38 protein-coding genes, 1 tRNA gene and 1 pseudogene are annotated in these 47,767 nt (G+C 69.1%); 16 read left to right on the top strand and 24 right to left on the bottom strand.

Annotation, left to right across the window (positions count from 1 at the left end; genetic code table 11):
- Positions 1-451 (top strand): annotated as a pseudogene (locus C475_RS12275) (phosphomannomutase); the annotation flags it as partial.
- 24 nt (positions 452-475) lie between these two features.
- Here the strand turns inward: C475_RS12275 and C475_RS12270 are convergent.
- Positions 476-1,240, bottom strand: coding sequence for a DUF5673 domain-containing protein (locus C475_RS12270; protein WP_006884157.1), 765 nt, complete (start codon positions 1,238-1,240; stop codon positions 476-478).
- A gap of 126 nt (positions 1,241-1,366) precedes the next feature.
- Between C475_RS12270 and cdd the strand changes: the two genes are divergently transcribed.
- Together cdd and C475_RS12260 are read left to right on the top strand one after the other, a co-directional pair.
- Complete coding sequence (cdd, locus tag C475_RS12265; protein WP_006884156.1) at positions 1,367-1,756, top strand: cytidine deaminase; 390 nt, start codon at positions 1,367-1,369, stop codon at positions 1,754-1,756.
- Entirely contained in the window at positions 1,753-2,610 is an 858-nt protein-coding gene (locus C475_RS12260; RefSeq protein WP_006884155.1) for a nucleoside phosphorylase, read from the top strand. Before cdd ends, C475_RS12260 begins: the two co-directional genes overlap by 4 nt.
- A 33-nt stretch (positions 2,611-2,643) precedes the next feature.
- On the opposite strand, the gene C475_RS12255 is transcribed toward C475_RS12260, so the two are convergent.
- From C475_RS12255 to C475_RS24635, 6 genes are all read right to left on the bottom strand, one after another.
- Positions 2,644-4,041 carry a hemolysin family protein gene (locus C475_RS12255; protein ID WP_006884154.1) on the bottom strand — a complete coding sequence of 466 codons (1,398 nt, stop codon included), beginning with the start codon at positions 4,039-4,041 and terminating at the stop codon, positions 2,644-2,646.
- 168 nt (positions 4,042-4,209) lie between these two features.
- Positions 4,210-6,165, bottom strand: a complete 1,956-nt coding sequence (locus C475_RS12250) for a methyl-accepting chemotaxis protein (RefSeq protein ID WP_006884153.1) — start codon at positions 6,163-6,165, stop codon at positions 4,210-4,212.
- 114 nt (positions 6,166-6,279) lie between these two features.
- Positions 6,280-6,462 (bottom strand): hypothetical protein, encoded by a 183-nt coding sequence (locus C475_RS12245; protein ID WP_006884152.1) that lies wholly within the window; start codon positions 6,460-6,462, stop codon positions 6,280-6,282.
- A gap of 168 nt (positions 6,463-6,630) precedes the next feature.
- Entirely contained in the window at positions 6,631-7,794 is a 1,164-nt protein-coding gene (locus tag C475_RS12240) for an NAD(P)/FAD-dependent oxidoreductase (protein ID WP_006884151.1), read from the bottom strand.
- Between the two features lie 173 nt (positions 7,795-7,967).
- Positions 7,968-8,501, bottom strand: a complete 534-nt coding sequence (locus C475_RS12235) for an HTH domain-containing protein (RefSeq protein WP_006884150.1) — start codon at positions 8,499-8,501, stop codon at positions 7,968-7,970.
- Positions 8,502-8,594: 93 nt separating this feature from the next.
- Positions 8,595-8,876 (bottom strand): hypothetical protein, encoded by a 282-nt coding sequence (locus C475_RS24635; protein WP_006884149.1) that lies wholly within the window; start codon positions 8,874-8,876, stop codon positions 8,595-8,597.
- A gap of 28 nt (positions 8,877-8,904) precedes the next feature.
- Here C475_RS24635 and C475_RS12225 point away from each other — a divergent pair, with 28 nt between their 5' ends.
- On the top strand, positions 8,905-9,366 hold the full coding sequence (locus C475_RS12225; protein WP_006884148.1) for a hypothetical protein: 462 nt from the start codon (positions 8,905-8,907) through the stop codon (positions 9,364-9,366).
- A 72-nt stretch (positions 9,367-9,438) separates the two neighbouring features.
- Positions 9,439-10,353 (top strand): arginase, encoded by a 915-nt coding sequence (gene rocF, locus C475_RS12220; RefSeq protein ID WP_049930525.1) that lies wholly within the window; start codon positions 9,439-9,441, stop codon positions 10,351-10,353.
- Positions 10,354-10,379: 26 nt separating this feature from the next.
- Here the strand turns inward: rocF and C475_RS12215 are convergent, their stop codons facing one another.
- From C475_RS12215 to gyrB, 3 genes are all read right to left on the bottom strand, one after another.
- Positions 10,380-12,545, bottom strand: coding sequence for a DUF7282 domain-containing protein (locus C475_RS12215; RefSeq protein WP_006884146.1), 2,166 nt, complete (start codon positions 12,543-12,545; stop codon positions 10,380-10,382).
- 133 nt (positions 12,546-12,678) lie between these two features.
- The gene (gene gyrA, locus C475_RS12210; protein WP_049930524.1) at positions 12,679-15,243 is read right to left on the bottom strand and encodes a DNA gyrase subunit A; all 2,565 of its coding nucleotides are present in this window, start codon (positions 15,241-15,243) and stop codon (positions 12,679-12,681) included.
- Between the two features lie 112 nt (positions 15,244-15,355).
- Entirely contained in the window at positions 15,356-17,272 is a 1,917-nt protein-coding gene (gene gyrB, locus C475_RS12205) for a DNA topoisomerase (ATP-hydrolyzing) subunit B (protein ID WP_006884144.1), read from the bottom strand.
- A gap of 225 nt (positions 17,273-17,497) precedes the next feature.
- Here gyrB and C475_RS12200 point away from each other — a divergent pair, with 225 nt between their 5' ends.
- Together C475_RS12200 and C475_RS12195 are read left to right on the top strand one after the other, a co-directional pair.
- A complete protein-coding gene (locus C475_RS12200; protein WP_006884143.1) occupies positions 17,498-19,936 on the top strand; it encodes a DNA topoisomerase VI subunit B in 2,439 nt (812 codons plus the stop codon).
- 28 nt (positions 19,937-19,964) lie between these two features.
- The gene (locus tag C475_RS12195) at positions 19,965-21,056 is read left to right on the top strand and encodes a DNA topoisomerase IV subunit A (protein ID WP_006884142.1); all 1,092 of its coding nucleotides are present in this window, start codon (positions 19,965-19,967) and stop codon (positions 21,054-21,056) included.
- A 44-nt stretch (positions 21,057-21,100) separates the two neighbouring features.
- Here C475_RS12195 and C475_RS12190 read toward each other — a convergent pair whose 3' ends face one another.
- The 5 genes from C475_RS12190 to C475_RS12170 form a co-directional block, all read right to left on the bottom strand.
- Positions 21,101-21,841: a CPBP family intramembrane glutamic endopeptidase gene (locus C475_RS12190; RefSeq protein WP_204366166.1), complete on the bottom strand. Its 741-nt coding sequence runs from the start codon at positions 21,839-21,841 to the stop codon at positions 21,101-21,103.
- A gap of 168 nt (positions 21,842-22,009) precedes the next feature.
- Complete coding sequence (locus tag C475_RS12185) at positions 22,010-22,756, bottom strand: MBL fold metallo-hydrolase (protein ID WP_006884140.1); 747 nt, start codon at positions 22,754-22,756, stop codon at positions 22,010-22,012.
- A gap of 71 nt (positions 22,757-22,827) precedes the next feature.
- Positions 22,828-24,510: an ATP-dependent DNA ligase LigA gene (gene ligA, locus C475_RS12180; protein WP_006884139.1), complete on the bottom strand. Its 1,683-nt coding sequence runs from the start codon at positions 24,508-24,510 to the stop codon at positions 22,828-22,830.
- A 27-nt stretch (positions 24,511-24,537) separates the two neighbouring features.
- Complete coding sequence (locus C475_RS12175) at positions 24,538-27,087, bottom strand: type II secretion system F family protein (protein WP_006884138.1); 2,550 nt, start codon at positions 27,085-27,087, stop codon at positions 24,538-24,540.
- Positions 27,084-28,751, bottom strand: coding sequence for a type II/IV secretion system ATPase subunit (locus C475_RS12170; protein WP_006884137.1), 1,668 nt, complete (start codon positions 28,749-28,751; stop codon positions 27,084-27,086). Before C475_RS12170 ends, C475_RS12175 begins: the two co-directional genes overlap by 4 nt.
- A gap of 722 nt (positions 28,752-29,473) precedes the next feature.
- Here C475_RS12170 and C475_RS12165 point away from each other — a divergent pair.
- Both C475_RS12165 and C475_RS12160 read left to right on the top strand, forming a co-directional pair.
- On the top strand, positions 29,474-31,204 hold the full coding sequence (locus tag C475_RS12165; RefSeq protein ID WP_006884136.1) for an L-lactate permease: 1,731 nt from the start codon (positions 29,474-29,476) through the stop codon (positions 31,202-31,204).
- Between the two features lie 12 nt (positions 31,205-31,216).
- A complete protein-coding gene (locus tag C475_RS12160; protein WP_006884135.1) occupies positions 31,217-34,285 on the top strand; it encodes an FAD-binding and (Fe-S)-binding domain-containing protein in 3,069 nt (1,022 codons plus the stop codon).
- Between the two features lie 41 nt (positions 34,286-34,326).
- On the opposite strand, the gene C475_RS12155 is transcribed toward C475_RS12160, so the two are convergent.
- The 4 genes from C475_RS12155 to C475_RS12140 form a co-directional block, all read right to left on the bottom strand.
- The gene (locus C475_RS12155) at positions 34,327-34,872 is read right to left on the bottom strand and encodes a hypothetical protein (protein WP_006884134.1); all 546 of its coding nucleotides are present in this window, start codon (positions 34,870-34,872) and stop codon (positions 34,327-34,329) included.
- Between the two features lie 4 nt (positions 34,873-34,876).
- Positions 34,877-36,631 carry an Nramp family divalent metal transporter gene (locus tag C475_RS12150; protein WP_006884133.1) on the bottom strand — a complete coding sequence of 585 codons (1,755 nt, stop codon included), beginning with the start codon at positions 36,629-36,631 and terminating at the stop codon, positions 34,877-34,879.
- Positions 36,632-36,779: 148 nt separating this feature from the next.
- Positions 36,780-37,328: a helix-turn-helix transcriptional regulator gene (locus C475_RS12145; RefSeq protein ID WP_006884132.1), complete on the bottom strand. Its 549-nt coding sequence runs from the start codon at positions 37,326-37,328 to the stop codon at positions 36,780-36,782.
- A 168-nt stretch (positions 37,329-37,496) separates the two neighbouring features.
- Positions 37,497-37,781: a DUF357 domain-containing protein gene (locus C475_RS12140; protein ID WP_006884131.1), complete on the bottom strand. Its 285-nt coding sequence runs from the start codon at positions 37,779-37,781 to the stop codon at positions 37,497-37,499.
- A gap of 155 nt (positions 37,782-37,936) precedes the next feature.
- On the opposite strand from C475_RS12140, the gene C475_RS12135 reads away from it, so the two are divergent.
- From C475_RS12135 to C475_RS12125, 3 genes are all read left to right on the top strand, one after another.
- Entirely contained in the window at positions 37,937-38,641 is a 705-nt protein-coding gene (locus tag C475_RS12135) for a DUF2270 domain-containing protein (protein ID WP_006884130.1), read from the top strand.
- A gap of 141 nt (positions 38,642-38,782) precedes the next feature.
- Positions 38,783-39,829 (top strand): NAD(P)/FAD-dependent oxidoreductase, encoded by a 1,047-nt coding sequence (locus C475_RS12130; protein WP_006884129.1) that lies wholly within the window; start codon positions 38,783-38,785, stop codon positions 39,827-39,829.
- Between the two features lie 88 nt (positions 39,830-39,917).
- On the top strand, positions 39,918-40,208 hold the full coding sequence (locus C475_RS12125) for a DUF7545 family protein (RefSeq protein WP_006884128.1): 291 nt from the start codon (positions 39,918-39,920) through the stop codon (positions 40,206-40,208).
- Positions 40,209-40,256: 48 nt separating this feature from the next.
- Here the strand turns inward: C475_RS12125 and C475_RS12120 are convergent, their stop codons facing one another.
- Positions 40,257-40,919 carry a 2,5-diamino-6-(ribosylamino)-4(3H)-pyrimidinone 5'-phosphate reductase gene (locus C475_RS12120; RefSeq protein WP_006884127.1) on the bottom strand — a complete coding sequence of 221 codons (663 nt, stop codon included), beginning with the start codon at positions 40,917-40,919 and terminating at the stop codon, positions 40,257-40,259.
- Positions 40,920-41,013: 94 nt separating this feature from the next.
- Positions 41,014-41,469, bottom strand: a complete 456-nt coding sequence (locus tag C475_RS12115; protein WP_152436403.1) for a hypothetical protein — start codon at positions 41,467-41,469, stop codon at positions 41,014-41,016.
- 161 nt (positions 41,470-41,630) lie between these two features.
- Between C475_RS12115 and C475_RS12110 the strand changes: the two genes are divergently transcribed.
- The 4 genes from C475_RS12110 to C475_RS12095 all read left to right on the top strand — a co-directional run bounded on the left by C475_RS12110 (position 41,631) and on the right by C475_RS12095 (position 46,357).
- Entirely contained in the window at positions 41,631-42,902 is a 1,272-nt protein-coding gene (locus C475_RS12110; protein WP_006884125.1) for a Single-stranded DNA binding protein, read from the top strand.
- On the top strand, positions 42,899-44,599 hold the full coding sequence (locus tag C475_RS12105; RefSeq protein ID WP_006884124.1) for a hypothetical protein: 1,701 nt from the start codon (positions 42,899-42,901) through the stop codon (positions 44,597-44,599). The genes C475_RS12110 and C475_RS12105 overlap by 4 nt, the downstream gene beginning before the upstream one ends.
- Positions 44,599-45,354, top strand: a complete 756-nt coding sequence (locus tag C475_RS12100) for a metallophosphoesterase (protein ID WP_006884123.1) — start codon at positions 44,599-44,601, stop codon at positions 45,352-45,354. Before C475_RS12105 ends, C475_RS12100 begins: the two co-directional genes overlap by 1 nt.
- A 658-nt stretch (positions 45,355-46,012) precedes the next feature.
- Positions 46,013-46,357 (top strand): hypothetical protein, encoded by a 345-nt coding sequence (locus C475_RS12095; RefSeq protein WP_006884122.1) that lies wholly within the window; start codon positions 46,013-46,015, stop codon positions 46,355-46,357.
- A 59-nt stretch (positions 46,358-46,416) separates the two neighbouring features.
- Here the strand turns inward: C475_RS12095 and C475_RS12090 are convergent.
- From C475_RS12090 to C475_RS23880, 3 genes are all read right to left on the bottom strand, one after another.
- Positions 46,417-46,500: transfer RNA gene (locus C475_RS12090), tRNA-Ser, on the bottom strand.
- Positions 46,501-46,597: 97 nt separating this feature from the next.
- On the bottom strand, positions 46,598-47,356 hold the full coding sequence (locus C475_RS12085; RefSeq protein ID WP_006884121.1) for a glycosyltransferase family protein: 759 nt from the start codon (positions 47,354-47,356) through the stop codon (positions 46,598-46,600).
- Between the two features lie 83 nt (positions 47,357-47,439).
- Positions 47,440-47,767: thrombospondin type 3 repeat-containing protein (locus C475_RS23880; RefSeq protein ID WP_006884120.1), on the bottom strand; the 328-nt coding region annotated here is incomplete at its 5' end.

Genomic DNA, 47,767 nt, shown 5'->3' with positions numbered 1-47,767 from the left:
GGGGATCGCCGCCGCCCGCGACGCCGGCGACGAGGACACCGAGGTCGTCTTCGCGGCCGAGCCGTGGAAACACGTCCACACCGCCTTCGGCGGCTGGATCGACGGCGTCGCGAGCGCGGCGGTGCTCGCCCGCCTCGTCGCCGGTCCCGGCCTCGCCGTGTTGCGCGACCCGGTGACCGAGCGGCCCTACCGGAAGGTCAGCGTGGAGTGTCCCGACGACGCCAAGGGGCGCGCGATGGCGCTGGTCGAACAGCGACTCCCCGCCGAGTTCCCCGAGGCGAGCGTCGATACGGAGTACGGCGTGCGGCTCGAACTGCGCGACGGCTCGTGGACGCTCGTCCGTCCGAGCGGGACCGAACCGTACGTCCGCGTCTACGCCGAGAGCGAGGACGTGGCCGGTCTGGTCGACGCGGTGACGACCGTCGTCCGCGACGCCGTCGCCGACGCCTGATCCGCGTTCGTCGTCGACCGGGCCTCAGCGACGGGACAGCACGTCGTCCAGCGCGGCGGTCACGGCCTCCACGTCCTCGATGTCGCCGGAGTCGAACGAGAGGTCGGCGTGGTACCACTTCGGTCGAGTCAGCGTGAGCGCGTCGTCGGTCAGTTCGTAGCCGTCGACGGTGTCCCAGCCGTGGACCTGTCGTTCGACGCGCAGTCCGCCGTCCGCGACGGCGACTTCCTTCCCGTCGGAGCCGGCGAGGACCGGGATCCAGACCGGGAGCAGCGTCGGGAACAGCCAGTACATCGACTCGCCGGCGCCACCGAGCGCGAAGGAGACGACGGCGACGACGACCGCGATTCCCAGGACCGCCGCCGCGGCGATCCGCGTCTGCCGGCGCGTCTCGGATGGCTTTCGCGCCTCGAAGACGACCCGCTCGCCCAGCGCGTCGATCCGCTCGCGAGTCCGCCACTCGGAGGCGACGAGGACGGCGGCGAACCACGGGACGACGGCCAGTGCGCCCGCCGCCCAGGGCGTGAACAGGAACGAGGGGATCGACGCGGCACCGGTCCACGCCGGCCCGAGCCACCCCAGCGGGAGCGCGAACCCGGTGAGGACCCGCGGGAGCGTCAGCACGTCCTCGGGGCCGTCGAGCGGAGCGGTCACCGCGAAACCGAGGGCGCTACCGAGGGTCACGCCGCCCGCGAACGACGGCCACGTCGGCGTCGGAGCCAGCGTCGCCGCCGGCCCGACGAGCAGCGCAGCGTAGGCGGTCAGGGACGCGCGGAGCCAGCGTCGCATCGTCCGATACGTGTCGTCCCGCCCACAAGTTCGTTACGCCGGATCGCCGCGAGCCGCCGGATCGGCGCAAGAGGGGAGTCGCTCCGCGGGCGACGGCTTAAGTGCTATCCACCGCTCGGTACGCCCATGAAGGACCTACTCGACCAAGCGCGCGAGGCTCGCGAGGCCGCCTACGCCCCGTACTCCGAGTACGCCGTCGGCGCGGCGCTACGGGTCGCCGACGGCCGCGTCTACACGGGCTGTAACATCGAGAACGCCAACTACAGCAACAGCCTCCACGCCGAGGAGGTCGCGCTCGGGACGGCGGTCCGCGACGGCCACCGCGAGTTCGACCGCCTCGCCGTCTCCTCTGCCGCCGAGGACGGCGTGACCCCCTGCGGGATGTGCCGCCAGTCGCTCGCGGAGTTCTGCGAGGAGTCGTTCGTCGTCGTCTGCGAGGGCTCGGACGGTGCCGTCGAGTACGAACTCGGCGAGTTGCTGCCCGAGACGATCACGCGGGAGATGGTCGAACGATGAGCGGTGAGGGCGACGACGGGAGCGACGCGGCGACTCCCGCCAGCGAGGACCCCAACGACGACGAACAGTACCACCTCGAAGTCTCGGCGGGCGACGTGGCCGACAGCGTCCTCCTGCCGGGCAACCCCGAGCGCGTCGAGAAGATCACCGACGGCTGGGACGCCTCGGAGGTGGTCGCCGAACACCGCGAGTACCGCACCGCCACGGGGAGCTACGACGACACCCCGATCTCGGTCACGTCGACGGGGATCGGCTCGCCGTCGGCGGCCATCGCCGTCGAGGAACTCGCCCGCGTCGGCGTCGACACGCTCCTGCGGGTCGGCTCCTGTGGCGCCATCCGCGAGGAGGCGGCCGTGGGCGATCTCGTCATCAGCGCGGGCGCCGTCCGCCAGGAGGGCACTAGCGACGAGTACGTCCGCGAGGACTACCCCGCCAGCGCCGACGACCGGGTCGTGGGCGCGCTGGTCACCGCCGCCGAGCGGCTGGGCTACGACTACCACGTCGGGATCACGGCCAGCACGGACAGCTTCTACGCCGGCCAGGGTCGCCCCGGATTCGGCGGCTTCGAAGCGGCGGGCGCCGACGAGCTCGTCGAGGACCTGCGAGAGGCGAACGTCCTCAACTTCGAGATGGAGGCGGCGGCGATCCTGACGCTCGCGAACCTCTACGGGCTCCGCGCGGGCGCGGTCTGCACCGTCTACGCCAACCGCGTCACCGGCGAGTTCCGCACCGAGGGCGAGCGCAAGGCCGCCAGGGTGGCGAGCGAGGCCGTCTCGATCCTCGCGGAGATGGACGAGGCGGCCGAGGCGGCGGGCGTCGACCGGTGGCATCCCGGGCTCGGACTGGACGGGTGACGCGGCGAGGGACGTTCGGAGAGTCCGGCGGAGTCACTCGCCGGCGTCTTCGGCCGTCGGCGAGGCGTCCGACTCGCCGCCGGTGTCGGTTTCCTCGTCGGCGTCGCCGGCTTGCTCGTCCCCCTCGACCGCCCGGGCCACCACCTCGTCGATCCGGGCGCCGTCGACCGCTTCGACCGTGAACCGGTAGCCGTCGACGGTCGCCTCGTCGCCGACCTCCGGGGCGCGGCCGAGCCGGTCGAGGACGAGCCCGCCGACCGTGCCCACGTCGTCGGTCCCGAACTCGGTGTCGAGGGCTTCCTCGACCTCCGTGAGGACGACACCGCCGTCGATGGCGAAGGTACCGTCGGCCCGTTCGTCGATCGTCGGTTCGCGGTCGACCACGTCGAAGTCGTCGCGCAGGTCGCCGACGACCTGCTCGACCGCGTCCTCGACGGTCGCGATCCCTTCGAAGGAGCCCCACTCGTCGATGACCGCGGCCATCTGTCGCTGCTCGTCCTGGAACTCGGCGAGCAGGTCGTCGACGGCGCCCGTCTCGGGGATCAGCGGTATCTCGCGAGCCAGGTCGGCGGCGGTGACGTCGTCCGTCATCGACTCCTCGGCTCGCAGGAGGTCCTTCACGTCGACGAAGCCGACCACCTGGTCGGGGTCGTCGGCGTCGAGCACCGGATACCGGGTGTGGCCCGCTTCGATGACGGTCTCGCGGAGGTCCGCGAGCGTGGCGTCCGCCGGGACGCTCGTCACGTCCGGCCGCGGGATCATCACTTCCCTGACCGAGATGTCGTCGAGTTCGAACACGCGTTCGATCATCTCGACCTCCGAGGCGTCGACGTGGCCTTTCGTCCCCGACCGGGAGAGGACCGTCAGGATCTCTTCCTCGGAGAGGGTCTCCTCGGTCTCGGACGCCGGCGGGATGCCGATCATGCGGGTGAAGTAGTTCGCCGTGCCGTTGAGGACGACCAGTCCCGGGACGAACAGGTAGTAGAAAAAGCGCATCGGCGGGGAGACGAACAGGGCGATCCGCTCGGCCTCGGCGATGGCGATGGTCTTGGGCGCCAGTTCGCCGAAGACGACGTGCAGGAAGGTGATGAACCCGAACCCGAGCCCGACCGCGACGAGGTGGATGAGGTTCTCCGGGAGGAGCGCGCCCAGGACCGGTTCGATCAGCGCCGCGACCGCCGGTTCGCCGATCCAGCCGAGCGAGAGCGAGGCGAGCGTGATCCCGAGCTGGGTCACCGCCAGGTAGTTGTCGAGTTCGTCGAGGGCGTTCTGCAACAGCTCCGCGCCCGCTCGTCCTTCAGCGACCATCTGGTCGACCGCGCTCGACCGAACGCGGACGTAGGCGAACTCAGACGCGACGAAAAAACCGTTGAGGGCAACCAATAAGAGCGCGGCCAGGAGCCGCCCCGTCGAGAACAGCAGATCTACCATCGCGGCCTCCGACGGACGGGCGAACGAGTCGTCTCTCTCATGGCCGGTCTAGGAGCGGGAGCCGATTTAATCGTGGTGGCCCGTCACGACGAGTTCCCTCTGGTTGCCCGGTCTATGCCGACTGGCGAACTCGGTGGTCACCGGCGCGTCGTCCACGTTCGTCGGTGGTCACTCGGGCCGACCGCCGTCCTCGACGGCGATCGCGCCCGCCGCTCCGCTCCCCAGCCGCCCCGCGCCGTCGTCGTGGACCTCGAAGCTCCGCAACAGCGACTGGAGGCGTTCGGCGCGCTCGTTCAGCGAGCCGACGTTCGCGCTGACCTCAGAGATGGCGGTCGCCTGCTCCCCGGCGGCCGACGCCGCCCGTTCGCTCTCCGCCGCGGTCGACCGGCTGATCTCCGCGACCTCCTCGACGGTCGAGACCGCGGACTCGGTGCTTTCGGCCTGGTCGTCCGTCGTCGCGCTTATCTCCCGGATCCCCCGATCGGTCTCCTCGGCGTTCTCCGAGACCTGCTCGAACGCGTCGACGACTTCCTCGACCACCTCGACGCTCTCGGTCATGTGTCGCTCGGCTCGGCGCGCCTCCTCGACCGTCGCCGTCGTCTGCTCCTGGGTCTCCGCGATCAGGTCCTCGATCTCCGTCGCCGACGCCCGCGTCTCCTCGGCGAGCTGTTTGACCTCGTCGGCGACGACCGCGAACCCGTCGCCGCCCGCACCGCCGCCGCTCGCGCGGGCGGCCTCGATGTTGGCGTTCAGCGCGAGCATGTTCGTCTGTTCCGCCACGTCGCCGATGAGGTCGACGATCTCGCCGATCTCGGCCATCCGGTCGTCGAGCGCCTCGACGCGGTCGGTCGTCTCGTCGATCGCCGCGCGGCTCTCCCGCGCGTTCTCGATCGCCGTCCGGGCGGTCACCTCGCCGTCCTCGGCTATCTCGGCCGTCTCCCGCGAGGTCTCGGCGACCGTCCGCGCCGAGGCCGCCACCTCCTCGACCGTCGCCGAGAGGTCGCTCATCTCCGCGGAGACGGCGTCGAGCTTCTCCGACTGGTCGTTCGCGCCCGTCGAGATCTCGTCGATCGACTCGCTCACCTCCTCGCTGGCCGTCTTGATGTCCGCGGCGCCCCCGTCGGCCTCCTCGCTGGCGTCGGCGACCTCCGCGGCGAACGCCTGTATCTCTGCCATGGTCGACTCCGTCTCGTCGATCATCTCGTTGAACGACTCGGCGATCCGGGTCATCGCCTCGCTCTCGCTCTCGGCGTCGAGTCGGACGTGCAGCGCGCCGTCGGCCGCCCGCGACATCGTCGCGCTGTAGTCGTCCGCTTTGGCTTCGAGGTGGTCGTTCAGCCGCTCGACCTCCCGTCGGCGCTGTTCGGCCCGTTCCTGGGCCGCCTCGGCCTCCGCTTTCGCTTCCTCGATCTCCGCTCGCTGCTCCTCCAGATCCGTGACCTGCCGGGTCTTCTCCTCGGCTTCCCGGAGCCGCTCTTTCGCTTCCGCTCGGGAGCGCTCCGTCGAGTACCAGTGTGACATCAGCGCGGCGGCCAGCCCGAGGACGAACACGCCGTGGATCAGCCCCCAGGCCCACGGATTGGCGATCGCGGCCTCGTGGTTGTACACCCGGCTCGGGTTGATCATCCCGAAGACGCCGTGCGTGAGGACAACGTACCCGATCCCCAGCGCGAACGGCACCCAGTCCTCGTAGACGGCGACGACGGCCATCCCGACGAAGAAGTGGAAGTGCGCTTCGATGAACCCCCCCGAGAAGTGAACGAGCACGACCGAACACGAGAGCATCCCCAGCGTCCCCAGTGCGGTGCGCGCCCGCCTGGGCAACCGGGACAGGCTCGCGGCGCCGACCAGCGCGACCAGCAAACCGAGCTCCAGCACGATGGTCGACAACGGGATCGACGGGATAGTCGCCCCCGAGAACGTCGTCTCGGTCCCCTCGAAGATCCCCAGCAGAAACAGCAGCGGGACGTGAGCGAGTACCACGAGGAGGATGTTGCGGTGGCGACGCCGCCACGCCTCGTCGGGGATCGTGTCCCCGCTCGGCGTGTACTCGACGAACGATTCGAATTTGCCCCGTAGTCTTCCACCCGGCGCGACCCCACTGGCGACTCCGTCGGTTGGCATACCAAGCTCCGGGCACTAGCTCGGCAAAAGCACATCGGCCCGAGTATCAGACGCTGAAATCCCGGAGCTGAAGACCGCTCGGACCGATGCCACGACACCGACACTCGCCGACGGTCAGGCGGTCGCGGCTCGCTTCAGGATCTGCGGCGTGACGAGCAGGTCGAGCAGGGCCACCGCGTAGGCGACGAGCTGGGTCGTGCCGTCGAGGAAGAGGTACGCGACGACCGCGATCACCAGTGCGCCGGACGCGCCGATGCCGTATCTGATAGCGGGGTTGGCCAGGGGGTTCTGTGACATCGAATCGGGATGTGATGCCGACCGTACATATTCGTTGCGACCGTCGGCGAGCGGCGACGCTTCGTCGCCGTTCCGTCTTCGGGCTCCGATATCTGCACGGTTGACCACCTCGTTCACTCGACCCGTGGCGCGGCTGCGAACGGGGGGTCACCGGGACCCCGGCGCGCCCTACATGTCGGGCCAGGCGTCGATGGCGTTGCCGACGGAGGACACGTCGGCGATCCAGCGGGCGGCGATGCCCTTCTTGAGGATCTCGGCTGGCACGCCGCCGAAGGTGGAGATGGGGAAGAACTTGACGTCGTGGGCGACGGCCTCCTCGCCGACGGAGACGACGGTGCCCTTGTCGTCGTAGGTCCACTCGGTGAGCGGCTGGCCCTTGACGCGGCGGGCGAGGTTCTCGCCGGCGACCTCGGCGGCCTGCCAGGCGGCCTGGGCGGTCGGCGGCGCGGGGTCGTCGCCAGGCTGGTCGACGATGGCGGCGTCGCCGATGGCGAACACGCGGTCGTCGTCGGTCTCGAAGGTCATCCCGGAGAAGATGCGGTTCGAGCGCTCGTCCTTGTCGACGTTCGCGTCGGCGACGGCCTCGCGGCCGGTGATGCCGCCGGTCCAGATCAGCACGTCGTAGTCCATCTCGGCGTCGTCGCCGATGTAGACGGTCTCCTCGTCGACCTCGCCGATGAACTCGCCGGTGTGGATGTTCACGTCGGCCGCTTCCAGGCGCTTGCGGAGCGCGCCCTGCAGTTCGGGGTCGCTGTTGGGAAGCACCCGGTCGAGGCCCTCGACGAGTTCGATGTCGATGCTGGCGCCGTAGTCGTCGCGGTACTCGGCGATCTCCCCGGCCGTCTGGATGCCCGAGAGGCCGGCGCCGCCGACGACGACCGTCGCGGGGTCGTCGCGCGTGGCGGCCGCGGCGGCCTCGGAGACGGCGTCGTGGATGCCCAGCGCGTCGTCGAGGCTCTTGAGCGTGAGCGCGTGCTCGCGCAGGCCGTCGATGCCGAAGAAGGCGGTGCGCGATCCGATGCCCACGAGCAGGTAGTCGTAGGACACGTCCGCACCGTCTTCGAGTTCGACGACGCGCTCGTCAGTGTCGACGCCTTCGACGGTGGCCTGGTGGAAGGTCGTCGACGGCGATTTGACCTCCTCGACGGGGATCGTGACCTTCTCGCGGACGCTGGGGTCGCGGATGCAGCGGTGGGACTCGTGGAGGACGAGGTGGTAGTCCACGTCGGAGATCCACGTGACGTTGGCCCGACCGTCGAGATGGGATTCGAGGCTCTTGACCGCACCCGCGCCCGCGTAGCCGGACCCGAGCACGACGACGTTGTCGTTCATGCGGCCCACTCTGTAGCCGGGTGATACAAAGCCTGCGAATCCGGCCCGAGGATCCGACGGTTCGGTCGCTTTCTATCATGAATATCGAGGATCGACCGGCGGGTTAGCGTCAACGTGCGAGAACGACAGACAGTCGGCGGGAGCGAGCGTCGCGAGGGGGGCCGGGGGCCGAATCAGTGCTCGGGCTCGCCGGCCGGCGCGCGCATGTCGTCGATCGTGAGGATCAGCTTGTTGTTCGTGTCGTCTTTGCCCTCGAGCGAGCCGATGATCTGGAGCTTCGAGAGCGGCGTCGGGCCGACAGTGATGGTGTCGCCCTCGTGGAAGTCGGCGATCGACCCCTGGAGCTGGATCTCGGCGCGACACTCCTCGGGGTGGTGGACGCTAGTGAGGTCTATCTCCTCGACGTTCGCGTCCTCGATGTCGGAGCCGTTGTGCGCGAGCGGCACGTCGGCGGCCTGGTCCATGTCCTGGATCTGGAGGGCGTCGTAGGCCGTCGCCGTCGGCTTGTACCCGCCCTTCGGGCCGGGGACGCCCTCGACCAACTGGAGCGCCTTGAGGCTCTGCATCTGGTTGCGGATCGTGCCCGGATTCCGGTCGACTTTCTCCGCGATGTCCTCCCCTTTCACCGCGCTTTCGGACTCCCGATAGAGATTGACGAGCTCCTGTAGGATGTTTTTCTGGCTGGGCGTCAGCTCGATTGATGACATACCCAGGTATTGGTCATAGATTTTATTAAACCCGGCGGTGGCCGTCGGCAAGCGCGGCGATTTTCGCCGTCTCTCAGCCCGAAGTCGAGACAGTCAGTCCCTCACACACCGGATCCGCTCGCGGTCCGACGGTAATGGGCCGATTTTTGCGCTCGGTGAGACATCTTCTCGCATGGATGGCAAGCGGGTGCCGGCGGCGGGCGGTGCGGGATTTATCGGGCCGAACCTGGTGAACTTCATCGCCGCGGTCTTCCACATCGCGGCGCTGTCGTCGTACGCGATGCGCGGCTCCACCGGCTGGGACCCGAAATCGCCTTCGAGGAAGACGTCGAACGGGTCTGCGCCCAGTACGAGTTGCCTGAACGTACAGTACACTTAATTGACTTCTCTGTCAATGGCTGATATGAACCTTCGAGACTGGGTCGGCAGCGGTCACCAGTCCTACCTCGGTGACCACCCGCGACAGGTCGTGTTCGGTTCGATGACGACGGTCGCCCTGTTTGCCGCTGGTGTGTTCTTCGACGGGTTGTCACAGGCGATCGGGACGACGGGACTCGTGGTCGTCGCGCTCGCCGGCTTTCTCACCGGAGCCTCGCTGGGTCGCAAGTGGTACGAAGGGGTCGCCGTGGCTTTCCGCGCGGTAGTCATCGGGCTGGCCGTCTCGGCGCTCGCAGTCACAGTGGGGTTGCTCGTTCTATGGCTCGTCCAGCCCGAGGGGAACTCCATGTACGGCGCGCTGTTGTCCGGCGTGTTTCTGATGGTTCTCGGCCCACTGTTCGGCTTCGTCGGTGCCGTAGGAGGTGGTGTCGGGACTGTCCTCCGTCGGTTCGTCGTCCCTCCGGGGACCGACCCGCCGACCTACTGACGGAGGCGGTGAAGGCCGGCGCACTCGTCCAGTAGCCCCGACGGTTTTGCCGCTCGGCCTCCTTGCGAGCGTATGGACCGACCAGTGCGCGTCTTCGGCGCGCCGATGGACCTCGGAGCGGACCGGCGCGGCGTCGACATGGGACCCTCGGCCATCCGCTACGCCGGCCTCACCGACGAACTCGACTCGCTCGGGATCGACTGCGAGGACGGCGGGAACGTCGTCGTCCCGAGCCCCGAGCGGACCGAACCGGACGCCGGTCGGCCGCCGGAGGGGCGTGCGAAGTACCTCGGCGCGACCGAGCGAGTCTGTCGCGACCTCGCCGACGAAGTGGCCGGCGCCGTCGCCGACGGCGCAGTGCCGCTCGTCCTCGGCGGCGACCACTCGATCGCCATCGGGACCGTCGGCGGCGCCGCCCGCGACCGCGACCTCGGGATCGTCTGGTTCGACGCCCACGGCGACTTCAACACGCCTACCACGTCGCCCAGCGGGAACGTCCACGGGATGTCCCTGGCCGCGATCCTCGGCCGCGGCTCGTTCGCCGACAGCGAGTGGGCCGACTCGCCCACGGTCGACGCCGAGAACGTCGCCATGGTCGGGCTCCGAGATCTAGACGACGAAGAGCGCGAGGCGGTGCGCGACAGCGAGGTAACGGCGTTCTCGATGACCGACGTCGACCAGCGCGGGCTCCCCGAGGTGACGCGCGACGCCGTCGAGGTGGCCGCGGACGGCACCGACGGCGTCCACGTCAGCCTCGACATGGACTTCCTCGACCCGACCGAGGCGCCCGGGGTCGGCACGCCGGTCCGCGGCGGCGCCTCCTACCGCGAGGGCCACACCGCGATGGAACTCGTCTCGCGGGCCACCGGCCCGGCCCTGGCCTCGCTGGAGATCGTCGAGGTCAACCCCATCCTCGACGACCACAACAGGACTGCCGAACTCGCCGTCGAACTCGCCGCGAGCGCGCTCGGAAAACGGATTCTCTGACGCCCGAATCGCGAGCGTCCCGCCGCTCACTCCCGCCGCGAGAGCGCGACCGCACCGAACAGGACGACGGCGACCACCACGACGGTCACCCCGAACCCGGGGCCCAACCCGTCGGTCGCGCCATCCGTGACCGTCGCGGTCCCGTTCGCGGCCGTCCCGTTGGGCTCGACGGTCCCGTTCGGACCAGTCGTGCCGACGGCGGTGCCGTTCGGAACGGGCGTCGCCGTCGGCGTGTCCGTCCTGCGTAGCGTCGGCGGCGGGAGTTCCGTCGTCCCGACGGCCTCGTCCGACTCCGTCGCGGTCGGCGTCGGCGACGGCGTCGCGGTCGGAGTGGGCTCGTCGGTCGACGTCGCGGTCGGGGCCGGCGTCCCCGTGATCGCCTCGGCCGGCGGGAGCGTGACGCCGAGATACTGCGGGCTCCTGGGCGGCGTCGAGTTGTCGCCGTCGAGCAGCACCCGACCCACGCCGTAGACGGGGTCGTCGCCGATCCGATAGGGGCTGTCGTCGGCCGGGTAGTCGAACCGCTCGTCGCCGTCGTCGTCGCGGTGGGCCACGAGGACGACGTTCGCGCTGTCGGTCAGCGGGCGGTCGAGCGACACCGTCGGGTCGTGGACCCCGGGGTCGAGGTAGCCCGAGCGGCCGATCAGGTTCCCGCGGGTCACCTGCTCGTCCGGCGGGACGAGGTAGACCGCGAGGAACCCGCCGTCTTCGAGCGCGACGCGGGCGTTCTCGACCCGGTCGGCCTCGCTCGAACTCGGCGACTCGTACTGTTCGAACAGGACGGCCGTCGCCTCGGCCGACCCGGTGGTCAAAAGCGTCTGCGAGTTCGCGATCTGGGCGATCGACGCAGTGAACCGGCTCTCGTTCGGCGCGTCGCTCAGGTCGACGTCGACGCCGAACGTTCCGTCGTCGTCGACGGTCGTCCGCGCGCTCGCGTCGTAGTCGCGGTCCAGCCCGGTGACCTCGATCGTCAGGTTCGTCCCCGGCGCCAGGTTCGTCTCGCCGGCGACCCGCTGTCCGGAGTCGGCCGACCGGACGAGGATGCCGGCGTCGGAATCGTAGCTGTAGGTCCGGTCGGCGACCGCGTAGTCGACCGCCGTCGTCGTGTTCGACTCGACGACGTGGGTCCCACCGGCGAAGGCGTACGTCGCCCGTCCCGGCCCGCGGAGCGCGCCCTCGTCGTCGGGCTGGGACGCGACCCGCCGCAGGTCGGCGGTCACGTACACCGTCTCGTTGGACGGGTCCGGGATCACGCGCGCGGTCCCGTCCCCGACGCTCCCCGCCACGTCGACCGCCGATTCGCAGTCGCCCGAGGAGGTGATCGACAGGTCGAACGCACCGTCCTCGCCGGTCGCCGTGAGGAAGTTCGCCTCGCTCGTCGCGCCGCCCTGGGCGGCCATGAGGCCGTAGAAGCCGCTCGCGTTCAGCCGGTAGACCATCGTGTCGCCCAGCGCGGCCTCGGGTCCGTCGCCGGTCGGCGTCGGCTCGGAGATCAACCCGGACTCTCGGGCCGCGGCGATATCTTCGTCGGTGTCCAGTTCCTCGAAGCGGTCGCCGGGCGCGCGCAGGAGGGTCAGGTCACCGACTTCGGGCTCGTCGATGGTCATCCGTTGGGTGGTCGTCCCGGACGCGGTCTCGACGGTCACGTCGTAGGCGCCGACCGGCATCGGCGTCCCGGTGACCGACCCCCTGTCGGCGACGGCCACGCGGTCGTTGTCACCGGCGGTGTACGCGAAGTTCGCGACCGCCGAGTCGTTGCCCGCGAGATAGGTGTTGACGTACAGGGTCGCCGGCTTGCGACCGTCGTTGTTCGCGAACGTCAGCGAGACGTTGAACTCGCCGCCGACCGATTCGATCCGGACGGTCCCGGTTCTACCGTTGGCGATCCCGGTCTCGATGGCCGCGATATCGCCCCGGGCCACGTCCAGTTGCGGCGCTTCCGGATAGCTGGCCAGCGAGTGGCCGCTCGCGGTTCCCGACGCGACCGGACCGTCCCCCGCGTTCGAACCAGCGAATCCGCCCGTCGCGACGCCGGCCGCCGGACAGCCCGACCCGGCGGCGTCGACCGCGGCCGCCGCGGGCTGTGTTCCCGACCCGGCGACCGCGAACGCCGGTAGCACCGCCGTACCGGCGACCGCGAACGCCAGGACGAACAGTACGCCGACCGTCGAATCTGCGGGTCTGCCGAGCATAGTTGAGTCGTCGGGTTCCCCCGTGCTGTCCGGGAGTCCGCCCGACTACGGCAAAGTTCTTGTGACCTTTCACGGGCGAGCGTCGCGCTCGACGGCGAGAACGGCGAAAATGGATCGGGGGTTGTGAGCGGCGCTACTGCTCGTCTTCCGCGTCGTCGTCACCGGCCGCTTCGACGGACTCCGGAACGACGTCGACGCTCGCCACCTGGTCGCCGTCTTCCAGCTTCATCACCACGACACCCTTCGTGTTCCGGCCGACTTCGCTCACGTCGCCGGCGCGGATGCGCATGATCTGGCCGCGCTCGCTCATGATCATCAGGTGGTCGTCGGTGCGGACGGCCTTGACCGTGCTGACGGGCCCGTTGCGCTCGTCGGTCTTGATGTCGATGAGTCCCTTCCCGTAGCGGGACTGCCGTCGGTACTCCGTGAGGGGGGTGCGCTTGCCGTAGCCGTTGCGGGTGACCGTCAGCAGACACCGGTCGTCGTCCTCGTCGGTGGCGACCATGCCGGCGACGTGGTCGTCGCCCTGGAGGTCGATCCCGCCGACGCCGCGGGCGTTGCGGCCCATCTCGCGGGCCTCGCTCTCGTCGAAGCGGATCGTCATGCCCTGTTCGGTGGCGATGACGAGGTCTTTGGTGCGGTCGGTCACCTCCACGTCGACGAGTTCGTCGCCCTCCTCCAGGTCGGCGGCGATGATCCCCGTCGAGAGGATGTTCTCGAACTCCTCGGCGTTGGTCCGCTTGACGTAGCCGTCGCGAGTGACCATCGCGATGGACTCCTCGGGCTCGAAGTCGTCCGTGTTGACCACGGCGGTGATCTCCTCGCCGTCGTCGAGGTCGATGAGATTCACGGCCGATTTACCGCGCGCCGTCCGGCTCATCTCCGGGATCTCGTAGGTCTTGAGCTTGTAGACCTGTCCCTGGTTGGTGAACGAAAGCAAGTAGTCGTGGGTGTTGGCCCGGAAGACCTTCGAGACCCGGTCCCCCTCCTTGGGATCTGCCCCGATGATGCCCTTGCCGCCGCGACCCTGGGGGTCGAAGCGGTCGACGGGCATCCGCTTGATGTAGTCGTCCTCGGTGATGACGACGACCACGTCCTCCTCGGGGATGAGGTCCTCGTTGGTGATCTCGTCGCTCTCGACGAAGTTCGTCCGGCGCTCGTCGTCGTACTCGGCCTTCATCTCCTGTAGCTCCTCCTTGATGACCGCCAGGAGCTCGCTCTCGTCTTCGAGGATCGTCTCCAGGCGTTCGATCTCGGCCTGGAGGTCATCGTACTCGTCCTCGATCTCCGCTGCCTCCATCGACGTGAGCGAGCCGAGCTGCATCCGGACGATGTGATCGGCCTGGTCGCCGGAGAAGTCGAAGGCCGTCTGGGCGTCGAGGTGTTCGAACTCCGCGTCCAGCTCGTCGAGGTCGACTTCGCCCTGCAGGGCGGCCTTCGCCGCGTCGCGGTTCTCGGAGTTACGGATGAGGTCGACGACGGCGTCGACCTGATTCAGCGCCTTCAATCGGCCGTCGAGGATGTGCGCGCGGTCCTCTGCCTCGGCGAGTTCGTACTGCGAGCGCCGCCGGACGACCTCCTTGCGGTGGGCGAGGTACTCGTCGAGGGTCTCCTTGAGCGTCAGGACCTTGGGCTGGCCGTCGACCAGCGCGAGGTTGATGACGCCGAAGGTGGACTCGAAGTGGTGTTTCTTCAGCTGGTTCTCGACCACGTCGATGTTGGCGCCGCGCTTGAGGTCGATGACGACCCGGACGCCGTTGCGGTCCGATTCGTCGCGCAGGTCCGAGACGCCCTCGATCTTCCCCTCGTTGACGTCCTCGGCGATGCGCTCGACCATCCGCGCCTTGTTCTCCTGGAAGGGGATCTCCGTGAGGACGATCCGGCCCTCCTCGCGCTGGAGTTCGTACTTCGCGCGGACGGTGACGCGACCACGACCGGTCGCGTAGGCGGAGTACACCGCCTCGCGGCCGACGATCGTGCCGCCGGTCGGGAAGTCCGGCCCCTTGATCGGGCCGGCGGTGCCGTTGCCGCGGCTGTCGCGCGTGTCGACGAGGTCGTCCACGTCGCAGTCGGGCTCGTCGATGATCTTGACGACGGCGTCGACGACCTCGCCGAAGTTGTGCGGCGGGATGTTCGTCGACATGCCGACCGCGATGCCCGACGAGCCGTTGATCAGCAGGTTCGGCACCTTCGCGGGCAGGACCGCCGGTTCAGTCAGCCGGTCGTCGTAGTTGGACTGGAAGTCGACGGTGTCCTTCTCGATGTCCGCCAGCATCTCCTCGGCGATGGGGGCCATCCGGGCCTCCGTGTATCGCATGGCGGCCGCGGGGTCACCGTCCATCGAACCGAAGTTCCCCTGGCCGTCGACCAGGGGGTAGCGCATCGAGAAGTCCTGTGCCATCCGGACGAGCGTGTCGTAGATGGGGCTGTCACCGTGGGGGTGGTAGTCACCCATCGTCTCGCCGACGATCGAGGAACACTTCCGGTGGGAGGTGTTGCTCGTCACGCCCATCTCGTGCATCGCGTAGAGGATGCGCCGGTGGACGGGCTTGAGCCCGTCGCGCACGTCCGGCAGGGCACGGCCCGCGATGACGCTCATCGCGTAGTCGATGTAGCTCTGCTCCATCTCGTTCTCGACGCGGACGCGGTCGACCTCGGCGGCCGGCGTCACGTCTGAGTCGGGTACGTCTGAACTCATTGTCGCTGTGTCACCTGTGTGTTTGTCGTGGTGGTGATCGCCGTAGCGGGCCTCGCCCCGGCCTGGCCGTCAGTCCGGGTAGCTCGGTCCCGTTCGTCCGTGTCCGTCGCCATCAGATGTCCACCCATTCGGCCTCGGGCGCGTGGTCCTTGATGAACTGCTTGCGGGGTTCGACGGCGTCGCCCATCAGCACGGAGAACATCTTGTCGGCCGCGGCGGCGTCCTCGATGGTGATCTGCTTGAGAATGCGCTGTTGAGGATCCATCGTCGTGTCCCACAGCTGCTGGGGGTTCATCTCGCCGAGGCCCTTGAACCGCTGGACCTGCGTGGGGTTACCGTCGCATTTCTCCTCGACGATACGGTCGCGTTCCTCGTCGCTCATCGCGTCGTAGGTCTCCCCGCGATACCGGACCCGGTACAGCGGCGGCTGGGCGGCGTAGACGTAACCCGCCTCCAGCAGCGGGCGCATGTGGCGGTAGAAGAACGTGAGCAGCAGCGTCCGGATGTGCGCGCCGTCGACGTCGGCGTCCGTCATCAGCACGATCTTCTCGTAGCGGGCCTCCTCGATGTCGAACTCGTCGCCGATCCCGGTGCCGATGGCCGTGATCATCGCGCGGATCTCGTTGTTCTCGAGGATGCGGTCGAGACGGTGTTTCTCGACGTTCAGGATCTTCCCGCGGATGGGGAGGATCGCCTGGAACTCGGGGTTGCGGCCCTGTTTGGCCGACCCGCCGGCGGAGTCGCCCTCCGTGATGAACAGTTCGGCGTCCTCGGGGTCGCGCGTCTGGCAGTCCGAGAGCTTCCCAGGGAGCGCCGTCGAATCGAGCGCGGACTTGCGGCGAGTCAGTTCCTTGGCCTTCTTGGCGGCCTTGCGCGCCTTGGCGGCCTCGACGGCCTTCTGGACGATGACCTCGGCGGTGTCGGGGTGCTCCTCGAAGTAGGTCCCGAGCCCGTCGTGGACAGCCGACTCGACGATGCCCCGCACCTCGCTGTTGCCGAGCTTCGTCTTGGTCTGGCCCTCGAACTGCGGGTCGGGGTGTTTGACGGAGATGACGGCGGTCAGCCCCTCGCGGATGTCGTCGCCCTTGAGGGTCCCGTCGATCTCGCCGAGCAGACTGTTCTCCTCGGCGTAGTCGTTGACGATGCGGGTCAGCGCGGTCTTGAAGCCCGTGAGGTGGGTGCCGCCCTCGCGCGTGTTGATGTTGTTCGCGAAGGCGTGGATCGACCCCTGCAGTTCGTTCGTCGCCTGCAGGGCCACCTCGACGTGGATGTCCTGGTCCTCGTCCTCGAAGTAGACGACCTCCTGGTGGAGCGGCTCTTTCGTCTCGTTGAGGTACTCGACGAACTCGCGGATACCGCCCTCGTAGCGGAAGGTGTCCGCGGTGCCGTCGCGCTCGTCGGTCAGCGTGATCTCGACGCCGGAGTTGAGGAAGGCCAGTTCGCGCAGGCGCGATTCGAGCGTGGAGTAGTCGTACTCGTCGGCCTCGAAGATCTCGGTGTCGGGCCAGAAGCGGATCGTCGTGCCCGTCCCCTCGTCGGCGTCCATGTCGCGGACGCGTTCGAGCCCGTCCTGTGGGGCGCCCTGCTCGAAGGACTCGCGGTAGACGGCACCGTCGCGCTTGACCTCCACGTCGAGGCGCTCGGAGAGGGCGTTGACGACGGAGACGCCGACGCCGTGGAGTCCGCCCGACACCTGGTAGGATTTGTTGTCGAACTTCCCGCCCGCGTGGAGGATGGTCATCACCACCTCGACGGCGGGCTTGTCGTACTTCTCGTGGGTGTCGACCGGGATCCCCCGGCCGTCGTCGGAGACCGAGACGGACCCGTCGTCGTGGATGGTAACCGAGATGCTGTCGCAGTATCCGGCCAGTGCCTCGTCGATAGAGTTGTCCACGACCTCGTAGACCAGGTGGTGCAGCCCCCTGTCGTCCGTGGACCCGATGTACATCGCCGGGCGTTTGCGCACGGCCTCCAGCCCCTCAAGGGCCTGGATCTGCTGTGCGCCGTACTCTTCAGGCTCCCGTGACATAGAATCTGTCTCCCCGTAGTACACCGGCTCCCTTAAAGCTCTCGCACGCGCGCTCGCGCGGACGCCGGGCGGGGCGATCCGCTCGCCTGCGAGATCGGTCGCCGGTCTCGCCCGGACGGGACTGATCACGACCGGGCCGCGTCCCGGCCGCCCGGAGCGACCGGTTTCACTTTCACCCCGGCGGCGAACGCCTTTTAAGCCGCCCGGCAGTAGGGGGGCTCACGGATGACATCGTATCAGTCGCAACTCGGCGAGGGTGAGGGGATCGCCGAGGAGCTGGCAGAGAGCCAGCGGTCGATCTCCATCGCCGAGTTCTTCGAGAAGAACAAGCACATGCTCGGGTTCGACAGCGGGGCCCGGGGGCTCGTGACCGCCGTGAAAGAGGCGGTCGACAACGCGCTGGACGCCTGCGAAGAGGCGGGTATCGCCCCCGACATCTACGTCGAGATACAGGAGGCCGGGGACTACTACCGGCTCATCGTCGAGGACAACGGCCCCGGGATCACCAAAGAGCAGATCCCCAAGGTCTTCGGGAAGCTGCTGTACGGGTCGCGCTTTCACGCCCGCGAGCAGTCGCGCGGCCAGCAGGGTATCGGGATCTCCGCGGCGGTGCTGTACTCGCAACTGACCTCCGGCAAGCCCGCGAAGATCACCTCCCGTACCAAGGGCGGGGCCGACGCCGAGTACTTCGAGCTCATCATCGACACCGACACCAACGAGCCGGAGATCGACGTCGAGGAGACCACGACCTGGGAACGACCCCACGGCACGCGCATTGAGATGGAGATGGAGGCGAACATGCGCGCCCGCAACCAGCTCCACGACTACATCAAAGACACCGCGGTCGTCAACCCACACGCCCGCATCGAACTGCGCGAGCCGAGCGAACACATGAAATACGAGCGGGTGACCGACCAGCTGCCCGCCGAGACCGAGGAGATCCGCCCCCACCCCCACGGGGTCGAACTCGGGACCCTGATCAAGATGCTCGACGCCACCGACTCCTACTCGGTGTCCGGGTTCCTCCAGAACGAGTTCACCCGCGTCGGCGGCAAGACCTCCGACTCGGTCATCGACAACTTCCGCGACCGTCACTTCGGCCGCGAGATGTCGTGGACGCCGCCCAAATCGCACGAACCGGCGGACGTGGCGCGCGCGCTCGACGCGGCCGTCGCGAACAAGGGCGCCGAGGCGACCGCCGAGTTCGCAGACCGCGTCGCCGACGCGCTGGACGGCTACGACCGGGTCGCCCACCACGAGTTCGTCGACCTGGTCGACGACGTCGCCGACGACATCGAGGACAAACACGACGTGACGTTCGGTTCGACGGTCCGCGAGAACGCCTGTGAAGCGGGCTGGGGAGCCGTCGTCGGGGCGGGCGACGCCGTCGGCGTCGACGAGGACGCCGATGAGTACGAACAGCTCCGCTCGGATCTGTACGCCGTCGTCGACGAGGTGACGACCACCCAGAAGGACGACGCGACGGTCCAGGGCATCGCCGACCGGCTCGCCCCGAAGTTCGGGGACAGCGACGACCCCCGGCACCGCTTGACCCGCGACGAGATCCGCGAGTTCGTCCGCCGAGCGGCCGACGCCACCGAGGAGTACGACGACGCGACCTTCGGCGAGACGGCCAGGGAGAACGTCGTCGAGGCGCTCTGGGAGCGGGCCCGCGGCGTCCCCGACGACCCGCCGAACGTGACCGAGATCGCGGGCGACCGCGACGCGTCGAGCGAACTGCTCGACGCCATGCGCGAGACGGACATCATCGCGCCGCCGACCGACTGCCTCTCGCCCATCGAGTCGGACCTCATCGAGGAGGGGCTGCGCAAGGAGTACGACGCGGACTTTTACGCCGCCTCGACCCGCGACGCCTCCGTCCACGGCGGCGACCCGTTCATCGTCGAGGCCGGCCTGGCCTACGGCGGCGACGTGGAAGCGGAGGGCAAAGCCGAGGTGATGCGCTTCGCCAACCGCGTTCCCCTCGTCTACCAGCGCGGCGCCTGTGCGACGACGGACGTGGTCAAGCAGATCAACTGGCGCAACTACAACCTCGACCAGCCGGGCGGTTCAGGCATCCCGAACGGTCCGGTCGTCATCATGGTCCACGTCGCCTCGACGAACGTGCCCTTCACCAGCGAGTCGAAGGACGCCGTCGCGAACGTCCCCGAGCTGGAGTCGGAGATCGAACTCGCGATGCGCGAGGCGGCCCGCGAGCTGAAGTCGTTCCTGAAAAAGCGGCGGTCGATGCAACAGCGCCGGGAGAAGCAGGACAAACTCGCGACGATCCTGCCGGAGATGGCCGAGAAGCTCTCGGCGGTCACCGACAACGACGAGCTGGACATCGACGACACGCTCGCCCGTATCATGAACAACGTCCTAGTCGAGCGCCAGCGCGACGGCGACACCGTCCGGCTGGTGATCGAGAACAACTCCGACCGGGCGGCCGAGGTAGAGATAACGGACATCGTCGCCGGGAGCGAGCCGGTGCTGGCCAACGGCGACGCCAGCGTCGTCGAGATGGACGGCGAGTGGTTCGTCAAGTGGTCGACGTCGGTGTCGGCCGGCGACGAGGCGGCCCTGGAGTACGACGCGGGCGCCGACGCGGAGTTCGACATCTCCGTCGAGGGCATCGAAGACGAGCGGGTCACGATCGACGCGTAACAATGAGCGCAGACACGGACACATACCAATGAGCACGGACACAGACGCGGACGCGCGAGCACAGCTGATCGACCTCGCCGAGGAGTTCTACGAGCAGTTCGAGGGCGGCGACGTGCCGAAGATGCGGATTCCGACCCGGACGAAGTCCAACATCGAGTACGACGAGGACAAGAACGTCTGGGTGTACGGCGACCGGGAGAGCACCCGCACCGCCAAGACCATCTCCGGTGCGGAGAAGCTGCTGAAGGCCACCTACACCATCGACTTCCTGGCCCGCCAGCTCGACCAGGACCGCTCGTCGACCCTGCGTGAACTCTACTACCTCAGCGAGTCGTGGGACGTGGACGAGGCGCAGTTCAGCTCCCAGGACGAGTCGAACAACCTCATCGAGGACCTGGAGATCGTCTCGGAGGTCAAACGCGAGGACTTCCACATGCGCCCGGAGGAGTCCGGCGCGAAGGTGATGGGCCCGCTGCTGCTGCGCGAACAGACCAACCGCGGCGACCGCGAGATCCACTGCCAGGACGACGTGGGCCAGGGCGGCTACCAGATCCCGAACAACCCCGACACCATCGAGTTCCTCGACAACGACGCCGAGTTCGTCCTCTGCGTCGAGACCGGTGGCATGCGCGACCGCCTCGTCGAGAACGGCTTCGACGACGAGCACGACGCGCTGGTCGTCCACCTCGGCGGCCAGCCCGCGCGGGCGACCCGGCGGCTGACCAAGCGACTGCACGACGAACTGGACCTGCCGGTCACGGTCTTCACCGACGGCGACCCGTGGTCCTACCGCATCTTCGGCTCGGTCTCCTACGGGTCGATCAAGAGCGCGCACCTCTCGGAGTACCTCGCGACGCCCGAAGCGCAGTTCATCGGCGTCCAGCCCGAGGACATCGTGGAGTACGACCTGCCGACCGACCCCCTCTCCGATTCGGACGTGAACGCCCTGGAGAGCGAACTGGAGGACCCGCGCTTCCAGACCGACTACTGGGAAGAGCAGATCGAACTGCAACTCGAGATCGACAAGAAGTCCGAACAGCAGAGCCTGGCCTCCTACGGCCTGGACTTCGTCACGGACACCTACCTCCCCGAGCGACTGGACGAGATGGGCGTGCTCTAATCGGGACCGAACACCGCCCACGTTTCGACCCCTTTTTCGGGCGCTCAGACGGCCAGGTAGCTGATGGCGAACAGCACGACGTTGTAGAGGGCGTGGGCCGCGATCGGGACGGCGAGGTTGTCCGTCAGTTCGTAGACGGTGCCAAGCACCGCGCCGGTCGCCGCGATCAGGAGTGCGCCGGTGACGACAGCGCTCGGAGTCCCGGTGTAGTTGGCGAGGTGGAGCGAGCCGAACAGGAGGCTGGCGCCGGCGACCGCGCCGACGGGGCCGAACGCCTCCCGGAGCGTGCCCTGGACGACGCCGCGGAAGAGGAACTCCTCGGCGGGTGCGACCAGGACGATCGAGAGGAAGCCGAGCCACAGCAGCAGCGTCGGATCGGTGAGCGCGGCGTCCTCGATGACCGAGCCGGGGACCAGGTCCAGCGCCGCGAGGACGACCGACAGGCCGACGGCGCTCGCCAGCGCGGCGACCGTGGCGGCGGCCGCGTACCCGACCTGGCGGAGCGACGGGACCGCTATCGGGATCGACATGCCGCGGTACCGGGCCACAGCGTACCCGAACGCGAGGAATCCGACCTGCCCTACGGCCGTCAACCCGACGAACGCGGGCGTGCTCTCGACGTTCACCTCCAAGATGAACAGCGGTATCAGGAAGGCGATGCCCGCGGCGAGGGTCACGAGGAACGACGCGACCGTCAGGAGGACGGCGAACCCGACCGCGCGTGCCGGGCTCGTTCGGCCGCCCGCGTCGCCACTCGCCTCCGTCTCGTCCGTCAGAATGCCCACTGTCGTGTCACCAGAGGTCCCGTTCGACCGGTCACCGGATAAGGATTCGCTCCGGTCGGTCGTTTCGGCCGCCGAGCCGCCGCGGTTCGGCCGGGCCGAGCGTCGAAACCGGTGTTCGACACCTATCGCCGGCACCGCCGTGCCCGTCCGACCGTCACGGGTGCCCCGTCAGGTCTCGTCGAGGACGACCGGAACGCCGCGCTTCGCCACGTCCTCGGCGAAGGCACCGCTGTCGGCTTCGAGCGCCTCGAAGGTGTTGTAGTGGATCGGCAGCACCAGGTCCGGGTCCATCGCTCCGGCCAGGTCCGCGGCGTCGTGGCGGTCCATCGTGAACGACTGAGCGATCGAGGGGACGAACAGCGACACGTCCAGCGCCTCGTGGCCGTCCAGCGCGTCCGAGTCGCCCGTCCAGAAGACGTTCGTGTCGTCGATGGTGACGACGAACCCACAGCCGATCCCCTTCGGGTGGATGGGGTCGCCGTCCGCGTCGACGTTCTTCCCGTCGGGGTCGTTGTAGGCAGGGACCGTCATGATGGGCACGTCGCCGACGACGAGTTCGTCTTCCATCCCCACCTCGACGACCTCGTAGGGCAGATCCTCGACCGGCGTCAGTTCACGGTCGGTGTCTCCCACGTCGATGCCCTCGAAGGCGACGACGGTGGTGTCGTCGTTCGAGACGCGGTCGACGCCGTCGCTGTCGTAGTGGTGGATGTGCGTGACACAGACCACGTCGGCGTCCTCGGCGCGGTAGTCCTGGCCGGGCGGGTGGCCGACGCCGGGCGTGTCGGGCTCCCACTCGCCGGTCAGCGTGCCGTAGCGGCCGGGGTCGAGGTAGACGACGGTGTCGTCGCTCTCGATGCGCAGCGTCGCGTAGCCGAGCCAGTCGACGGTCAGGCCGTCGTGTCGGACAGTCATACCTCCGAATTCCCCCGAGACGCGGTTAAGCGTTCGGCTTCAGGTGGCCCCTTCCGCATCTGAGCGGCCCGTCACTGCTGGTCGGCCAGCCGCTCGACCCGTTCCAGCGAGTCCGCGTCGGTGGGGTCGATATCGTCGCGGACGCCGAGAAAGCGGGGAAACCGCAGCGCGTAGCCAGCCCCATAGGTGGGCGAGGCCTGGATCTCCTCGTAGCCCACCTCGAAGACGACCGCGGGCTCGACGTCCACGTCCGCGCCGTCCTCGCGCAGGACGTGCGGTTCGAGCAGGTCGGTCAGACCCGCCAGTTCCTCGTCGGTGATCCCGGTGGCGACCTTGCCGAGCGGGGCGAACCCGCCGTCGGTGGGCGCGGCGACCTCGAAGGTGCCCAACAACTCGGCGCGGCGTCCTTCGCCCCACTCGGCGCCGGTCACGACCAGATCGAGCGTCTCCACGTCGGGTTTGCGCTTGAGCCACTGCTTGCCGCGCCGACCCGGCGTGTAGGCCGATTCGGGGTTTTTCAGCATGATCCCCTCGTGGTCCGCATCGAGCGCCTCGGCCTCGATATCGGCGATCTCCTCGGCGTCCTCGGTGACGGTCAGGGCCGACAGCGCCCCGGCGCCGGCATCGCCGAGTGCGTCGGCCAGGCGGTCGTGGCGCTCGGTCAGCGGCTCGTCGAGCAGGTCGTCGCCGTCGGCGTGGAGGCAGTCGAACGCTCGGAACTCGACGGTCACGTCCTCGCGGGCCTTCGCCACGTCGTGTTTCCGCCGGAACCGCCGGAGGATCTCCTGAAACGGGAGGGGCGAGCCGTCGTCGGCGACCGCCACGACCTCGCCGTCCAGTATCGCGGGCCCGTCGAGGGCGTCCGCGACGAACGCGACGACCTCCGGGAGCGGGTCGGTCACGTCCTCCATGTTCCGCGAAAAGAGGGCCGTCTCCTCGCCGTCGTGATGCACCTGGACTCTCGCACCGTCGAACTTGGTCTCGACGGCAACGGACTCCCACTCGTCCAGTGCGTCGCTGACCGTTCCGGCCTGGGCGAGCATCGCGCCGACCGGCCGGCCGACTTCGAGCCCGAGCGATTCGAGGCCGTCGATCCCCTCGTCGCGGGCGACGAGCGCCACCTCGCCGTGGTCGTTGGTGACCTGCAGCGCTCGCTCGACCGCCTCGACCGGCACGTCGAACGCCTCGGCGATCGCGTCCCGGACCGTCCCGTCGCCGACGCCGATGCGCATCTCCGAGAGGACGAGCCGGGCGAGATACCGCGCCTCGTCGTCCCCCGCCCGGTTGAACAGCCCGAACAGGATGTCCCGCTTGGTGTCGTGGCTGCCCGACCCGTCTGCCGCGGCCAGATCGCGCAACTCGGCGTCGACCTCGGCGACGGTCAGCCCGTCGCCGCCGTCTCCGTCTCCCGCTCCGGCGCCCGCGCCGAACGCAGCGAGCCCCTGCTGGCCGCCGAAGTCGTAGCTCGAAGCGACCGCGCCCACGTCGCCCACGTCGGCGACCCGGTCCTCCACGTCGTCGACAGTGACGTTCCGGCCGGCCGCCTTCGCGATGGCCTCGTAGCACAGCGCCGGGCCGATGTCCAGTTTCGTCGAGTCGTGGGCGGGGAACACCCGTCCCTGAACGTACCGGGCGACGACGGGTAGATCCGCGCCCGCCGCATCCAGCAAGTCGGTCACCCCCTCGACGATGGCGGTGTCGGCGCTCTCGGCTTCGATTTCCCGGGCTCGCTCGGCGAAGGCGGCCAGCTCCATCGCCTCGTCGGTAGGTCCCCCGCCGGTCTAAAAGCTGCCGACCCCGGGCGAGACCGACCCGCCCGCCGGGAGCGAGCCCGCGAGGAGGCCCCGGAGCGACTGGCTCCCGCCCCGGTCCGACCGGAGGACCTGCGCCACGTCGTAGATCCGCGTCCGCTCGGTCGGATAGGTTCGGTCGACCGAGCCGCCGGTGTAGCCGAAGCGCTCGTCGCCGTCGGTGTCGAGATGGGGCACCGCGTACAGCTCCATCTCCTCGCTGTATGCCGATTCGAGGCGTATCCGGATCCCCTCGTGGGAGCCGGCGGCCAGGTACTCGCTGTGGCCGACGATCTCACCGTCGGCCGTCCGCGCCCGGACGGTGACGTAGCCGCCCTCCGAGAGCGAGACGGAGTCGACGGTGACGGTCTCGCCGGTCATCGTCTGGTCGTCGAAGGTGACCTGCGCGACCGGCGAGGACAGCAGCAGGAAGGCGCCGTAGGCGACGGCGAGCATGATCGCGGCGTGCTTGGCGCCGTGTTTGAGCGACCCCTCACCGAGCTGGCCGGCGATGAATCCAGAGAGGACCGCCTGGACGATGGCCGTGTGGAAGAAGACGAGCGTGTAGGCGGCCTTGTTCACCTGGCCGAAGCGGGCGAACGACTCGACGTTGACCGCGAGCCGGTTGCTGTTCTCGGGCGTCGGGACGTTGTTCGGGAGGCTCGGCACGAGCACCTCCTGGACGGCGACGATGATGACGAGGAACACCGCGAAGGAGATGTAGATGACGACGAGGTAGGTGAACATCTGCTGGCGGCGCTTGCGACGGAGTTTGAGCTCCGAGGCCGCCTGCTCGCCGGCGATCCGCAGGACCGGCGCGAGTTCGCCGCTCGCCCGGAGGGCGTTGGTGAGGAGCGTGACGACGCGGGTCGTCGCCGTCGTGCGGACGCGGAGGCCGAACCGGCGCAGGGCGTCGTCGACGTTCGCCCCGTAGGTCAGGTCCCGGCAGATCCGGTCGACCTCGACCGAGAGGACGCCCAGGTCGCTCTCGCGGACGCGCTCGAACCCCTCGACGACGGACATCCCCGCGTCGTTGAGGCTCGCGAGCCGTTCGAGCAGCTCCGGGAGCGCCGCCTCCATCCGGCGGATACGCCGGGTGTATATCTCCCAGACGACCGCGAACGAGCCGATCACGACCAACACCGCCTGGATCAGCACGTCGTCGAGGGCACGGGCCTGAACGCCGTTGGCGGTGATCGCGCCCGGCGCCCGGAGGGCGATCGACACCAGTGCCACCGGGACGGTGACGTAGAGGATCGCCGTCGGCCGCCGCATGAGCCCCTGAAACGGCCGGTCGACCAGCGACCGGACGCGGCGCAGGGAGTCGTACACCGCGAGCTGCTCGCGGAGGGTCGCAGACGCCGTGTAGCCGCCGTCGGCCACGGGCGCGTCGGCGTCCTCGCCGGCGGTCGCCCCGTCGGCCGCGTCCGGGGCCGCTCCGGGGAGCCCCGAGCGCCCGCGTATCGACTCGGCCAGCGCCCCCGTCTCGCTGCCGCTCGCGACGCCGAGCAGGTCGAGCTTCCCCGCGAGGTAGATCACGAACAGGACGTTAGCCAGCGGGATCATCACGTAGGCGAGCAGCCGCAGGAAGTTGATCGTCTGGGTCGTCGTCAGCCCGAAGACGAGCAGGATCGTCATCAGGAACAGCGTGCCGGCGACGAGGACGGTGACGTAGGCCTCGGCGATGGTCGACAGCAGTTCGAGGATGTCCTCCTGGCGGTCGACGGCCTCCTCCTGGTAGCGTTCGTACTGGTCGCGCAGGAACCCGGGGAGCCGCTGGCCGCTCTGGAGGACGCTCGCGAGGTTCTCGCTGAAGGTCTTGAACTGCTCGCTGGGCGTCCGCTTCGAGACGTTGCGGACGGCGGTGATGATGTCCCGGCCGAACAGGTCCATCTCGCGGACCGCGACGGAGATCTCGTCGGCGCCGTGGCCGTACACGTCGCGATTGTCCGCGAGCGTCCGCATCACGCCCGGGGTCGACATGCCGCCCCGCGAGAGGGCGTAGACGAACGCGACCGTCCGCGGCAACCCCTCGTTGATGCCGCGGCGTCGGACCTCGGCGTGACTCTGCGGGCTCTGCCAGCGATACCAGTAGGTGAACCCGGCGACGACGAGCCCGGAGACAGCACCGCCGGCCGTCAGCACGGCGAACACCTGGTTCGGAGTCAGCTCCGGTTCCAGTTCCGGCCGGCCGAGCGTGTTGGCGATGGAGCTGGGCAGCGCCTGGATGAACTCACCGACCGCCGGGAGCACGAGCAGGACGCCGCCGAAGACGTACACGCCGACGATGGCGCCGGCCAGCGCGGCGACGACCGTCACGAGGTAGGTCTCGGCGGCGTACGCGCGATAGGTCTGGTCGACGTACGCCTCCTTGAGCCGGTTCCGCCGGTCGGGCGCCTCCTCGGGGACGTACCGGCCGAAGTAGCGTCTCGCCGTCCGAGTGGCCAGGGTGTCGAGCCCGGCGTGGAGCGACGACAGCGGTATCAGCGCCGCCAGCGCCAGCGCGACGAGCAGCGGCGCGAGCCCGAGAACCGAACTCATGGCTGGTCGTCGACCGACGGTTCGGTCCCGTCACCGACCGCCGGGTCGCCCCCGTCCTCGACGGTCACGTCGGCCTCGTCGATCATGTCGACGACCTCCTCGGGGTCGGAGTAATACTTGTTCACCATCGCCGTGAACCGGCGGAAGTCGGTGATGTCGTTCTCCTGGAGGTAGGTCAGGAACCGCCGCCGGTTGCGCAGCTCGCGGAGCAACTCGGCGCGGGTCCAGCCCTGTTCCTCGCGGATCTCGTCGAGGAGTTCGCTGTTGTTACGGGTGAAGGTGTCGCCGGTGCCGTCCCAGTTGTAGGTGTTCGAGTAGTCGAGTTCGCCCGTCCGCTGGTCGATGCCCTCGATCTCGGCGATGGTCCGGGCGCGCCGGACGCGCTCGCCGCCCGAGCGCGTCAGGACCTGGACGCTCAGCACGTCCAGCGACTGCACCATCGGTCGCGGGACGTTGATCGGCTCGTTCTCCAGGCGGTTGATGACCGTCTGCACGGAGTCGGCGTGCAGCGTCGAGAAAGTCGTGTGTCCGGTGTTCATGGCCTGGAACAGGGTGATCGCCTCCTCGCCACGGACCTCGCCGACGACGATGTACTCGGGGCGGTGGCGTAGCGACGAGCGCAGCAGGTCGTACATCGTGATGTCGCCGTCGCCCATGCGCTCGCGCGTGACCGACGACAGCCAGTTCTCGTGATACAGCGACAGCTCCCGGGTGTCCTCGATGGTGATCACCTTCGACCGCGGCGGGATGAACATCGAGACGGCGTTCATGGAGGTGGTCTTGCCGGCCGCCGTCCCGCCGGCGAAGATGAGGCTCTTGTTGTTCTCGATGCAGAGCCAGAGGAAGGCTAACATCCGGTCGTCGTAGGTGCCGTAGTTCATCAGGTCGACCGGGGTGAACGGCTCCTCGGCGTACTTCCGGATCGTAAAGGCCGACCCTCGCGGGGTGACCTCCTCGCCGAGCGCCAGCTCGATACGGGAGCCGTCGGGCAGCGTCGTCGAGACGACGGGGTCGGAGACGCTGACGTGGCGGCCCGAGCGCTGGGCGAGCTGGATGACGTAGTCGTCGAGTTCGTCGCGCTCGAAGACGACGGTCGACTCCACGTCGGTGTAGTCCTCGTGGTAGACGAACACGGGGAGGCCGGCGCCGTCGCAGGAGATGTCTTCGACGCGGGAGTCGTGCATGATGGGGTCGAGTTTGCCGTAGCCCAGAAACGAGCGGTGCAGATAGTAGTACAGGCGGTAGAACGTCTCGGTCGCCACGTCGACGCCGTACTCTTCGAGGCGCTGACGGAGTTCCTCGCGCAGGGCGTCGGCGGGGTCCTCGCTCACGTCGTCGCGATAGAGGAGCGGGTCGCGGATGTCGTCGAACACGCGATGGAGGAGGTCGCGCTCGGTCTCGTCCAGGGTCGGTTCGACGACGCGGTAGCGGTGTTCGTTCTCCTCGTCGTCGTAGGCGATCGAGACGTACGCGAAGGGGGCGTTGAGCCAGTAGCGGTCGACCTCGCGACCGCCGGCCGGCGGGTCGTCGGCGACCAGCCGGCCGTGGCGAGCGGGGTCGTAGTCCGGGACGTGGATCCGCGAGCCCGTGAGCGCGCCGGCCGCCCGCGAGAGCCACTGCTGGAACGAACCCAGAGCATTGCTCTCCGTTTTCTCGCCTGCCATGTGTCTCACCCGGCCGTCGCGGCCTCTCGTTGGACTAAATTTCCGACCCACGTATTTAAACTCGAACCCTCAGGAATCATCGCTGAAATTCGCTCTGGGTCTCACGGTTGTCGGTAGGTTCGTCGTCGCCTCCACTGCCTGCAGGGTTGCAGGCGGGCGTACTCACCGACGCCCCCGGACGCTCGTCCTGTCGCCGTTCCGGCAGTCGGGTTCGGCGCCGCGATCCGCGCGCTGGGGCACCGGTCAGCCACACGAGGCGGTCGGCGCGGACTCGCCCATCGCGACACCGACCAGTGCGAGGAGTCGGCCACTCCGTCCGTCGATTTCCGCGTCGAGGTTCCGCGGACGAGTCGTGCGGTGACCGGTACACAGGTGTGAACCGGACGTAAACTCGTGTACTACCCCATGCAGTCGAATGAACGACCGCCACCGTACTCGATCGGCGGCACCGCTCGGATCCCGACAGCATTCAGGATGGCCCCAGAAAACGCAGTGAATGCCCCTGTAATCCCCGATCACTCGGTCCGCCGATTCGGTCCGGGGCCTGCGCGGACCGTGTTCCCGACGGTATAGAACCAACAATAATTATAAATACTGCCCGTATGATGTTCGAGCCATGCCAGACTCAGACAGGCACGGAAATCGGATAGGCTGGTGGACTGGCACCGGATCGAGCGCGCCAGGAACGCGGGCGTCGTGGCGTCTGAGGGCGGGTGAGTGCCATGGTTGACGCGACGCTGGTGGCGATGGCACTCGCGCCGCTGGTCGCGATCACGGTCCTGATGGTCATGCTCTACCAGCCGGCGACGCGGACGATGCCGATTGCGTGGCTGATCGCGGTCGTCGTCGGGTTCGTCGGCTGGAACATGAGTCCGGAGCTCATCGGTGCGGCGACGATAGCCGGGGTGTTCACCGCGACGGAGATTCTCTGGATCGTCTTCGGCGCGATCCTGTTGCTGTACACGCTGAAACAGTCCGGGGCGTTCGACGTGATCAACGACGGCTTCTCGTCGATCAGCGACGACAGGCGCGTCCAGGTCGTCCTGCTCGTGTTCCTCATGGGCTCGTTCATCGAGGGCGCCGCCGGGTTCGGGACGCCGGCGGCCATCGTCGGCCCGCTCCTGGTGGGACTCGGCTTCCCGCCGCTGGCGGCCGTCGTCGTCGCACTCACGGGGAACCTGATGGCGATCACGTTCGGCGCCGTCGGAACCCCGCTCATCATCGGCCTGGAAGAGGTGTTCAGCCAGAACGCGGCGATCGAGTCCGGGATCCAGGCACAGGGACTGACGGTCACGGAGTACGTCGCCGACGTGGCCCTCTGGGCGGCGTCGATCCACGCGGTCGTCGGCATCGTGTTGCCGTTCATCGGTGTCGCGATGATGACCCGCTTTTTCGGCGAGGAGCGGTCGCTCCGCCCGGCACTGGAGGTGCTCCCGCTCACGACGTTCGCGTGGGCGGCTTTCGCCATCCCGTACTGGCTGACCGCGTACTTCCTGGGGCCGACGTTCCCGGCCCTCCTCGGGGCGATGGTCGGGCTGTTCGTCACCGCCGCCGTCCTGCGGGCCGGCTACCTGCTCCCCGACGAGGAGTGGGACTTCGGACCGCGCGTGGGGTGGCCCGACCACTGGGTCGGCGACATCGAACCCGGCGAGAGCACGTCGGGCGGGCGGACGGTCGCGGCCGACGGCGGCACCGCACAGGCGACCCCCGAACGCGATATGTCGCTCGGGATGGCGTGGTTGCCGTACATCCTGACGGCCGGCCTGCTCGTCGTCACGCGGGTCTGGAGTCCCCTCCAGACGTTCCTGCAATCGAATCTCATCGTCGCGTGGAACGACATCCTCGGGATCCAGGGCGTGTCCGGGTCGTTCCGGACGCTCTACCTTCCGGGCGCGATCTTCGTGGTCGTCAGCGTGGCCACCTACGGCCTCCACGCGATGGACCGCGAGGCGATCGCCGAGTCCTGGTCCGAGACCTTCCGGAAGATACTGCCGGCCGTCATCGCCCTGTGGTTCGCAGTCGCGACCGTCCAGATCATGATAAACTCCGGGCGTGCCGGCGACCTCGACAGTATGCTCGTCATCCTGTCGGACCTGACGGCCAACGTCGCCGGCGGGGCGTACCCGTTTTTCGCCTCGATGGTCGGCGCCTTTGGCGCGTTCATCGCCGGGTCGAACACGGTCAGCGACATCCTGTTCGGCACCTTCCAGTTCAACGCCGCACAGAACATCGGCGTCCCGACCCAGGTCGTCGTCGGCGCCCAGGCCGTCGGCGGGGCCATCGGCAACCTCGTCGCCATCCACAACGTCGTCGCCGCGCTGGCGGTCGTCGGCCTCGTCGGCGAGGAGGGACGGGTGATCCGGCTCGAACTGATACCGCTGGCCTACTACGCGGCGGCTACCGGCCTACTGACGCTGCTGTTCGGGTACGTCGTCGCACCGGGGGCGTTCTGACACTCGAACACGATGACCCGGAACTCCCCACAGCCCCCGACCGACGCCGACCCCGACCCGGCGATGGACCCGCGCGCGGACTACGACCACGCCGGTGACGGCTCCGAACGGCCCAACCTCGTGAGCGCACTGGAGAGTCGCGTGGACGGGGACGTCAAGTTCGACACGTACAGCAGACAGCTCTACGCGACCGACGCCAGCGTCTACCAGCAACTGCCCATCGGCGTCGTCGCACCCGCCTCGACGGAGGACGTCGCCGCGGTGATGCGCTACTGTGCCGACCACGAGATCCCCGTCTTACCCCGCGGCGGCGGCACCTCGCTGGCGGGACAGGCCGTCAACGAGGCCGTCGTCCTCGACTTCAAACGCCACATGGACGCGTTCCTCGACGTGGACCCCGAGGCGCGGACCGCCCGCGCGCAGGCCGGCATCACGCTCGCGACCCTCAACGACTCCCTGCGCCCCCACGGGCTGAAATACGCTCCCGACCCGGCGTGGGGCGACAAGAGCGTCCTCGGTGGGTGCATCGGAAACAACTCCACCGGCGCCCACTCGCTGAAATACGAGAAGGCGGACGGCTACGTCGAGTCCGTCGAAGCGGTCCTCGCGGACGGCACCGTCACCACGTTCGGCTGGGTCGACGTCGACGAACTCGACGACCTGGCGGCGGGCGCCGCGAGCGACGGAGACAGCGCCAGTGACGACCCCGACCTCGAAGCCCGGATCTACGCCGAGGTGCGGCGGATCCTGGCGGAGGACGCCGACGAGATCGAAGCCCGCTATCCCGACCTGACGCGGAACGTTTCGGGGTACAACCTGGACCGACTCGTCGCCGACGCCCGCGAGCGCGGGCAGGTCAACGTCGGTCGGCTCCTCGCCGGGAGCGAGGGCACCCTCGCCATCGTCACGGCGGCCGAGGTCTCGCTCGAACCGGTCCCGGAGACGACGTCGGTCGTCATGCTGACCTACGACGGCGTGCTCCCCGCGATGCGCGACGTCGCGCCCATCCTCGAACACGACCCGTCCGCGGTAGAAGTCATGGACGACGTGTTCCTCGACCTCGCACGGGACACCGGGGAGTTCGCAGACCTCGTCGAGACCCTTCCCCAGGAGACCGACTCGACGCTGCTGGTCGAGTTCTACGCGGCGTCGGACCAACAGGCCAGACGGAAGGTCGCGGACCTGTTGGCCGACCGCCTCCCGAGTTACGAAGCGGTCGAGAACCCCCGAGACGGGGCGGCCGAGACGACCGACGAACCGGTCAACGCCGTCGACGCTCTGGAGGCCTACGACGCCGACCGGCAGGCGGAGTTCTGGAAGATGCGCAAGGCCGGGCTGCCGATCTTGCTCTCGCGGACCGGCGACGAGAAACACTGGCCGTTCGTCGAGGACACGGCCGTCCCGGCGGCGAACCTCCCGGAGTACGTCGCCGACATCCAGGCGATCCTCGACGAATACGACACGTTCGCGGCCTACTACGCCCACGCCGGCCCCGGCGTGTTGCACATCCGCCCGCTCCTGAATCTCAAGACCGAGCGCGGCGTCGAGCAGATGAACGAACTCGCCGAGCGCATCACCGACCTCGTCGTCGAGTACGGCGGGTCGGTCTCCGGCGAGCACGGCGACGGCAAAGCCAGGACGAAGTGGAACCGCAAACTCTACGGGGAGGACCTCTGGGGGCGATTCCGCGACCTGAAGACGGCGTTCGACCCGGACTGGCTGCTCAACCCCGGCAACGTCTGCGGCGAGGTCGAACCCACGGAGAACCTGCGATACGACCCCGACTACGGCTTCGACGCCGACTTCGACCCGGTCCTCGAGTGGGACAACGAGAACGGGTTCCAGGGCATGGTCGAACTCTGTCACGGCTGTGCGGGCTGTACGGGTCACCAGGAGACCACCGGCGGGGTGATGTGTCCGACCTACCGGGCCGCCGAGGAGGAGGTGACGAGCACGCGAGGCCGGGCGAACATGCTCCGGGCGGCCATGAGCGGCGACCTCCCGGAGGACGTCTTCAGCGAGGAGTTCGCCGCCGAGGTGATGGACCTGTGTATCGGCTGCAAGGGCTGTCGCAACGACTGCCCCAGCGGCGTCGACATGGCCAAGCTCAAAGCCGAGGTCGGCCACGAGTATCACCAGCGCGAGGGCGTCTCGCTACGCGACCGCGTGTTCGCGAACGTCGAGACCATGCTGGGCCTCGGAAGCGCGTTCGCGCCCGTCTCCAACTGGGCGACTGCCCTCCCGGGGGCGGACTGGATCGCGGAGAAGACGCTGGGCATCGCGCGCGAACCGGACCTCCCGGCGTTCCACCGCGACACGTTCCGCAAGCGGGTCGCCGACCGGACGGCCGCCGTCGGTGCCGACGAGGCCGAACGAAAGACGCTGCTGTTGGCGGACCCGTACACGAACTACAGTCACCCGGCGGTGGGCGTGGCCGCGATGGACGTCCTCGAAGCGGCCGGCGTACACGTCCGGATCCCGGAAGCGGTCGGGACGAGCGGCCGGCCGGCGTTCTCGAAGGCCATGCTGGACCAGGCCCGATCGACTGCCGAGGCGAACGTCGACGCGCTCGCCCCGCGGGCCGAAGCGGGGTGGGACGTCGTGACCGTCGAACCCTCGGACGCGGTGATGTACCAGCTCGATTATCCCGACCTGCTCGGCGGCAGCGACGTCGAGACGGTGGCCGCCAACACCTACGGGGTCTGTGAGTACCTCGACGTCCACGGTCTCGACCGCGGCGTCGGGTTCGACGCGCCCGGGGAGTCGCTGGCCTATCACGGCCACTGCCAGCAGAAGGCCACCCGGAAAGACCACCACGCTGTCGGCGTCCTCCGCCGGGCGGGCTACGAGGTCGACCCGCTCGATTCGGGCTGCTGTGGCATGGCCGGCTCCTTCGGCTACGAGGCCGAGCACCGTTCGATGAGCGAGTCGATCGCGGAGGTCCTCTTCGACCAGCTCGACGACTCGCCGGCCGACCGTCCGGTCGCTCCCGGCGCGTCCTGTCGCTCACAGCTCGTCCCCTACGGCGACGGCGAGAGCGAGCCACCGCACCCGGTCGAGAAACTCGCCGCGGCGCTGTAGCAGCAGGCTGTCGCGGAACGGAGCCACACGGATCTGCCCGGTCACCGTCCGGCCACGAACCGTCGGAGGCTCGCGACGGGGCTGTACCCGATCTTCGCGCGGCGTTCGACGTCGAACCCGCGACGGTCTCCGAGCGATTCGAGCGCACTCGCGAGACTGTCGACGTCGACCGGGGCGTGAATCCGGTAGGCGTACGGCGGCCCGGAGTCCGCGACGACCGCCAGTTTCGGACGGCCGACCCTGCTGTGATAGAGCCGGACGGCCGCGACTTCGTCGTGGGGCAGCCGGTGAACTCGCTCCGCCGGGTCGACGAGCCCCGCGATTCCCGCGTCGCGGTACCGGTCGCGAGCGCGCTCGCCGGCGGTGTCGACGCCCGAGCGGGCGATCCCGAACAGCGGCGTGAGGTGTTCGTACTCGGGGATCACGACGGCCTCGTCGGTGAACAGGAGGTCGGCCACGCGGAGCGGGAACGCGCCGGTCACCGCGAGGTGGACGTGCACGTGGACGGCGACGTCTTTGTCGTCGGGTGGGTCTGTGTCGTCGGACGGTGACGCGTCGGAATCGGCGTCGGCGGGCGAACTCGACATGGGTTCAGCCGAGCAACCCCCGTGCGTCGTCGGCGCCGGGAACGGTGTCGCCGGCGGCGAGCTTGCCGCGCGCCGAGAGGACGACGACCACCGCCTGAACGGCCCCCACGCCGGTGAAAAGCAGGTACCCGCCGGGCCCGCTCCCGAGAACGCCGAGCTCGGTCGCGAAGGTCGGGTCCACGACGCGCAACCAGTCGCCCACGAGCAGCGCGCTGAAGTACCCGAAGAAGGCGGTCGCCCACCACAGCGCCACCAGCCGGGGCCACCCCGGCTGGGTGTGCTCCGGCAGTCGCGTCGTGTTGACGACCGTCAGGAGCGCGGTGTAAGGCCACATCAACAGTCCGGAGAGGGTCGCGCCGGCGACGAGCAGGCCGAAGGGCCGTTCGAGCGAGTACGGGAGCGGGAGCGCGAGGATGGCGATCCCCCAGAGGACGAACGCCGTGAGGACGGTCCAGAAGATCCGTGGGAGGGCCCAGCCCGCCCGGCGGCCGTGGAGTTCGTAGACGACGTCGGCGCTGTTGCGGACGACCGACTCGACGATGCCGTACTCCGTCGTCAACAGCGCGGCGAACAGCGCGACGAACAGCAGGGCACTGGGAAGCGCGCCGAGCTGCGGGACGACGGTTTCCGTCCACATGACGACGGCGTCGTCGGTCGTTCCCGGTGCGTGGGCGGCGGCCAGCGCCATCAACATCGTGCCGGTCACTGCGAGCCCGAGGACGAACGTCAGCAGGTGTTCGAGCTGGACGAGCCGCCACCAGCCGCGCCACCGGCGGAGGTTCACCGCCGTCGGGGGGAACGTGAAGCCGTCGCGCTGGACCGGTTCGGAGTCGTCGCCGACGACCGGATTCTTCACCCGGCCCTGGTAGCGTCCCATCCCGTAGCCCTTCTCGCGCACCCAGAGGCTCTGGGAGAGGTTGAGATAGCCGCCGGCACCGGCGAAGGCGATACCGCCCAGCACGAGTGCGACGTCGCCCTCGGCCGGGAGGCTGGCCCCGCCCGCGACGGCACCCGGAACGGCCGCGAGTTCGCCGGCCGACCCCGTGACGAGAAAGAGGACGACCGCGACGACGACCGAGAGCGAGACGAGCAGCAACTGGACCCGCTCGACGACGTTGTACATGACCGGCGTCACCTGATAGGAGAGCCAGATGAGCGCCAGGAGACCGATCCCGGCGACTCTCCAGGTCGCGAGTTCGAGACCGGCGACGCCGACGGCGTCGGCCTCGATGCCGAGACCGATACTCCCGATGCGCGCCGCGCTGGCGGCCCAGCCCGGCCAGCCGAGACTGACGAACCCGCCGACGAGGAGGGCCAGCGGCCATCCCCTCCCGACGCGTTCGAACGCCCTGAACACGGATTCGCCGGTCGCCACGGTCCAGCGCTGTATCTCGGTGTTGATGAAAAACTGCGTGAGGACGCCGACGACGAACAGCCAGTAGATACCCCACCCGCTGGTAGCCACGAGCAGGGGCCAGAACAGCGTCTCGCCGCTGCCCAGCGACGCGCCCAGCAGGATCGCGCTCGGACCGACGACGTGGGAGAGCTTCGGGACGCGAGGCAGATCGAGGACCCTGAACCCGGCGTCGCTGTCGCCGCGGTCGTCCGGTCGCCCGCGGTCCGGGTAGCCGTCGGTCTCCGGTGCGAGGTCGAGGTTGTCGTAGGCCGTCGGCATGTAGGAACTGCCGTAGTAGCTCCGCCCCTCCTCGCGGGTGGTGTAGACGTCCTCGTCGGACACCTCGCGCGTGTCCTCGGTCATACCAGCGGACTCGTTCGCGTGCAGTCTGTCATGTGGGTGAACGCCGCCAGGTCGGTCGTCTGCGCTGTCCCACGGACGTTCCGACCAAAAGTGTTTGTGCGCCGGGCCGTCCACCGACTCCGCGACCTGCCGGACGGCCCGCTCTCGGTCACCCGCCGAGGAAGTGCCAGATGTGGCCGCGCTCTTCCGGCGGGTCGACGCCGGGGAGGTCCGCGAGCGCCGGCTGGAGCGCGTTCCACCACCCTTCGGCCGTCTCGAACCCCGCCGGATGTTCGGGGTAGACCTCCTGGAGGAAGTCGGACTTTTTGGCCTCGGGGTACTCCCGGAGGTACGCGTAGGCGGCGACCAGCGCCGCCTCCCGCGCCTTGAGCGTCTTGCCGGTCCCGGGGAGGTCGACGTCCGCGAGGAGGTCCGCTCGGTCGGGTTCGACCCGCGCACCGTCGTCGTCGGCCTCGATCGGGACCCACCACACGCGACTGCGCGACCCGACTTTCCGCGTCCTGAGAACGTCGCGTTCGACGAGTTCGTTCAGTTTGTTGTGGGCCGTCCGTCGCGAACAGCCGACGGCGTTCATGATGTCGCTGGCCGTCAGCGGGCGGGCCCGGTCCTCGCGCCGGCGGAACACCTCGTGGACCTCCCGAACCGGAACCCGAGACTCCTGCGTGGATTCGGCGTCCGAGTCCGGGCCCTGTGTCATCGCTATCGGACGTTTGCGAACGATGGCTAAAAGCGTTGTGCGGTGGGCCGACACGTCCCCGACCCGGGTCACACCACGTCCACCGGAGCGGACGCGGCTGCACTCCCGGGTCGTGTGACGACAGACCCGAGGCCCGGCGAGTGACCCCTCGTCGACGAAACGAGCGGCTCAGACGGTGAACAGATGCCCCTCCTCGGGCACGTCGAACAGCCCGATGCGGGCGCCGGCGTCGAGCCAGGCGTGGCCGTACGAGAACGAGGCCAGCGCGTTGACGGGGTCCTCGTTCTCACGGAAGTGGCGGCCGTCCTCCAGGTACGAGCGGGCCATCTCCTCGCACTCGGCGGCGGCGTCGGCCATCGGCGTCCCCTCGGGCGGTGCGACCTCGGCGGCGTCGAGCGCCTCGGCGAGCAGCCCTTCGTAGCGGTCGGTCTTCTCCCGTAGTTCGGCGGGCATACCCGACCGGAGCGGGGGCGTGACCCTAAGCGTTCGGTCGTCGACCGGCGGGCGACGCCGCGTCGACTCGGCGGAGCGTCCCGGTCGATTGCGCGGTACTCGCCCGATACACACGTTCTCTGGGGGGTATTGGGCGTCGAGGGCGAAGGGCCGGTATGGACGAGGGTCACAGCGACAGTCCGCTCGACCGCGGCGACGAGGAGATCGCCGCTGAGATCGCCGGCGACACCGACGCGCTGCTCGCCGCGCTGCCGCACTTCTACCGCGGCGAGGTGAGCCAGGCCAACAGCGCCCAGAACCGGATCGACCGCACGACGACGTGGGCGATAACCCTGATCGCGGCGCTGCTATCTGTCGTCTTCGCCGGTCCGGCGGCGCCGGCGTACCTGCTGCTCATCGGCGTCGGCGCGCTCGCCGCCTTCCTCTCCTACGAGGTGCGCCGGTACCGCTTCTACGACCTGCACCGGTCGCGCGTGCGGCTCGTTCAGGAGAACGTCTTCGCGAACGCGCTCTCGCCGGAGGGCGCCGAACACGCCGACTGGCGGGAGGAACTGAGCCGCGACCTGCGCTATCCGACGTTCAAGGTCAGCGCCCTCGAAGCCCTCTCGCGGCGGCTCCGGCGCACCTACGGCCTGCTGTTCGCCGTGGTCGGCGCCGCGTGGGTGGCGAAGGTCACGCTGTTCACCCCCGAGAACCGCTGGACCGAGGCGGCCGAACTTCCGGGGGTCCCCGGCGCCGTCGTCGCGGGTGCGCTCGCAGTGTGCTACATCGCGGTCCTCGCGCTCGCGGTCTGGCCGATCGACCGGCGGGCCAAAGGCGAGGTCCACGGCGAGCGCGTCGGCGAGTGGAAAGACGAGTGAGCGTGGGAACCGGTCGAGCGGGCCGGCCGACACCTGTGAGCGCCGACGGGGATCGGACGCGTTCGCCGACGTACCCGCCGGCTGGGGCCGGTCGACGCGACAGCGCAATCTACATACGGCATCCTCCATTACCGGTGGGCAATGAGTTCAGAGACGAGCGACCACCGACGGCTTATCATCGCGGGATCGGGGATCGCGGGGCTGACCGCCGCCATCTACGCGGCGCGGTCGAACCTCGCCCCGCTCGTGCTGGAGGGCGACGAGCCCGGCGGCCAGCTCACGCTGACGACCGACGTGGAGAACTATCCGGGCTTCCCCGACGGCGTCGGCGGCACCGAGCTGGTCAACGACATGAAGGCCCAGGCCAAGCAGTTCGGCGCCGAGATCGAACACGGCGTCGTCACCGACCTCGACGACGAGACCCGTCCCTTCGAAGTGGAACTCAACACCGGCGACACCTACACCGCCGACGCCGTTATCGCCGCCAGCGGCGCGAGCGCGCGCACGCTGGGGATCCCCGGCGAGGACGACCTGATGGGCTTCGGCGTCTCGACGTGTGCGACCTGCGACGGCGCCTTCTTCCGCGGCGAGGACATGGTCGTCGTCGGCGGCGGCGACGCGGCCTTCGAGGAGGCCGACTTCCTCACCCGCTTCGCCGACACCGTCTATCTGGTCCACCGCCGCGAGGAGTTCCGCGCGGAGGACTACTGGATCGACCGGCTGATGGACAAAGTCGACGACGGCGACGTGGAGATCATGCGCAACACGGAACTGCTGGAGGTCCACGGTTCCCAGGAGGAAGGCGTGGACCACGTCACCCTCGCCGAGAACGAGTCGGGCCACCCCTCCGAGAAGCTCGACGACCCCGAAACCGAGCAGTTCGACTTCGACGTGGGCGCCGTGTTCGTCGCCATCGGTCACACGCCCAACACCGACTACCTGCAGGACACCGGCGTCGAACTCGACGACGAGGGCTACATCGACACGCTCGGCGGCGACGGCGGCGACCAGACCGCCACGGGCGTCGAGGGACTGTTCGCCGCGGGCGACGTGGTCGACCACCACTACCAGCAGGCGATCACCGCCGGCGGCATGGGTTGTAAGGCCGCCATCGACGCCGACGACTACCTCGAACGCGAGGTGCCCGCCGAGAGCGAGGCGGAGGCGGCCGCCGAAGCCGACGACTGAGACGGTCGGGTAACCGATTTTCGCGCGGAACGGCGGCGAGCGCACACGCTTCCACCAGACCCATAAGGAGCGTCTGCCTACGGGGTCTATGGCAGAATCCGAGACGGTCACGCTGACGCTCGAAACCGACGAGGCCACGGACGAACTCGAAGTTCCCACGGCGCTGATCGAGATGCTCGCCGAAAGCGAGGACGAGTCGCCCCCGGAGGTCGTCGGCGACATCGCCATGTTCGGTCTCGCCCAGCGCATCCACAGCGCCACCCACCACAGCGAGGGCGAGGTGAGCGACGAGGTCGCCGACGCGGAGGAACTGACGCTCGACCTGTTCGAGGAGCGGTTCGGCAGCAGCTTCGCGGAACTGACCGGTCACAGTCACTGAGGCGGCTTTCTTCCCGGTAGCTACGAACGACGGTCCCGTCCCGGCCACTCAGGGAACGTCCCAGCGGATCAGGACGCCGTCGTCGACCCGTTCCACGTCCCGCAGCGACAGCTCCGGGAAGTCGCCGACGAAGCCGTCGCCGTCGGCGAGCGTGGGCGCTTTCCACCCGCCGATGACGGCGGGACCGACGAACGTCGAGAGCTCGTCGACCATGTCGGCGGCGAACAGCGAGAAGATGAGTTCGCCGCCGCCCTCGACCATCAGGCGCTCGATGCCGCGGTCTTCGAGCTGTGCGAGCGCTTCGGGGAGGGCGACCTGCTGTTCGCCGGCGGAGACGACCTCGGCGCCGGCCTCGGTGATCTCGGCGACGAAGTCCTGCGGGGCGGCCTCGCTGGTCAGGAGGAACGTCTCGGCGCGGTCGTCGAGAACGCGCGCGTCGGTCGGCGTTCGGACTCGGGAGTCGGCGATGATGCGCGCCGGGTTGTCCGGTTTGCCGGCGTCGCGCCGGCGCTCGCGGCGGGCGTCGTCGTCGACGGTCAGCGAGGGGTCGTCGGCCAGCACCGTTCCGACGCCGACCATGACGGCGTCGCTCTCGGCGCGCAGGGCGTCGACCCGGTCGAAGTCGGCGGGGCCGCTGATCTCGACCTGTTCGCGCTCGCGGGTCGACAGCTTCCCGTCGGCGCTCATGGCCGCGTTGACGACGACGTGCATACTCCGTAGCTACGTCCTCGGCGGAAAACCGCTTTCGGTGTGGGTCGCGTCGCGCTCCCGTCGGCGCCGGTGACCGCTCCGTCCGACCGCGCGGTCAGCCCGGTCGGTCGGTCAGCCTCCGCGCCTCGAGGCGCTTGGCGCCGTCGATGCCGGCGGCGCGGAAGACGACGGCGTCGCCGTCGGTCCACAGCGCCTCGACGTCGAAAACGTACTCGTCGGTCCAGCTCTTCAGCCGCGCTTCGCCGGCCTCGTCGATCTCCAGGAAGGTGCGCGGCGTCTCCTGGGTGGCGATCTCCCACTCGTCGTCGCCCACCTCGAACGACTCGCTCTCGGTGTCCGCCCAGGCGAAGACACAGCGGTACTGCCGGCGTGGCCGGTCGGAACGCTCGTGGTCGACGCGCTTGTCGGTCTCGAAGTCGATGCTCCTCGCCGAACACCACTCGCGGAGGTGCGCCTCGTCGAACCGTTTGGGCGCGTCCGCACCCACCCCCGACCGCCGCCAGAGCACGTGTGACTCGGACGGCTTCCCCCGGAAGGTCGGAGGTTGCATACACTCCCCTCGGCCGTCGACCGTCAAATAGCTACCCCGAACGTCACTTGCGGTGATATCTCCGCCCCGAATCGGGCGGCTCGACGCCGCGACGCGGGCAGTCCCCGCGGTCGGCACCCCGACGGGAACGATTTTTACCGGGGCCAGCCGAAGGTCCGGTGATGAGCTTAGACGACCATGCCGAGGAGCTCGCCTCCGACCTCGGTGTTGACAAAACGGAGGTCAAATCGGACCTGGAGAACCTCGTGGAGTACAGCGTGCCCGTCGAGGAGGCCAAAGACAGCCTCCGTCGGAAGTACGGCGACGGCGGTGGCGGCGGGGGCGGCCCCACGACGAAGTCCATCGCCGAGATCACCACCGGCGACTCGAACGTGACCGTCACCGGGACGGTCCTCACCGTGGGCAAGCGCTCGATCCGCTACCAGGGCAACGACAACGTCATCTTCGAGGGGGAGATCGCCGACGAGACCGGCAAGATATCCTACACTGCCTGGGACGACTTCGGCCTCCAGGCCGGCCAGACGATCACCGCCGGCAACGCGGGCATCCGCGAGTGGGAGGGCGAACCCGAACTCAACCTCGGCGAGAGTACGACCATCGGGCTCGCCGACGAGGATCTGGACGTGGACTACCCGGTCGGCGGCGATTCCGGCCTCGCCGAACTCGAACCGGGCGACCGCGGGATCAACGTCGAAGTCACCGCGCTGGAGGTCGAGACCAAGACCATCGACGGTCGCGACGGCGAGACCGACATCCTCAGCGGCATCCTCGCCGACGAGACCACGCGACTGCCCTTCACCGACTGGGAGCCCCACGAGGCGATCACCGAAGGGGCCTCGATCCGGCTGGAGGACGTGTTCGTCCGCGAGTTCCGCGGCGCGCCTTCCGTCAACGTCTCGGAGTTCACGACCGTCGCGCCGCTGGACCGGACGGTCGAACCGACCGACGAAGCCCCCAGACTGGCGGTCCGCGACGCCATCGAATCGGGCGGGCTGTTCGACGTGGAGCTGGTCGGCAACGTCATCGCTGTGCGGGACGGCTCCGGCCTCATCGAGCGCTGTCCGGAGTGCGGCCGCGTCGTTCAAAACGGCCAGTGTCGGACCCACGGCGCCGTCGACGGCGTCGACGACCTGCGGATCAAGGCGATCCTCGACGACGGTACCGGGACCGTCACGGCGATCCTCGACGACGAACTCACCGAGGAGATATACGGCGGTGACATCGAGGACGCGAAGGACCACGCTCGCGAGGAGATGGACCAGGAGGCCGTCGCCGACGACATCCGCGAGACGCTCGTCGGCCGCGAGTTCCGCGTCCGCGGGTCGCTGTCGGTCGACGAGTACGGCGCAAATCTCAACGCCCGGTCGTTCGACGAGACCGACGACGACCCCGCGAGTCGCGCCAGCGACCTGCTGACGGAGGTCCGCGGATGAGCGGATCGGAGGACCAGGGCGGCGCGGGACGGCGCGAGGTCGCCTATCGCCTGTTCGCCGCGGAGTTCGACGACGCCGACTTCTCCTACTCCGAGAGCGACGAGGAGCGCGCCCCGAACTACGTCGTCTCACCGACGGGCGGCCGCGTCAACCGGCTGTTCGTCGTCGGCGTCCTCACCGAGGTCGAGAACGCCAGCGAGGACGTGCTCCGCGCCCGGATCGTCGACCCGACGGGCGCGTTCGTCGTCTACGCCGGGCAGTACCAGCCCGAGGCGCAGGCCTTCTTCGACCAGGCCCAGCCGCCGATGTTCGTCGCGGTCACCGGGAAGGCCCGCACCTTCCAGCCCGACGACTCCGACGTGACCTACACGTCGATCCGGCCGGAGAACGTCAACGAGGTCGACGCCGAGACGCGGGACCGCTGGACGGTCGGCACGGCCCGGCAGACGCTCGACCGCGTGCGGACGATGGCCGGTGCCCTGCAGCGCCAGGAGCGCGGCGACGAACTCCGCGCGGCGCTCGAAGCCGAGGGCGTCGACACCGGACTGGCGGCGGGGATCCCGCTCGCCATCGACCACTACGGGACGACCGCGGCCTATCTGGACGCGGTGCGGTCGACCGCCGTCCAGGCCCTCGAAGTCGTCGCGGGCGAGCGCGAAGAGGTCGACGCCCACTCCGCCTCCCCCGACGCGCCCGGCGACACCGACCCGGCGACGCTGGCCGCCCTCGACGTGGCCGCGAGCGTCGGCGGCGAGACCACCGATCTCGGCGAAATCGACGAGTCCGAGACGGCGAGCGACGAGGCCACGGCGTCCGACACCGCCACTGCGACCGCCGACACCGACACGTCCGACACCGCAGCGGACGGTGCCGCGACCGCCGACGCGAATACCGAGTCAGCGGCCGCGTCAGAGCCCGGATCCGAACCGACGACCGGGTCGAGCGAACCCGAATCCACGGAGTCGAGCGAACCGGAACCAGCGGCGTCGAGCGAACCGGAACCCGCCGAGCCCGCCACCGCGGAGTCGGCGACCGAATCCGACGCCGAACCGTCGGAGCCGGCGTCGACCGAGCCCGCTGGCGCCGAGACCGAACCCGTCGCGGCCGCCGGCGAAGGCGGTACCGGGACGGGCGCTCCCGACGCCGGCGCCGATTCGCCCGACGCGGGCGCCGACGCCGCGAGCGGGGACGACCTCGACGACTTCGACCCCGGGGAGTTCGAACTCGACGACGAGGAGCGCGAGGAGATCGAGGCGGAGTACGGGACCGGCTTCACGAGCGGCAACGAGGTCGACGATCCCGGCGAGGCCGGTATCGAGACGCCCGACCCCGAGGACCTGGCGGAGGCCGAAGCGGAGGCCGGAGCCGACGAACCGGACGCCGTCGAGACCGAGACGGAATCGGCGACGGCCGAAGCGTCCGAGAGCGAGCCGGTCGGTTCCGACTCCGAGACGGAAACCGGGACCGAGTCCGAGGCGGACGACGCCGAACCGGCCGAGGACGTGGACCTCGAAGACGCGGTGATGGACGCGATGGCCGAACACGACGGCGGCGACGGCGCTCACGCCGACGAGATCGTCGAGGCGGTGACCGGCCGGACCGGCGCCGGCGACGAGGAAGTCCGGGAGGCTATCCAGGACGCGCTGATGGGCGGCCGCTGCTACGAGCCCGAGGACGACGTGTACAAACCGATCTGATGGGCGTCGAACCGATCCCCGACGAGCCCGCGGCGCTCGCGACCTGCGACGGCGAGCGGGCGCTCGTGATCGCGGACTTTCACGCCGGTATCGAGGCCGGCCTGCGCCGCGACGGCGTCGAACTCCCCGACCACTCGCCCGAGCGGCGCGAATCGCTCCGCGGGCTCGTCGACCGGAAGCGACCGGACCGGCTGGTCTTCCTCGGCGACCTCGGCCACGCCATCGGCGACCCCGGCCGCGAGGAGCGCGAGGAGCTGCTGGCGCTGTTCGACGCGCTCCCCGCCGACTTGCCGGTCACGCTCGTCAAGGGCAACCACGACGGTGACACCGAGTCGCTCCTCGAACGGGTCGACCAGCCCGTCGAGATCACGCCCGGCCACGGCGTCCGCATCGGCGAGGTCGGCTTCGCCCACGGCCACACGTGGCCGAGTCCCGACGTGCTGGCCGCCGATATCGTCTGCGTCGCCCACGAACACCCGGTCGTCCGCCTCGAAGACGAGGTCGGTGGCGCTCGCGTCGAGCGCGTGTGGCTCCGCGGGGATCTCGACCCTGGGCCCTTCCGCGAGTTCCACGACGCCGATATCGAGGGCGGCGGCGAACTCGTCGTCTGTCCGGGGTTCAACGACCTGTCGGGCGGCACCTGGGTCAACGTCGACGGCCAGGACTTTCTCGCCCCCTTCCTCCCCGACGCGCTGGTCGACGGCGAGGCGTACCTCCTCGACGGCACCCGGTTGGGCGACTACCGCCGGGTCTGAGTCCGTCGAGCGATCGTGATTCTCCGGGTCGATCTGACGTGTCAGAGAACTTCCTGACGTGTTCGGGCGATGGACGTAGCGATCCACCGTGGCGCGCGCTGTCGCGCGCTCTCGTGCGCGCGACGAAGCCGTGCGAGGGATGAGGGAACGAGCGAAGCGAGTGAGTGAATCGGTTGGGGAGGGTTGTGGCCGTCTGTGGTGCTGTGCGGTGCGGTTTCGGTCCCTGGTGTCTGCGCGAACGGAGTGAGCGCAGGCTCAGGAGAGCTTGCTCTCCTGGTGGACTGAAAGGGCGAGGCGCGCTCGCGTCTATCCAGTCGCCTGAGCGGGCACTATCCGCGCGGGCAGTGCGGAGAGCGCGGATATCTCGCTTGGTTCGAGAGAGCAAAGCTCTCTCGTCATCCTGAAAATCTCCGATTTTCAGAGACAGCGACCGCGAGCGCGCCGAGGGCTTTCTTCGCTTGCTGCCGACTGCGGTCGATCCGACTCTCAGCGAGCGCGCTGAGGGCTTTCACCGTCTGCTGTCGACTGCGGTCGCTGTCGCTCGACTTCGTTTCTCTCCAGCCCAACCAGAAACTACTGCTACGTTCGCACCACGAACTGAACACGGTCAGATCGGTCGGCCAAAAGACATTTTCCCCGCTGCCACGAAACGCTACCAATGTCGCGAACCGTCGACCTCTCGGTCCCCCGCTGGGTTCGCATCCTGTTCGTGTTCTTCCTGCTGGGCGGCGCGTTCGTCACGGGTGCCGCCGCGCTGCTTGACACCGCCGTCCAGGCGCTGGGCCTCGCCGAGAACGCCTACGTCCCGAGCCTCGGGCTCGCCGTGTTCGCCTACCTCGTCGTGTGTAGCGTCTGGTTCGCGCGAACGACCGACTCGGACGGCAGTTCGGTGTGGTCGGCGATCCCCGACTCGCAGTACACCGGCCGCCACGCCGAGAGCGGCGGCATCGCCCGGAAGGAACAGGAGGACGCGATCCGTGAGTTGCAGGAGCGCGAGGAGTAGTCGACTGCCTCACGCTGGCGAGCACACGAGGGACTCGCGGGTCAGTTCGCGCCAGAAGACGGTGGGACGGGGATTCGAACCCCGGGGTCCGTGAGGACAACTGCTCTCAAGGCAGTCGCGTTAGGCCACTTCGCTATCCCACCGCGTCAGGGAGTTCTCTCCGTCCGCCCTAAGTCCTATCGGTCAGTTCCGAGAGACGCCGACGGCGTCGCTCGACCTTCGTGGCGACTCCCTCGCCACTCAGTCCCGACCGACCGTGATTCCACCGTCGTCGGCCGACGCGACCAGACCGAGATCCGCGACGACGGCGGCGGTCCGGGACGGTACCCACAGGTCGGCCCGCCGGCGCGCCCGGATCTGCGACACCAGCGCCGCGAAGCCGCCCGCTGTCTCGGCGACGGGGAGCATCTCCAGGAAGTCCACGTCGAGGCCGGCGTCGCGGCCGCGGTCGGTCAGCGTCTCGACCGCCGGCTGGGCGAAGGCGTCCTCGAAGTCGACCGGTTCGGTGAACGCGGCGTAGGAGACGCGACCGTCCGTGGCGGGACCGAGGACGACTTCCGACCCGCGGAGCTTCATCGCGGCGCTGTCGACGATGCGGCGCTGGAGCATCGCGGCGGCGGGTCGCGCGACCGCGGCGCTCTGGACGCCCTCGCGGTCGAGCAGGTGGGTGACCGTGTTGCCGACGCGGGCCGACAGCGACGAGCCGACCTGCACCTCGTAGCGGGGGTCGTCGGGGTCGTCGAGCGCGGGCGCGAGCAGCGAGCGCACCGCCTCCAGCGACGCCTCGTCCTCGGCGGGTTCGGTCGGGTCGTCGGCGTCGACGGGCCGATAGTTGACGAGCAGGTCGGCCCCGCTGGCCCGGACGGCGACGGCCACGTCGCGAGCCATCGCCGCGTAGAGGTCGGCCGCCTCTTCGGCGGTCACTGCCCCGCTGTCGACGAGATGTTCGAGGACGGTGCCGGGCTCGGCGGGGCGGACGAGCAGGGCGACTGTGGTCATACTCGAAACGGGGGCCGACTGCATCTTGAAAGCGCCGTTCCGACCCGATCGGAGCGTGCGAACCCGGCACGACGGGCCGGACGTTACGACGCCGTCCGGTTGCCCTCGCTATTCACCGGCGTCGCGGTCGCGTTCTCGACCACGGGCGTCGAGTACGGGTCGGTCGGGTCGGTCCCGAGGCGCAGTTCCGCCCCGTCGTCGACGCCGTCGGCGTCGGTGTCCGCGGTGAAGGGGTGCGTGCCGTTCGCGCGTTCGGCGGCGGCGGTCAGCCCGTCGCCGTCGGCGTCGAAGTCACCGCCCGGAGCGGTGTAGGCGTAGGGCGAACTCGGTGGCGAGACGGGTGCGCCGCCGCGGACGTGGTCGTCCAGCCACTCGCGCTGGGACCTGTCTCTTATACACATCTCTGAGCGG

Origin of the sequence: Halosimplex carlsbadense 2-9-1, assembly GCF_000337455.1 — an archaeon.
In the GTDB taxonomy this organism is placed as follows: Archaea; Halobacteriota; Halobacteria; order Halobacteriales; family Haloarculaceae; genus Halosimplex; species Halosimplex carlsbadense.
This window is presented reverse-complemented; position numbering and strand designations above follow the sequence as displayed.

Coding starts and splice junctions, on each gene's coding strand:
- C475_RS12270 (WP_006884157.1), bottom strand. CDS start 1,240: ATGCGACGCTGGCTCCGCGCGTCCCTGACCGCCTACGCTGCGCTGCTC.
- cdd (WP_006884156.1), top strand. CDS start 1,367: ATGAAGGACCTACTCGACCAAGCGCGCGAGGCTCGCGAGGCCGCCTAC.
- C475_RS12260 (WP_006884155.1), top strand. CDS start 1,753: ATGAGCGGTGAGGGCGACGACGGGAGCGACGCGGCGACTCCCGCCAGC.
- C475_RS12255 (WP_006884154.1), bottom strand. CDS start 4,041: ATGGTAGATCTGCTGTTCTCGACGGGGCGGCTCCTGGCCGCGCTCTTA.
- C475_RS12250 (WP_006884153.1), bottom strand. CDS start 6,165: ATGCCAACCGACGGAGTCGCCAGTGGGGTCGCGCCGGGTGGAAGACTA.
- C475_RS12245 (WP_006884152.1), bottom strand. CDS start 6,462: ATGTCACAGAACCCCCTGGCCAACCCCGCTATCAGATACGGCATCGGC.
- C475_RS12240 (WP_006884151.1), bottom strand. CDS start 7,794: ATGAACGACAACGTCGTCGTGCTCGGGTCCGGCTACGCGGGCGCGGGT.
- C475_RS12235 (WP_006884150.1), bottom strand. CDS start 8,501: ATGTCATCAATCGAGCTGACGCCCAGCCAGAAAAACATCCTACAGGAG.
- C475_RS12225 (WP_006884148.1), top strand. CDS start 8,905: ATGAACCTTCGAGACTGGGTCGGCAGCGGTCACCAGTCCTACCTCGGT.
- rocF (WP_049930525.1), top strand. CDS start 9,439: ATGGACCGACCAGTGCGCGTCTTCGGCGCGCCGATGGACCTCGGAGCG.
- C475_RS12215 (WP_006884146.1), bottom strand. CDS start 12,545: ATGCTCGGCAGACCCGCAGATTCGACGGTCGGCGTACTGTTCGTCCTG.
- gyrA (WP_049930524.1), bottom strand. CDS start 15,243: ATGAGTTCAGACGTACCCGACTCAGACGTGACGCCGGCCGCCGAGGTC.
- gyrB (WP_006884144.1), bottom strand. CDS start 17,272: ATGTCACGGGAGCCTGAAGAGTACGGCGCACAGCAGATCCAGGCCCTT.
- C475_RS12200 (WP_006884143.1), top strand. CDS start 17,498: ATGACATCGTATCAGTCGCAACTCGGCGAGGGTGAGGGGATCGCCGAG.
- C475_RS12195 (WP_006884142.1), top strand. CDS start 19,965: ATGAGCACGGACACAGACGCGGACGCGCGAGCACAGCTGATCGACCTC.
- C475_RS12185 (WP_006884140.1), bottom strand. CDS start 22,756: ATGACTGTCCGACACGACGGCCTGACCGTCGACTGGCTCGGCTACGCG.
- ligA (WP_006884139.1), bottom strand. CDS start 24,510: ATGGAGCTGGCCGCCTTCGCCGAGCGAGCCCGGGAAATCGAAGCCGAG.
- C475_RS12175 (WP_006884138.1), bottom strand. CDS start 27,087: ATGAGTTCGGTTCTCGGGCTCGCGCCGCTGCTCGTCGCGCTGGCGCTG.
- C475_RS12170 (WP_006884137.1), bottom strand. CDS start 28,751: ATGGCAGGCGAGAAAACGGAGAGCAATGCTCTGGGTTCGTTCCAGCAG.
- C475_RS12165 (WP_006884136.1), top strand. CDS start 29,474: ATGGTTGACGCGACGCTGGTGGCGATGGCACTCGCGCCGCTGGTCGCG.
- C475_RS12160 (WP_006884135.1), top strand. CDS start 31,217: ATGACCCGGAACTCCCCACAGCCCCCGACCGACGCCGACCCCGACCCG.
- C475_RS12155 (WP_006884134.1), bottom strand. CDS start 34,872: ATGTCGAGTTCGCCCGCCGACGCCGATTCCGACGCGTCACCGTCCGAC.
- C475_RS12150 (WP_006884133.1), bottom strand. CDS start 36,631: ATGACCGAGGACACGCGCGAGGTGTCCGACGAGGACGTCTACACCACC.
- C475_RS12145 (WP_006884132.1), bottom strand. CDS start 37,328: ATGACACAGGGCCCGGACTCGGACGCCGAATCCACGCAGGAGTCTCGG.
- C475_RS12140 (WP_006884131.1), bottom strand. CDS start 37,781: ATGCCCGCCGAACTACGGGAGAAGACCGACCGCTACGAAGGGCTGCTC.
- C475_RS12135 (WP_006884130.1), top strand. CDS start 37,937: ATGGACGAGGGTCACAGCGACAGTCCGCTCGACCGCGGCGACGAGGAG.
- C475_RS12130 (WP_006884129.1), top strand. CDS start 38,783: ATGAGTTCAGAGACGAGCGACCACCGACGGCTTATCATCGCGGGATCG.
- C475_RS12125 (WP_006884128.1), top strand. CDS start 39,918: ATGGCAGAATCCGAGACGGTCACGCTGACGCTCGAAACCGACGAGGCC.
- C475_RS12120 (WP_006884127.1), bottom strand. CDS start 40,919: ATGCACGTCGTCGTCAACGCGGCCATGAGCGCCGACGGGAAGCTGTCG.
- C475_RS12115 (WP_152436403.1), bottom strand. CDS start 41,469: ATGCAACCTCCGACCTTCCGGGGGAAGCCGTCCGAGTCACACGTGCTC.
- C475_RS12110 (WP_006884125.1), top strand. CDS start 41,631: ATGAGCTTAGACGACCATGCCGAGGAGCTCGCCTCCGACCTCGGTGTT.
- C475_RS12105 (WP_006884124.1), top strand. CDS start 42,899: ATGAGCGGATCGGAGGACCAGGGCGGCGCGGGACGGCGCGAGGTCGCC.
- C475_RS12100 (WP_006884123.1), top strand. CDS start 44,599: ATGGGCGTCGAACCGATCCCCGACGAGCCCGCGGCGCTCGCGACCTGC.
- C475_RS12095 (WP_006884122.1), top strand. CDS start 46,013: ATGTCGCGAACCGTCGACCTCTCGGTCCCCCGCTGGGTTCGCATCCTG.
- C475_RS12085 (WP_006884121.1), bottom strand. CDS start 47,356: ATGACCACAGTCGCCCTGCTCGTCCGCCCCGCCGAGCCCGGCACCGTC.